53 protein-coding genes, 5 tRNA genes and 1 pseudogene (1 of these 59 running past the window's edge) are annotated in these 57,671 nt (G+C 45.4%); 41 read left to right on the top strand and 18 right to left on the bottom strand.

The window, feature by feature from the left end; all coding sequences use genetic code 11:
* The 3 genes from phaR to LZG75_RS11775 form a co-directional block, all read left to right on the top strand.
* Positions 1 to 533, top strand: partial view of a polyhydroxyalkanoate synthesis repressor PhaR gene (gene phaR / locus LZG75_RS11785; RefSeq protein WP_233923433.1) — the 3' portion only. Its footprint begins 25 nt before the window's first position; 533 of the gene's 558 nt are visible here — the last part of the coding sequence; the start codon falls outside the window, past its left edge; it ends in the stop codon at positions 531 to 533.
* Positions 534 to 535: 2 nt separating this feature from the next.
* Positions 536 to 1,894, top strand: a complete 1,359-nt coding sequence (gene rimO / locus LZG75_RS11780; RefSeq protein ID WP_233923434.1) for a 30S ribosomal protein S12 methylthiotransferase RimO — start codon at positions 536 to 538, stop codon at positions 1,892 to 1,894.
* A gap of 69 nt (positions 1,895 to 1,963) precedes the next feature.
* Positions 1,964 to 3,148, top strand: coding sequence for an acetyl-CoA C-acyltransferase family protein (locus LZG75_RS11775; RefSeq protein ID WP_233923435.1), 1,185 nt, complete (start codon positions 1,964 to 1,966; stop codon positions 3,146 to 3,148).
* Between the two features lies 1 nt (position 3,149).
* Here LZG75_RS11775 and serB read toward each other — a convergent pair whose 3' ends face one another.
* Together serB and mfd are read right to left on the bottom strand one after the other, a co-directional pair.
* Entirely contained in the window at positions 3,150 to 3,959 is an 810-nt protein-coding gene (gene serB / locus LZG75_RS11770; RefSeq protein ID WP_370635183.1) for a phosphoserine phosphatase SerB, read from the bottom strand.
* Between the two features lie 119 nt (positions 3,960 to 4,078).
* Positions 4,079 to 7,630: a transcription-repair coupling factor gene (mfd, locus tag LZG75_RS11765; protein ID WP_233937632.1), complete on the bottom strand. Its 3,552-nt coding sequence runs from the start codon at positions 7,628 to 7,630 to the stop codon at positions 4,079 to 4,081.
* A 23-nt stretch (positions 7,631 to 7,653) separates the two neighbouring features.
* Between mfd and ispD the strand changes: the two genes are divergently transcribed.
* From ispD to LZG75_RS11720, 9 genes are all read left to right on the top strand, one after another.
* Positions 7,654 to 8,409: a 2-C-methyl-D-erythritol 4-phosphate cytidylyltransferase gene (ispD, locus tag LZG75_RS11760; RefSeq protein WP_233923438.1), complete on the top strand. Its 756-nt coding sequence runs from the start codon at positions 7,654 to 7,656 to the stop codon at positions 8,407 to 8,409.
* 19 nt (positions 8,410 to 8,428) lie between these two features.
* Complete coding sequence (gene ispF / locus LZG75_RS11755) at positions 8,429 to 8,953, top strand: 2-C-methyl-D-erythritol 2,4-cyclodiphosphate synthase (RefSeq protein ID WP_233937631.1); 525 nt, start codon at positions 8,429 to 8,431, stop codon at positions 8,951 to 8,953.
* Positions 8,954 to 9,012: 59 nt separating this feature from the next.
* Positions 9,013 to 9,099: transfer RNA gene (locus LZG75_RS11750), tRNA-Leu, on the top strand.
* 64 nt (positions 9,100 to 9,163) lie between these two features.
* Positions 9,164 to 10,504, top strand: coding sequence for a trigger factor (gene tig, locus LZG75_RS11745; protein WP_233937630.1), 1,341 nt, complete (start codon positions 9,164 to 9,166; stop codon positions 10,502 to 10,504).
* 17 nt (positions 10,505 to 10,521) lie between these two features.
* On the top strand, positions 10,522 to 11,172 hold the full coding sequence (gene clpP / locus LZG75_RS11740; protein ID WP_233923725.1) for an ATP-dependent Clp endopeptidase proteolytic subunit ClpP: 651 nt from the start codon (positions 10,522 to 10,524) through the stop codon (positions 11,170 to 11,172).
* A gap of 19 nt (positions 11,173 to 11,191) precedes the next feature.
* Entirely contained in the window at positions 11,192 to 12,607 is a 1,416-nt protein-coding gene (gene clpX, locus LZG75_RS11735) for an ATP-dependent Clp protease ATP-binding subunit ClpX (RefSeq protein ID WP_233937629.1), read from the top strand.
* A gap of 179 nt (positions 12,608 to 12,786) precedes the next feature.
* Positions 12,787 to 15,213 carry an endopeptidase La gene (gene lon, locus LZG75_RS11730; protein ID WP_233923442.1) on the top strand — a complete coding sequence of 809 codons (2,427 nt, stop codon included), beginning with the start codon at positions 12,787 to 12,789 and terminating at the stop codon, positions 15,211 to 15,213.
* A 42-nt stretch (positions 15,214 to 15,255) separates the two neighbouring features.
* Positions 15,256 to 15,331, top strand: a tRNA-Val gene (locus tag LZG75_RS11725).
* Positions 15,332 to 15,367: 36 nt separating this feature from the next.
* Entirely contained in the window at positions 15,368 to 16,837 is a 1,470-nt protein-coding gene (locus tag LZG75_RS11720; protein ID WP_233937628.1) for a peptidylprolyl isomerase, read from the top strand.
* Here LZG75_RS11720 and LZG75_RS11715 read toward each other — a convergent pair.
* Entirely contained in the window at positions 16,834 to 17,499 is a 666-nt protein-coding gene (locus LZG75_RS11715) for an arylesterase (protein ID WP_233937627.1), read from the bottom strand. The two genes, LZG75_RS11720 and LZG75_RS11715, sit on opposite strands and share 4 nt — an antisense overlap.
* Positions 17,500 to 17,547: 48 nt before the next feature.
* Here LZG75_RS11715 and LZG75_RS11710 point away from each other — a divergent pair, with 48 nt between their 5' ends.
* Genes LZG75_RS11710 through LZG75_RS11700 form a run of 3 tightly spaced genes read left to right on the top strand, consistent with a single transcriptional unit; the run spans position 17,548 to position 23,102 of the window.
* Positions 17,548 to 18,264: an ABC transporter ATP-binding protein gene (locus LZG75_RS11710; RefSeq protein WP_233923445.1), complete on the top strand. Its 717-nt coding sequence runs from the start codon at positions 17,548 to 17,550 to the stop codon at positions 18,262 to 18,264.
* A gap of 22 nt (positions 18,265 to 18,286) precedes the next feature.
* Positions 18,287 to 22,300 carry a phosphoribosylformylglycinamidine synthase gene (gene purL / locus LZG75_RS11705; protein ID WP_233937626.1) on the top strand — a complete coding sequence of 1,338 codons (4,014 nt, stop codon included), beginning with the start codon at positions 18,287 to 18,289 and terminating at the stop codon, positions 22,298 to 22,300.
* Positions 22,245 to 23,102: a spermidine synthase gene (locus tag LZG75_RS11700; RefSeq protein WP_233937625.1), complete on the top strand. Its 858-nt coding sequence runs from the start codon at positions 22,245 to 22,247 to the stop codon at positions 23,100 to 23,102. Before purL ends, LZG75_RS11700 begins: the two co-directional genes overlap by 56 nt.
* Positions 23,103 to 23,108: 6 nt before the next feature.
* On the opposite strand, the gene LZG75_RS11695 is transcribed toward LZG75_RS11700, so the two are convergent.
* Positions 23,109 to 25,694 carry a bifunctional aconitate hydratase 2/2-methylisocitrate dehydratase gene (locus tag LZG75_RS11695; RefSeq protein ID WP_233923726.1) on the bottom strand — a complete coding sequence of 862 codons (2,586 nt, stop codon included), beginning with the start codon at positions 25,692 to 25,694 and terminating at the stop codon, positions 23,109 to 23,111.
* Between the two features lie 189 nt (positions 25,695 to 25,883).
* Between LZG75_RS11695 and LZG75_RS11690 the strand changes: the two genes are divergently transcribed.
* Genes LZG75_RS11690 through ftsB form a run of 4 tightly spaced genes read left to right on the top strand, consistent with a single transcriptional unit; the run spans position 25,884 to position 30,090 of the window.
* Complete coding sequence (locus tag LZG75_RS11690) at positions 25,884 to 27,545, top strand: CTP synthase (protein ID WP_233923448.1); 1,662 nt, start codon at positions 25,884 to 25,886, stop codon at positions 27,543 to 27,545.
* 20 nt (positions 27,546 to 27,565) lie between these two features.
* Positions 27,566 to 28,417: a 3-deoxy-8-phosphooctulonate synthase gene (gene kdsA / locus LZG75_RS11685; protein ID WP_233923727.1), complete on the top strand. Its 852-nt coding sequence runs from the start codon at positions 27,566 to 27,568 to the stop codon at positions 28,415 to 28,417.
* Between the two features lie 24 nt (positions 28,418 to 28,441).
* Positions 28,442 to 29,728, top strand: coding sequence for a phosphopyruvate hydratase (gene eno / locus LZG75_RS11680; protein ID WP_233923449.1), 1,287 nt, complete (start codon positions 28,442 to 28,444; stop codon positions 29,726 to 29,728).
* Positions 29,729 to 29,766: 38 nt separating this feature from the next.
* Positions 29,767 to 30,090, top strand: coding sequence for a cell division protein FtsB (gene ftsB, locus LZG75_RS11675; RefSeq protein ID WP_233923450.1), 324 nt, complete (start codon positions 29,767 to 29,769; stop codon positions 30,088 to 30,090).
* Positions 30,091 to 30,101: 11 nt separating this feature from the next.
* Here the strand turns inward: ftsB and LZG75_RS11670 are convergent, their stop codons facing one another.
* The gene (locus LZG75_RS11670) at positions 30,102 to 31,070 is read right to left on the bottom strand and encodes an Hsp33 family molecular chaperone HslO (protein ID WP_233937624.1); all 969 of its coding nucleotides are present in this window, start codon (positions 31,068 to 31,070) and stop codon (positions 30,102 to 30,104) included.
* A gap of 55 nt (positions 31,071 to 31,125) precedes the next feature.
* Here LZG75_RS11670 and gltX point away from each other — a divergent pair, with 55 nt between their 5' ends.
* The 12 genes from gltX to LZG75_RS12350 all read left to right on the top strand — a co-directional run bounded on the left by gltX (position 31,126) and on the right by LZG75_RS12350 (position 39,907).
* Entirely contained in the window at positions 31,126 to 32,523 is a 1,398-nt protein-coding gene (gene gltX / locus LZG75_RS11665; RefSeq protein ID WP_233937623.1) for a glutamate--tRNA ligase, read from the top strand.
* A 145-nt stretch (positions 32,524 to 32,668) separates the two neighbouring features.
* Positions 32,669 to 32,744, top strand: a tRNA-Ala gene (locus tag LZG75_RS11660).
* 23 nt (positions 32,745 to 32,767) lie between these two features.
* A tRNA-Glu gene (locus tag LZG75_RS11655) sits at positions 32,768 to 32,843 on the top strand.
* A gap of 71 nt (positions 32,844 to 32,914) precedes the next feature.
* Positions 32,915 to 32,991: transfer RNA gene (locus LZG75_RS11650), tRNA-Asp, on the top strand.
* A gap of 137 nt (positions 32,992 to 33,128) precedes the next feature.
* Positions 33,129 to 33,593: a nuclear transport factor 2 family protein gene (locus LZG75_RS11645; RefSeq protein WP_233923453.1), complete on the top strand. Its 465-nt coding sequence runs from the start codon at positions 33,129 to 33,131 to the stop codon at positions 33,591 to 33,593.
* Between the two features lie 83 nt (positions 33,594 to 33,676).
* Positions 33,677 to 34,876 carry a cupin domain-containing protein gene (locus tag LZG75_RS11640; RefSeq protein WP_233923454.1) on the top strand — a complete coding sequence of 400 codons (1,200 nt, stop codon included), beginning with the start codon at positions 33,677 to 33,679 and terminating at the stop codon, positions 34,874 to 34,876.
* Between the two features lie 50 nt (positions 34,877 to 34,926).
* Complete coding sequence (locus LZG75_RS11635) at positions 34,927 to 35,907, top strand: tripartite tricarboxylate transporter substrate binding protein (RefSeq protein WP_233923455.1); 981 nt, start codon at positions 34,927 to 34,929, stop codon at positions 35,905 to 35,907.
* Positions 35,908 to 36,140: 233 nt separating this feature from the next.
* Entirely contained in the window at positions 36,141 to 36,782 is a 642-nt protein-coding gene (locus LZG75_RS11630; protein WP_233923456.1) for an OmpW family protein, read from the top strand.
* A gap of 67 nt (positions 36,783 to 36,849) precedes the next feature.
* Complete coding sequence (gene hyi, locus LZG75_RS11625) at positions 36,850 to 37,641, top strand: hydroxypyruvate isomerase (RefSeq protein WP_233937622.1); 792 nt, start codon at positions 36,850 to 36,852, stop codon at positions 37,639 to 37,641.
* Entirely contained in the window at positions 37,638 to 38,237 is a 600-nt protein-coding gene (locus LZG75_RS11620) for a YqiA/YcfP family alpha/beta fold hydrolase (RefSeq protein ID WP_233937621.1), read from the top strand. Before hyi ends, LZG75_RS11620 begins: the two co-directional genes overlap by 4 nt.
* Positions 38,238 to 38,390: 153 nt before the next feature.
* Positions 38,391 to 38,966 carry an HNH endonuclease gene (locus tag LZG75_RS11615; RefSeq protein WP_233923459.1) on the top strand — a complete coding sequence of 192 codons (576 nt, stop codon included), beginning with the start codon at positions 38,391 to 38,393 and terminating at the stop codon, positions 38,964 to 38,966.
* A 398-nt stretch (positions 38,967 to 39,364) separates the two neighbouring features.
* Positions 39,365 to 39,907, top strand: coding sequence for a hypothetical protein (locus LZG75_RS12350; RefSeq protein ID WP_370634804.1), 543 nt, complete (start codon positions 39,365 to 39,367; stop codon positions 39,905 to 39,907).
* Here LZG75_RS12350 and LZG75_RS11605 read toward each other — a convergent pair.
* The 7 genes from LZG75_RS11605 to mltG all read right to left on the bottom strand — a co-directional run bounded on the left by LZG75_RS11605 (position 39,888) and on the right by mltG (position 45,548).
* Positions 39,888 to 40,334 carry a transporter gene (locus LZG75_RS11605; protein WP_233937620.1) on the bottom strand — a complete coding sequence of 149 codons (447 nt, stop codon included), beginning with the start codon at positions 40,332 to 40,334 and terminating at the stop codon, positions 39,888 to 39,890. The two genes, LZG75_RS12350 and LZG75_RS11605, sit on opposite strands and share 20 nt — an antisense overlap.
* Positions 40,335 to 40,451: 117 nt before the next feature.
* Positions 40,452 to 40,955: a hypothetical protein gene (locus tag LZG75_RS11600; RefSeq protein WP_233923461.1), complete on the bottom strand. Its 504-nt coding sequence runs from the start codon at positions 40,953 to 40,955 to the stop codon at positions 40,452 to 40,454.
* A 104-nt stretch (positions 40,956 to 41,059) separates the two neighbouring features.
* Positions 41,060 to 41,812: an ankyrin repeat domain-containing protein gene (locus tag LZG75_RS11595; RefSeq protein ID WP_233937619.1), complete on the bottom strand. Its 753-nt coding sequence runs from the start codon at positions 41,810 to 41,812 to the stop codon at positions 41,060 to 41,062.
* Between the two features lie 2 nt (positions 41,813 to 41,814).
* Complete coding sequence (locus LZG75_RS11590; RefSeq protein WP_233937618.1) at positions 41,815 to 42,597, bottom strand: TatD family hydrolase; 783 nt, start codon at positions 42,595 to 42,597, stop codon at positions 41,815 to 41,817.
* 27 nt (positions 42,598 to 42,624) lie between these two features.
* A complete protein-coding gene (locus LZG75_RS11585) occupies positions 42,625 to 43,761 on the bottom strand; it encodes a DNA polymerase III subunit delta' (protein WP_233937617.1) in 1,137 nt (378 codons plus the stop codon).
* Positions 43,762 to 43,820: 59 nt separating this feature from the next.
* Positions 43,821 to 44,453 (bottom strand): dTMP kinase, encoded by a 633-nt coding sequence (gene tmk, locus LZG75_RS11580; RefSeq protein WP_233923465.1) that lies wholly within the window; start codon positions 44,451 to 44,453, stop codon positions 43,821 to 43,823.
* Positions 44,454 to 44,483: 30 nt separating this feature from the next.
* Complete coding sequence (mltG, locus tag LZG75_RS11575; protein ID WP_233937616.1) at positions 44,484 to 45,548, bottom strand: endolytic transglycosylase MltG; 1,065 nt, start codon at positions 45,546 to 45,548, stop codon at positions 44,484 to 44,486.
* Positions 45,549 to 45,568: 20 nt separating this feature from the next.
* On the opposite strand from mltG, the gene LZG75_RS11570 reads away from it, so the two are divergent.
* A complete protein-coding gene (locus tag LZG75_RS11570; protein WP_233923467.1) occupies positions 45,569 to 46,615 on the top strand; it encodes a folate-binding protein YgfZ in 1,047 nt (348 codons plus the stop codon).
* A gap of 17 nt (positions 46,616 to 46,632) precedes the next feature.
* Positions 46,633 to 47,490: an NRDE family protein gene (locus tag LZG75_RS11565; RefSeq protein WP_233923468.1), complete on the top strand. Its 858-nt coding sequence runs from the start codon at positions 46,633 to 46,635 to the stop codon at positions 47,488 to 47,490.
* Between the two features lie 7 nt (positions 47,491 to 47,497).
* Here LZG75_RS11565 and LZG75_RS11560 read toward each other — a convergent pair whose 3' ends face one another.
* Entirely contained in the window at positions 47,498 to 47,983 is a 486-nt protein-coding gene (locus LZG75_RS11560; RefSeq protein ID WP_233923469.1) for a PaaI family thioesterase, read from the bottom strand.
* Positions 47,984 to 48,062: 79 nt separating this feature from the next.
* On the opposite strand from LZG75_RS11560, the gene LZG75_RS11555 reads away from it, so the two are divergent.
* Genes LZG75_RS11555 through LZG75_RS11535 form a run of 5 tightly spaced genes read left to right on the top strand, consistent with a single transcriptional unit; the run spans position 48,063 to position 51,630 of the window.
* Positions 48,063 to 49,565 carry a YdiU family protein gene (locus tag LZG75_RS11555; protein WP_233937615.1) on the top strand — a complete coding sequence of 501 codons (1,503 nt, stop codon included), beginning with the start codon at positions 48,063 to 48,065 and terminating at the stop codon, positions 49,563 to 49,565.
* A gap of 8 nt (positions 49,566 to 49,573) precedes the next feature.
* Positions 49,574 to 49,996 carry a peptide-methionine (R)-S-oxide reductase MsrB gene (msrB, locus tag LZG75_RS11550; RefSeq protein ID WP_233923729.1) on the top strand — a complete coding sequence of 141 codons (423 nt, stop codon included), beginning with the start codon at positions 49,574 to 49,576 and terminating at the stop codon, positions 49,994 to 49,996.
* A gap of 5 nt (positions 49,997 to 50,001) precedes the next feature.
* Complete coding sequence (locus tag LZG75_RS11545; RefSeq protein WP_233923471.1) at positions 50,002 to 50,541, top strand: septation protein A; 540 nt, start codon at positions 50,002 to 50,004, stop codon at positions 50,539 to 50,541.
* Complete coding sequence (locus tag LZG75_RS11540) at positions 50,538 to 50,819, top strand: BolA family transcriptional regulator (RefSeq protein WP_233923472.1); 282 nt, start codon at positions 50,538 to 50,540, stop codon at positions 50,817 to 50,819. Before LZG75_RS11545 ends, LZG75_RS11540 begins: the two co-directional genes overlap by 4 nt.
* A 4-nt stretch (positions 50,820 to 50,823) precedes the next feature.
* On the top strand, positions 50,824 to 51,630 hold the full coding sequence (locus LZG75_RS11535) for a peptidylprolyl isomerase (protein WP_233923473.1): 807 nt from the start codon (positions 50,824 to 50,826) through the stop codon (positions 51,628 to 51,630).
* On the opposite strand, the gene selD is transcribed toward LZG75_RS11535, so the two are convergent.
* Entirely contained in the window at positions 51,624 to 52,721 is a 1,098-nt protein-coding gene (gene selD, locus LZG75_RS11530; protein ID WP_233923474.1) for a selenide, water dikinase SelD, read from the bottom strand. The genes LZG75_RS11535 and selD overlap by 7 nt on opposite strands.
* A 21-nt stretch (positions 52,722 to 52,742) precedes the next feature.
* On the opposite strand from selD, the gene gloA reads away from it, so the two are divergent.
* Positions 52,743 to 53,129 carry a lactoylglutathione lyase gene (gene gloA, locus LZG75_RS11525; RefSeq protein ID WP_233923475.1) on the top strand — a complete coding sequence of 129 codons (387 nt, stop codon included), beginning with the start codon at positions 52,743 to 52,745 and terminating at the stop codon, positions 53,127 to 53,129.
* A gap of 47 nt (positions 53,130 to 53,176) precedes the next feature.
* Here the strand turns inward: gloA and LZG75_RS11520 are convergent, their stop codons facing one another.
* Positions 53,177 to 53,383 carry a hypothetical protein gene (locus tag LZG75_RS11520; protein ID WP_233923476.1) on the bottom strand — a complete coding sequence of 69 codons (207 nt, stop codon included), beginning with the start codon at positions 53,381 to 53,383 and terminating at the stop codon, positions 53,177 to 53,179.
* Between the two features lie 7 nt (positions 53,384 to 53,390).
* A complete protein-coding gene (locus tag LZG75_RS11515; protein WP_233923477.1) occupies positions 53,391 to 53,756 on the bottom strand; it encodes a hypothetical protein in 366 nt (121 codons plus the stop codon).
* A 173-nt stretch (positions 53,757 to 53,929) separates the two neighbouring features.
* On the opposite strand from LZG75_RS11515, the gene LZG75_RS11510 reads away from it, so the two are divergent.
* Positions 53,930 to 55,147 carry a DUF3443 family protein gene (locus LZG75_RS11510; protein WP_233937614.1) on the top strand — a complete coding sequence of 406 codons (1,218 nt, stop codon included), beginning with the start codon at positions 53,930 to 53,932 and terminating at the stop codon, positions 55,145 to 55,147.
* Positions 55,148 to 55,253: 106 nt separating this feature from the next.
* Here LZG75_RS11510 and LZG75_RS11505 read toward each other — a convergent pair whose 3' ends face one another.
* The gene (locus LZG75_RS11505; protein ID WP_233937613.1) at positions 55,254 to 55,472 is read right to left on the bottom strand and encodes a hypothetical protein; all 219 of its coding nucleotides are present in this window, start codon (positions 55,470 to 55,472) and stop codon (positions 55,254 to 55,256) included.
* Between the two features lie 90 nt (positions 55,473 to 55,562).
* Between LZG75_RS11505 and LZG75_RS11500 the strand changes: the two genes are divergently transcribed.
* Positions 55,563 to 56,777, top strand: coding sequence for a porin (locus LZG75_RS11500; protein ID WP_233937612.1), 1,215 nt, complete (start codon positions 55,563 to 55,565; stop codon positions 56,775 to 56,777).
* A 74-nt stretch (positions 56,778 to 56,851) separates the two neighbouring features.
* On the opposite strand, the pseudogene LZG75_RS11495 reads toward LZG75_RS11500, so the two are convergent.
* Positions 56,852 to 57,493, bottom strand: a pseudogene (locus LZG75_RS11495) (S8 family serine peptidase); the annotation flags it as partial.
* Positions 57,494 to 57,671 lie beyond the last annotated feature (178 nt).

Genomic DNA, 57,671 nt, shown 5'->3' with positions numbered 1-57,671 from the left:
GCGAAGAGCGGCTGATAAAGAAATATCCCAATCGACGCCTGTACGATACGCAAACTAGCGCATATGTCACCCTAGCTGATATTAAAGATCTGGTGATGGCTAGTGAGGCGTTTAAGGTGGTCGACGCCAAAACTGAAGATGATTTAACCCGCAATATTTTGATGCAGATTATTTTAGAAGAAGAAGCGCTTGGCGAGCCAGTATTTTCAAGTCAAATGCTCTCGCAAATTATTCGTTTTTATGGCCATTCAATGCAAGGTCTGATGGGTAATTATTTAGAAAAAACCCTTGAATCCTTTATGGACATTCATAATAAATTAAATGATCAATCGAAAGTGGTACCAGGTGTAGGTAGCGAAGCTTGGGCACAAATGATGAATTTGCAAAATCCCTTAATGCAGGGCTTAATGGGCAATTACCTCGATCAGAGCAAAGAGTTATTTATTAATATGCAAGAACAAATGAAGGGCTCACAAAATTTATTTGGCGGTTTTCCCTTTGCCCCAAGCGCCAAACCCACTGACAAAGAATAGTTGTGTCGAGTAAGGTAGGGTTTATTTCCTTAGGATGCCCTAAGGCGCTAGTTGATTCTGAATTAATTCTTACTCGCTTGAGTGCCGAAGGCTATGAAACCGCCAAGGACTATGCGGGCGCTGATTTAGTCATCGTCAATACCTGTGGCTTTATTGATGCGGCCGTAGAGGAAAGTTTAAATGCCATTGGCGAGGCCTTAGCCGAAAATGGCAAAGTCATTGTTACGGGTTGCTTAGGCGCACGTAAAAATGCCGATGGTAGCGATTTAATTCAAAGCATGCACCCCAAAGTACTAGCGGTTACTGGCCCCCATGCAACTGAAGAAGTAATGCAAGCCATTCATTTGCATTTACCCAAACCCCACGATCCTTTTATTGATTTAGTGCCCGAGATTGGTGTGAAGCTCACACCAAAACATTATGCATATTTAAAAATTTCTGAAGGCTGTAATCATCGCTGCACCTTTTGCATTATTCCTAGCATGCGCGGAGACTTGGTTTCCCGACCAATTGGCGAGGTCTTAAGCGAAGCAGAGCGTTTATTCGCTGCGGGCGTTAAGGAATTATTAGTGGTATCTCAAGACACTAGCGCCTATGGCGTTGACATTCAATATCGGACGGGCTTTTGGGATGGTAAACCGCTTAAAACTCGCTTATTCGATTTAGTCGCAGCACTCAATCAATTGGCGCGAAGGCATGAGGCTTGGGTACGACTGCATTACGTCTATCCCTATCCTCATGTTGATACGATTTTGCCCTTAATGGCTGAATTTGCTGAATCTGGTTATGGCGTGTTGCCGTACTTGGATATTCCTTTTCAGCACTCACATCCTGAGGTTTTAAAACGGATGAAGCGGCCGGCGAGCGGGGAAAAAAATCTGGAGCGCATTCAGGCTTGGCGGGCGGTTTGTCCTGACTTAATTATTCGCAGTACTTTTATTGCGGGTTTTCCTGGCGAAACGCAAGCTGAGTTTGAGCATTTATTAGATTTTCTAGATCAAGCGCAAATTGATCGAGCCGGTTGTTTCGCGTATTCTCCCGTAGCTGGTGCTCTAGCCAATGAATTAATCAATGCGGTACCCGAGGCAGTGCGCGAAGAACGGCGTAGCCAGTTTATGGCACGGGCTGAAAAGATTTCGATTGCTAAGTTACACAAGCTGGTGGGTCAGCGCCTGCGTATTTTGGTTGATCGGGTCGATGGCAGCGGGGGCATTGGCAGAACCGCAGGAGATGCCCCCGAAATTGATGGCTTGGTCAAAATCTTGCCGGTCACTAAAGCGTCTAAACGCTATCGGGTAGGTGACTTTGTACGCGCTACCGTGCTGCAGACCCAAGGACATGATTTGTTGGTAGAAATATAAAAACTTGGCAAATTGATTATAAGAGCGATAATAATGGGGATAAACAGTGATAAATAAGGGGAATTCAAGATGAGTCGGGATGTCGTCGTATTAAGTGCAGCGCGCTCTGCAATTGGCAGTTTTGGTGGTGGTTTAAGCAGTTTTGAGCCAGCCGAGTTAGGCGGTATTGTCATGAAGGAGGCAATTGCTCGTTCTGGCGTTAATCCGAAAGAAATTAATTACGTAACGGTTGGCAATACTATTCCCACAGATAGCCGCTATGCCTACGTGGCACGGGTTGCAGCAATTCAAGCGGGTTTACCGATGGAATCGGTGGCCATGGCTCTCAATCGTTTATGTAGTTCAGGCTTGCAAGCCATTGTGACAACGGCGCAAGCGATTATGTTGAATGATTGCGATTACGGTATTGGCGGTGGTGTAGAGGTGATGTCGAGAGGCATGTATGGCTCGCCAGCAATGCGCAGTGGCGCGAGAATGGGTGACAGCAAAATGCTCGACCTGATGGTGGCGGTATTAACCGACCCCTTTGGTGTAGGTCATATGGGCGTGACTGCTGAAAATTTGGTGGAGAAGTGGAAGCTAACGCGTGAGGAGCAAGATGCCTTGGCGGTTGAATCGCATCGCCGGGCTGGCATTGCAATTAAAGAAGGACGATTTAAATCGCAAATTGTGCCAATTACCATTAAAACTCGTAAAGGGGATGTGGTTTTTGATACCGATGAGCATTGCAAGCCAGAAACAACGATGGAAACCTTGAGCAAAATGAAAGCTGTTTTTAAAAAAGAAGGGGGTTCTGTTACTGCCGGAAACGCTTCAGGCATTAATGATGGAGCAGCCTTTTTTGTGTTAGCAGCAGCTGAAGCAGCGGCTAAGGCTGGCCATAAGCCAATGGCGCGTCTGGTTTCCTATGCTATCGCCGGCGTACCTAACGAAATTATGGGTGAAGGCCCCATTCCAGCAACCAAAATTGCGTTACAACGTGCGGGCTTGAAATTAGATCAAATCGATGTGATTGAATCGAATGAAGCATTTGCTGCGCAAGCCTTAGCGGTAACCAAGGGTTTAGGTTTAGATCCAGCAAAAACCAATGTGAATGGCGGCGCAATTGCTTTGGGTCACCCAATTGGTTGCTCGGGAGCGGCCATTGCAACTAAAGCGCTTTATGAGTTGCAGCGGGTGAATGGAAAATATGCTTTAGTTACGATGTGTATTGGTGGTGGACAAGGAATAGCAACCATTTTTGAGCGCATGTAATTTAGCGCAATAAAGCCAGAGCAGCATCTAAGCCGACTCGGTCAAAAGCCGCGTCGGCTTTTTCTTTTACTAATGGTTTAGCGCGATAAGCAATGCTCAGCCCTGCGCCAGCCATCATTAGCAAATCATTAGCACCATCGCCAATTACCATAGCTTGCGTTTTATTGCAGCCCAATGTTTGGCAGACTTGTTCGAGACAGTGAGCCTTACCAGCGCCGTCAATAATATTACCCAATACCTTGCCCGTAAGAAAACCGGCTTGAATTTCTAAGCTATTTGCGTGAGCTTGATGAAAACCTAAAGCGTGTTGTAATTTATTAGTAAAAAATGTAAAGCCACCAGAAACTAGTAGGGTATGTAGGCCTAATAGTTTAGCTTGGGCAATGAGTTCGGCAGCGCCAGGGTTGGGTCTTAAGCGTTCGCGATACACCGCTTCTAAAACAGCTTCTGAGACACCTGCTAATAAGGCGACTCGTTGTTGCAAACTGTCGCTAAAGTTCCTAATTTCGCCCCGCATCGTGGCTTCGGTAATTTTGGCTACAGCCGCTTTTTGACCTGCAAAATCAGCAATTTCATCTATACATTCAATATTAATTAAGGTCGAATCCATGTCGATGGCCAATACCCGCAATTGTGCTGGATCAAAGTGAGCGGGCAAGAGGGCCATATCGGCCTGAAAGTCGTTTAGTAATGCCCGCAATAGGGGGCGTTGCTCTGCAGATAAGACTTGATCGAGATGCCAAGACTGCACAGTTAATGTTGCGCTATTAGCTTGCTTTAAAGGTTTAATCTGTATGCCCCGTTCTTGCATCCATTCGTTTACTGCGAGATCGAATGCCAATGGCAACACTTGGGGTGAAAGGGCAACTAACTGCGGGTTCAAGTTCATGAAACGTTACTGAGAAGAAGATATAAATTGAGCTGCATGAGTTAAGCCATGCTGAGGGCAGATTCATTTAAGCGTTTTAGCACTTGACGAATTTGCTCTAAGCGTTTTTCCAATAAATCAAAGTCATGAGCTTGAGGAGGAATAATTTTTAAACGATCTTGGCCATTGAGTTGAATATGCGCATGGGTTTGAATAAGTTGAATAATACGTAGAGGATCAATAGGCGGATTGGGAATAAAATGCATTTGAATGGCTAATGGACTAGCATCAATTTTTTTAATCCCATAGCCCGCCATTTCTAAACGTAAGCGATGGGTTTCATAAAATGATTTGGCCGGATCGGGTAAGTCACCAAATCGATCGACCAATTCTTCACGCAAGCCCATTAACTCTGCAAAGTCATGGGTTGCTGCAAAGCGCTTGTAGAGGGAAAGTCGCTCATGTACATCTGGGCAATACTCTTCAGGTAGTAAGGCTGGCACACCTAAATTCACATCAGTTGTAACTTGTAAAGGTGCCAATAAGTCGGGCTCTTTACCACTTTTTAATGATTTAACTGCGCGGTTGAGCATTTCGGTATAGAGCTGATAGCCAATTTCATGAATTTCGCCTGACTGTTTGTCACCTAAAACTTCACCAGCTCCACGAATTTCTAAGTCATGCATGGCTAAATAAAAGCCTGAACCCAATTCTTCCATGGCCTGAATTGCATCTAGACGTAATTGCGCTTGTTTACTCAGGGCATCGGGATCGGGCACCATTAAATAGGCATAGGCCTGATGATGCGAACGGCCAACGCGCCCGCGCAGTTGATGCAGTTGGGCTAAGCCAAATTTATCGGCGCGGTGCATGATGATGGTATTTGCAGTGGGCACATCAATACCAGTTTCAATAATCGTTGTGCATAATAGAATATTGCTACGTTGCGTAACAAATTCGCGCATCACGGTTTCAAGTTGCCGCTCGTGCATTTGACCATGCGCCACACTGATGCGCGCCTCGGGTAAAAGTTCCTGTAAAGCTAGGCGGCGGTTTTCGATGGTTTCAACTTCATTATGGAGAAAATAAACTTGACCACCCCGTTTAATTTCCCGCAACACGGCTTCACAGATGACATCATCACCCTCGCGGCGCACAAACGTTTTAATGGCTAAGCGTTTTTGGGGTGCGGTAGCAATAATAGAAAGTTCTCGTAAACCTTCCATCGCCATACCTAATGTTCTTGGAATAGGGGTAGCTGTGAGTGTCAGAATATCAACTTCGGCACGTAAGGCCTTTAGGACCTCTTTTTGGCGCACCCCAAAACGATGCTCTTCATCAACAATAACCAAACCCAAACGATTAAAGTGGGTATCTTTAGAAAGTAATTTATGGGTACCAATCACAATGTCGGCATCGCCAGCGGCAATTGCGGCTAGAGCAGCGGTAATTTCTTTCGCAGTTTTGAAGCGCGATAGCTCCACGACCTTCACGGGCCAATCGGCAAAACGATCTTTCCAAGTAGCGGCATGCTGTTCCGCTAATAAGGTAGTAGGGGCCAGAATAGCAACTTGCTTACCCCCCATTACGGCAATAAAACTAGCCCTTAAAGCCACTTCAGTTTTTCCGAAACCGACATCACCGCAGACTAAGCGATCCATCGATTTGCCATTGGTCATATCGCTAATAACGGCGGCAATAGCTGTGGTTTGGTCAGGCGTTTCTTCAAAACCAAAGGCTTCGGCAAAAGCGGCGTAATCATGCGCAGAATATTCAAATGCATGACCTCGACGTAGCGCGCGAGCCGCATAGAGATTAAGTAATTCAGCGGCGGTATCGCGAATTTGTTGGGCTGCTTTACGCTTAGCTTTTTCCCATTGTCCTGAACCCAATTGATGTAAGGGAGCCGATTCAGGATCGGAGCCCGCATAACGGGTGACTAATTGCAATTGATGCACGGGTACATAAAGCGTCGCCTGATTGGCGTAAACCAAATGTAAAAATTCTTCAAAGAGGGGTGTTTCTTTAGGTGGCGCTAAGTTGAGTAAGACCAGCCCTTGATAACGCCCAATGCCATGTTCAGCGTGAACTACTGGATCTGCAATTTTCAGTTCAGCTAAATCCTTAAACAACATATCGGGATCGCTAATTTGCTGAGCGCTACCTTTGCGTCGTTGCCGCGCGGTAGCCGTAAAAAGCTCTGCTTCCGTAATTACAATGAGCTTGGCACTTGGCCAGCTAAAGCCATTAAATAAAGGGGCAATTACTAAACCAAAGCTGGCTGTTCCGTTAATAAAGTCGGCTAAGTTTTCACTTTGAGTCGGTTTTAATGCAAAAGGCAAACTATTTTTAGAATCGGTAACTAAATTACTTTCTTCAATGAGTTGTCGAATCGATTCGCGGCGTCCGGCGGTGTCAGCGCAGATGACCACCCGATATTGCTGTTGTGCAACGAGATGACGCAAACGTGAGAGGGGATCAGCATCACGTCGGTGGACTGCGACTTCAGGTACTGGCAGAAAGGGTGGCGTGGTGGATGCTACTGCGGATGTAGTAAGCGCAGTGTTCTCCAGCGTTAACCTTGGGTAAGCCTTGGCCCGAGTAAAGAAAGTGTCAACATCTAAAAACAACGCTTCTGGATTGAGAATGGGGCGCTCAAAATCATGTTTTAAAAAGTTGTAACGACTTTGGGTTTCTTTCCAAAAACTGCGAATACTACTCTCAATATCGCCTACCGAGGCAAGCCAAACACCCTCACCTGCAAGCGGTAAGTAATCGAAGAGCGTAGCTGGCTCAGCAAAAAATAATGGCAGGTAGGATTCAATACCAGCGCTAGGAATGCCAAGGTTGGCATCTTTATAAATTGCACAGCGACTGGGGTCACCCTCAAAGACTTCCCGCCAACGGCCACGAAAAGCTACACGGGCCGCGTCATCAAAAGGAAATTCATGTCCTGGTAAGAGACGAATTTCTTTTACTGGGTACAGGCTACGTTGCGTATCAGGGTCAAAAGCACGAATTTGTTCAATTTCATCACCAAACAAATCAAGGCGAAATGGTAGTGCCGAACCCATCGGAAATAAATCAATTAAGCCACCCCGAATACTATATTCACCTGGACGCATTACGGCACTCACCGGGTCGTATCCTGCTTGCTGTAATTGCAAACGGAGGGCGCTTTCATTTAAATGATCGCCCTGTTTAAAGAAAAAAGTATGGCCAGATAAAAATTGGGGCGGTGCCAATCTTTGCAGGGCGGTAGTGACTGGAATTAAAACAATGTCACAACTGCCATTGAGCATTGCATGCAAGGTTGCTAAGCGCTCGGAGACTAAATCTTGGTGTGGCGAAAATTGATCGTAGGGCAGTATTTCCCAATCGGGTAGAAGGCGGGTTTTAAGTTGAGGAGCAAAGGCAGGAATTTCTTCTGATAGCCTTTGAGCATCTTGTGCCTGAGCACAAAAAACCACCAAGATGGAAAATTGCGCGCGGTAGAGTAAGGCCGACTCTGCCAGTAAAGCCGCATCGGCTGAGCCCACTAGGCCGGAAAAGGTAAAGCGCTGCCCAGCCCTTGGAGCAGGGACGGGGGGTATTTGCAAGATTCCATCAGACATCTGCCGTCATTATAGAATCAGGCATGCCTAATTCAAATCGTGCCTATCACCTTGTTTTGCCAGCCGCAGGAATGGGCTCCCGTTTAGGCGGCGATTTACCAAAGCAATTTCGCCTGCTTGGCACCAAGCCGATGCTTGCTTATGCTATAGAGGCGGCCTTAAATACCCCAGAAATTCATTCGATTTGGGTTGGTTTAAGCCCACAATTTCATGAAGCTGAATCAATTCTGTATTTAGAAGGAATGGCTGAGCGCGCCCAGGGTCGCTTACACCTCTTGCCAACTGGTGGGGCAACTCGTCACGAAACCGTGCTCAATACCTTAAGCGCTTTACTGAATGTACAGATTTCTCCGGATGACTGGGTCTTGGTGCACGACGCGGCTCGGCCCGGCATTACCGTAGGCTTAATTCAGCAATTAATTGCTGCAGTGAATGCCGCTGAAACAAACCAGCCTAATTTATGGGGCGGCTTATTGGCGATGCCCTTGGCTGATACCTTAAAACGGGCCGAGTTAAGTACACGTGGCAGCTTGGCGCAGGCAACCTTGGCACGTCAGCACCTTTGGCAAGCGCAAACCCCACAAATGTTTCAGCTCGGCACCTTGCATAGCGCATTAACTCAAGCGCTTGAAGTCGGTGTCGAAATTACCGACGAAGCCAGTGCGATGGAATTATTGGGCGCTAAGCCCTTATTAGTAGAGGGCGCGACGCGGAACTTTAAAGTAACTCATCCCGCCGACTGGGATTTGATGCACACTGTACTTCTTCACTTGCCTTAAATTGAGATCCGAGAGAACGATGAATTCAGCCGATCAACTTTCAACCGCCTCCCATCATGGTGCGCCGCCTTTTCGCATCGGCCAGGGCTACGATGTGCATGCATTCGTTGCTGACCGTAAATTGATCTTGGGTGGTGTTCTCATTCCCTTCGAAAAGGGTTTATTAGGGCATTCCGATGCCGATGCTTTATTGCATGCCGTAACCGATGCCTTACTGGGGGCTGCCGGTTTAAATGATATTGGCCAGCTTTTTCCCGATACTGATGCCCAATTTAAAGACCTGGACAGTCGTATTTTGTTACGCAGTGCTTTGCAAAAAGTGCAGGCTGCCGGCTTTCATGTAGGTAATGTGGATGCCACGATTATTTGCCAGAAACCCAAGCTAGCCGAATACCTCCCGGCGATGGTGCGAAATATTGCCGCCGATCTTGCCGTTACCCCGAGCCACATCAATCTTAAAGCCAAGACCAATGAATCATTGGGTCATTTGGGGCGTGGCGAGGGCCTTGCCGTCCATGCCGTGGCCTTACTCTATCGGGCTTAAGCCCAGCCATTGTAGAATTCACCCTTTGGCATGAAGTTTGAGCTGGTAGCGTTACAAATGCGAGGATGGCGAAATTGGTAGACGCACCAGGTTTAGGTCCTGACGCCAGAAATGGTGTGGGGGTTCGAGTCCCCCTCCTCGCACCAAGCTGTAGCTTGCTACTAGCTTAAACTTTAGACCATTTAATCGGTAGTATTTAATTGAAGAGGCATGGCTGTGCAGATAGAAAATTTGGGCGCTTTAGATCGTAAGGTAACGTTAGAATTTCCTCGTTCCGACTTAGCTAAAACCCGTGATGCGCGTTTACTTAAGGCAGGAAAAAACCTCAAGATGGCAGGTTTTAGGCCTGGTAAAGTACCCAAGAAAATAGTTGAGCAGCAATACGGCATGCAAATTGATTTTGAAGTGCAATTTGATAAGGCCGCTGAATTGTTCTTTGAGCTCAGTAAAAAAGCGGGCATCGCTTTAGCTGGTCAACCGCGCCTTGAGCCAAAAAGTGAAATTGGTGCAGACAATATTGTCTTCGACGCTTTTTTTGAAGTGTTACCAGAAATTAAACTGGGTGACCTTAGCAAAGCAACCATGACGCGGTACACCACTGCGGTGACCGATGCCGAAATGGAGCGTGCAATTGATGTCTTACGCAAACAACAAGTTCATTACCATTCTCGTGGTCAAGTTGGCGAGCATGGCGATGGTGGGGCCGATACCACGGCTCAAAAGGGCGATCAAGTGTTAATTGATTTTGTCGGCAAAATTGATGGGGTTGAATTTGCCGGTGGTAAGGCTGAAAATTTTGAGTTTGTTTTGGGTGAAGGGCGTATGCTGCCAGAGTTTGAAGCTGCCGCCCTAGGTATGAAGGTGGGCGAGAGCAAAACGTTTGCTTTGCCTTTCCCTGCCGATTATCACGGCAAAGAGGTGGCTGGTAAAACTGCCGACTTTACCCTTACCATGAAAGAGGTACGGTGGGCCCATTTACCCGAGGTAAATGAGGCCTTTGCTTTGACTTTAGGGGTTACAGAAGGTGGCCTTGAAAAAATGCGCAGTGAAGTTCGTGAAAATTTAGAGCGTGAAGTCAAACGCCGCACGCTCATGCTGATGAAAAATGAAGTGATGGGCCAATTAGAAAAGTTATGTGAATTAGAAGTGCCCAAAGCTTTGGTTGCCAATGAGCAAGAAAGACTCGTGAATATGGCGCGCCAAGACTTAATACAACGTGGCATTCCTAATGCAAAAGATGCGCCCATACCTGTAGAAATGTTTGCTGAACAGGCGCAAAAACGCGTACGCTTAGGCTTGATTTTGAGTGAATTAGTAAAGCAGAAAAATTTGGTTGTTACGCCAGAACAAATTAAAGCAGAAATTGAAGATCAAGCAGCAACCTATGAAGACCCAAAAGAAGTGGTCCGCTGGTTTTATAGCGATCCGCAGCGCCTCAAAGACATTGAATCGGCTGTGCTTGAGTCGAATGTTATTCAATATGTTAGCGGCCTGGGTACGGTAACTGATAAAGCAGTGACTTTTGAAGAACTGAGTAAACTAGAGCAATGAGAGAAAACATGATTAGAATGCAACGCAGTACTTACGGTCAAACTCAGTCTGACGACCTCAATGCGAATTTAGCACCACAAGGTTTGGGTTTGGTGCCCATGGTCATTGAAACCTCGGGCCGCGGTGAGCGAGCATATGATATCTACTCGCGCTTGTTGCGTGAGCGGGTGGTTTTTTTGGTCGGCGAAGTGAATGATCAAACCGCTAATTTAGTTATTGCCCAATTACTATTTTTAGAGAGCGAGAATCCCGATAAAGAAATTTCGCTTTATATCAATTCGCCCGGTGGTTCGGTTTCGGCTGGCTTAGCAATATACGACACCATGCAATTTATCAAGCCCAATGTAAGTACCTTGTGCATGGGCATGGCGGCAAGTATGGGAGCATTTTTACTGTGTGCGGGCGAAAAGGGCAAACGCTACGCCTTACCTAATTCACGTGTGATGATTCATCAACCTTTGGGTGGAGCGCGGGGCCAGGCCTCTGATATTGAAATTCAAGCCCGTGAAATTTTATATTTACGTGAACGTTTAAATCAAATTTTGGCTGACCGCACTGGCCAATCGATTGAAACGATTGCCAAGGATACCGATCGCGATAATTTCATGTCAGCCGAGCAAGCTCGCGAATACGGTTTGATTGATAAAGTCATTGATAAGCGTCCGTAAACTCTACTGAGTCCACCCTGTGAGCGATACCTCCTCTACCGATAAGCTGTTGTACTGTTCGTTTTGCGGCAAAAGCCAGCACGAAGTTAAAAAGCTAATTGCTGGCCCTTCGGTTTTTATTTGCGATGAATGCATTGATTTATGTACCGATATTATTCAGGAGGAAATTGCTAAGTTACCTCCTAGTGAGGGGGGCGAAGCAATCCCAACCCCACATGAAATTCGCGCTAATTTAGATCAATATGTCATTGGGCAAGATTTAGCCAAAAAAACCTTGGCAGTAGCGGTATATAACCATTACAAACGGCTTTTGCATTTACCTCCGGTAACCAAAGAAAAAGCGGAAAAAATAAGCCCAGCTGATGACCTTTCTAGTAATGAAAAAGGTGCTGCAAAAAAGAAATCGCAAGACAAATCCAGCAGCGATAAAAAAATGAGCAAAGCGCCTGCTAAAGCCGTGATCGATGGCGTAGAGCTAGCGAAAAGTAATATATTGCTGATTGGCCCCACGGGCTCCGGTAAGACTTTGTTGGCACAGACTTTAGCGCGCATGTTGAACGTGCCATTTGTGATGGCCGATGCTACAACCTTGACTGAAGCTGGCTATGTTGGCGAAGATGTTGAAAATATTATTCAGAAGCTACTGCAAAGCTGTGATTACAACATTGACAAGGCCCAAAAGGGTATTGTTTATATCGATGAAATTGATAAAATTTCTCGCAAGTCGGATAACCCCTCAATTACCCGCGATGTTTCTGGTGAGGGCGTTCAGCAAGCCTTGCTTAAGCTGATTGAGGGTACGATGGCATCGATTCCGCCACAGGGCGGCAGAAAACATCCAAATCAAGACTTTCTGCAAGTTGATACGACTAATATTCTTTTTATCTGCGGCGGCGCGTTTGATGGTCTTGAAAAAGTGATTCAGCAACGCACTGCGAAATCGGGCATTGGTTTTAGTGCTGATGTTGCTGGCAAGGATGATCGTGCCATTGGTGAATTATTAAAAGAAGTTGAGCCAGAGGACTTAATTAAGTTTGGCTTAATTCCAGAGCTGATTGGCCGCTTACCGGTATTGGCGACCTTGACCCAATTAGACGAGGCTGCCTTAGTGCAAATTTTGACTGAGCCAAAAAATGCTTTGGTTAAACAATACCAAGCCTTGCTCGGCATGGAGGGATCTGAATTAGAGGTTCGCCCAGGTGCGCTAGCGGCAATTGCCAAAAAAGCCATCGCCCGTAAAACCGGTGCGCGGGGTTTGCGCTCTATTTTAGAAGGTTCGCTCATGGACGTGATGTACGACCTACCATCGCTAAAGAATGTGCAGAAGGTGGTTATTGATGAAAGTACGATTGCGATTGATGGCAAACCGCTTTTAGTCTACAAGCAAGCCGTAAGCGGCGAAGTTGAAGCTGAAAACCAGGTAAAAAAGGCCTAAAAAGGCTCCAAAAATCGGGATTAAGCGCCCAAAAATTGGTATTTTTCGCATTTTAGCCCTTGCATTTTTTTAAGGCGCACCCATATAGGTAGTATTCTAGTTGTGATGAAGGATGCTTAGTAGTGTTTTTTGGCACTTTTGGTCCTTTGTAACGCATTACTTATTTGGAGGATTTCCGTATGCCCAGCCAGTTATTACTTCCTTCTGAACCGATTCAACTGCCGCTTTTGCCCCTGCGTGATGTGGTTGTCTTTCCCCACATGGTTATTCCCCTATTTGTGGGGCGCCCTAAATCGATTAAAGCCCTTGAGGCTGCTATGGAAACCGGTAAAAGCGTACTTTTAGTCGCCCAAAAGGCCGCAGCTAAAGATGAACCTTCGGTTGAAGACTTATATCAAGTGGGCTGTATTGCCAGTATTTTACAAATGCTGAAATTACCTGATGGCACTGTCAAAGTGTTGGTTGAAGGTTCGCAACGAGCTGATGTGAGCCAAGTTGAAGATAGTATGGGTTACTTTAGTTGCGAGGCTAGCCCGCAACCAATTGCTGTGATCGATGCCCATGAAACCGAAGCCTTACGGCGCGCAATCATGGCGCAATTTGATCAATACGTAAAACTGAATAAAAAAATCCCTCAAGAAATTTTATCTTCTTTGGGCGGTATTGATGATGCTAGCCGCTTGGCAGATACGATTTGCGCCCACTTACCGGTAAAGCTTGAGCAAAAACAACGCTTATTAGAAATGAGCGATGTCGTGCAACGTTTAGAAAGCCTGCTAGCCGACCTTGAAAGTGAAATCGATATTCTGCAAGTAGAAAAACGTATTCGTGGTCGCGTGAAACGGCAAATGGAAAAAAGCCAACGTGAGTATTACTTAAATGAACAAGTAAAAGCCATTCAAAAGGAATTGGGCGAAGGTGAAGAGGGTGCCGATTTAGATGAGCTTGAAAAGCGCATTAAAGCTGCGCATATGCCTAAAGAAGCCCTCAAGAAGGCTGAGTCGGAATTGAAGAAGTTAAAACTCATGTCTCCTATGTCGGCTGAAGCAACAGTTATTCGTAACTTTATCGATACCTTAGTGAATTTGCCCTGGAAAAAGAAAAGTAAAATTAATAATGATTTAACTAATGCTGAAAAAGTCTTAGATGAAGATCATTATGGGCTTGATAAGGTAAAAGAACGCATTCTGGAATATCTTGCTGTACAACAGCGGGTCGATCGCGTAAAGGCACCTATTTTGTGTTTAGTGGGCCCTCCTGGTGTGGGTAAAACATCCTTAGGGCAGTCTATTGCTCGTGCCACTAATCGTAAATTTGTGCGCATGGCTCTAGGCGGAGTGCGTGACGAATCGGAGATTCGTGGTCATCGACGCACCTATATTGGCTCCATGCCTGGCAAAATTTTATCGAGCCTAACTAAAGTGGGGGTACGCAATCCCTTATTTTTATTAGATGAAGTCGATAAGATGGGCATGGACTTTCGGGGTGATCCAGCCAGCGCTTTGCTGGAAGTTTTAGATCCTGAACAAAATCATACCTTCCAAGATCATTATGTTGAAGTCGATTTTGATTTATCTGACGTGATGTTCGTGGCAACTGCCAACTCACTGAATATTCCTGGGCCCTTACTCGATCGTTTGGAAATTATTCGTCTTGCCGGCTATACCGAAGATGAAAAAACCAATATTGCGATGAATTATTTAATTCCCAAGCAAATTAAAAATAATGGCTTGAAAAAAGATGAGCTCAAAATTGAAGAAAGTGCTGTTCGCAGCATTATTCGCTACTACACCCGTGAAGCGGGAGTGCGTTCTTTAGAGCGTGAGTTGAGTAAAATTTGCCGCAAGGTAGTGAAGTTACTCTTACTTAAAAAAGAAGCTGCACCCATTGTGGTTAGTGCTGATAATTTAGAGAAGTTTTTATCCGTGCGCATGTACGATTTTGGTTTGGCTGCTAAAGAGAATCAAGTGGGTCAAGTTACTGGCTTAGCTTGGACTGAAGTTGGCGGCGATCTGCTTACCATTGAAGCTGCAGTAATGTCGGGTAAAGGGGTGATTACGCGGACGGGTTCGATTGGTGATGTGATGAAAGAATCGGTTGAGGCTGCGCGCACTGTGGTACGTTCACGGGCGCGACGATTAGGTATAACCGATGAAGCCTTCGAGAAGAAAGATATTCATATTCATTTTCCTGAAGGTGCGACACCTAAAGATGGTCCATCTGCTGGCATTGCCATTACCACGGCTTTGGTTTCGGTATTTAGCGGCATTCCAGTGCGCGCCGATATTGCCATGACAGGTGAAATTACCTTGCGTGGAGAGGTTCTTCCAATTGGCGGGTTGAAAGAAAAATTATTGGCTGCCCATCGAGGTGGAATTAAGCTGGTGTTAATTCCTGAAGAAAATGTGAAGGATTTAATTGAAATTCCAGATAATGTAAAGAACGCGATTGAAATAGTGCCAGTGCGTTGGATCGACAAAGTCTTGGAATTGGCCTTGGAGCGCAATCCCGAACCATTGCCGGAGCTAAGTGCAGCCGAGCTGGCTAAAGCAGCCGAAGCGAAGGCAGCATCTGCGCCTAATGCTGGGGATGTGATTAAACACTAAATTGGCCTTGAATCGGGTTACAATCTCGTTCTGAAACAGTTGGGGCGCTTAGCTCAGTTGGTAGAGCGTCTGCCTTACACGCAGAATGTCGGCGGTTCGAGCCCGTCAGCGCCCACCACCCCAATCTTTTCCTTATCTGATATTTCAATGGCCTATGTTTGATCTTGTTCGCACCCATCAACGCCTTTTACAGTTCATTTTATTGCTGTTAATTGTGCCGTCGTTTGCGCTTTGGGGCATTTCGGGTTACACCGGTTTTATGGATAAAGCCACCGACGTGTTGAAGGTGGATGGCAACCCCATTACCATGCAAGAGATTGATGCGGCAGCCAAACGTCAAGCCGACCGAATTGGGGTGCAAGGTCAAATAACCCAAAGCTTGGGTTTTAGACAGGCGGTTTTAGATGAGCTCTTGCAGCAGCGCCTGATGGGCTTTGCCCTAAAGCACTTAAATTTACGGGTGAGCAATGAAGCTTTGGCGCAAAACTTAAAACGCATTCCTGAAATTCGTGCTTTATATGAAGCCAACGGCAGTTTTGATGCCGCTAAATATCGCCAATTATTGGCTAGTAATGGCATGAGCGTAGAGCAGTTCGAGGGCTCGCAACGATTTGACTTAATGGCGCAGCAATTAGTCAGTTCGGTTGCCCGTACGGAATTGCCAACACCTAAACTTGCGAATCAGATTACCGCTTTATATGGTGTCGAGCGACAAATTCAAGCATTAGCCTTTAGCGCTAGCGATTACGTCAAAAAAGTTAATCCCAGCGAAGCTGAGATCAAGGCTTTCTACGAGGCTAATACCAAATTATTTGCGACCCCCGAAGAGCTCGATGTGCAGTTTTTAGTTTTACAAGCTGACCCAAAAGAAGATGCTAAAACGTTTGGCGATAAAGCCGATACCTTTGCTAATTTGACTTATGAACAGGCTGATAGTCTGAAGCCCGCAGCCGATAAATTAAAACTCAGTATTCAAAGTCAAAAGGGTATAACCCGTACTAGCGCTGCTAGTTTGCCCAAAAGTAGCCCTTTAAATAATGCGAAGGTATTGCAGGCCTTGTTTCGTGATGACGCGATTAAAAATAAGCGCAATATTGAAGCCGTCCAAATTAGCCCTGGAGTTTTTGTTTCGGCACGTATTACTGAGTTTCATCCGGCCAGTACTTTGCCACTGCAGGATGTGCTGGCTGAAGTAAAGCGCCAAGTGAGCTTGCAATTGGCCGAGAAGCTGGCTACAGCCGCTGCTGCCGAGCGTTTCACAGCGCTTCAAAAAGATCCTAAAAATACCGCTGGTTTTACCCCAGCCGTATGGATTTCACGCAATAAACCTGTTAATTTAAGTGCTGAATCGTTAGATGCGGTAATGGCAGTTGATGCAGGCAAATTACCTATTGCCGTCTCAATTGCCAATACGGGTACAGGTACGACACTTTACGTGGTAGAAGAAGTGCGACCGGCCACTATGCTTGATCCCAAGGTGCAACAAGCCCAGGCACAACAATTGAACCAACTGGCTGCCCAAGCAGACTTTGCCAGTTTTATGATGCATTGGCGTGACAGTGCAGGAGTAAAAATAATTAATCCGCTGAAGCAGGCTAGTGCTAGCTCTGCTGCTGGTAGTTAAAGTAGGGGCGCCAACTTGCCCCAAACATTTTGTAACAAAATAGCTTGTGCTTCTGCCCTTGGATGCAATCGGTCAGCCTGAAATAATTCGTGTTTTTCAGCTACCCCTTTCAAAAAAAATGGCACGATACTAATGCGTTCAGTTGTCGCAATACTGGAATACATGCTGGCAAATTGTTTACTATAGGTCGCACCATAATTACTCGGTATGCGCATTCCTAAGAGTAAGACTTTGGCTTTGGCTTTCAGGCTTAGCTGCACCATGGTGCGTAAGTTTTTTTCTGAGCTACTTAAGGCAAGCCCCCTTAACGCATCGTTGGCACCTAATTCAATAATCACTATTTGTGGTTTTTTTTGCTGTAGTAGATCGGGCAAACGACTTAAGCCTCCCGCGGTAGTTTCGCCACTTATGCTGGCATTAAACACTTGCCATGTGGGTCCCCTCTCATTTACACGACGCTCAAGTAGGCTAACCCAGCCTTCACCGCGACTAATGCCATATTCAGCCGATAGGCTGTCGCCTAGCACCAGCAAAACCGGTAAATTACCCTGACTGCCTTGCTTCGGGGAGCTTGTTTGGCTCGTTGCGCTTGGCTCAGCATGCGCCCGCCCAAAAAACCCCAGCACGAGTAAGATAAGCGCTATTAGTAATTTGCAACGCAACAACTTGCCTCCTTTAAAAGAACAACTCAAGACCTACCTCTCTATTTTATGCTTCAGCCCGTTAATTTTCCTGCTTCGCAACAAGATGCCACTTGCGCCTTACAGGCGGAGCAGATTAATAAAACGGTGCCAACAAGCGATGGGCCTTTAACCATCTTAGATGACATTAGCTTCAGCATTTTGGCGGGGGAGAGCATTGCTATTGTTGGCGCTTCGGGATCGGGTAAAAGTACTTTACTCGGCTTACTGGCAGGCTTAGATACTCCTACGAGCGGCACCATTCAATTGCTGGGGAAACCATTTAGTGCTTTAGATGAAGATGAGCGTGCTCGCTACCGAGGTAAAACACTGGGCTTTGTATTTCAGTCATTTCAATTAATACCACACCTTACTGCGCTTGAAAATGCCATGCTTCCCCTAGAGTTACGCGGCGTCGAGAGTGGATTAGCGCGGGCTGAGGCGATTAACTGGCTAACTAAAGTTGGTCTTCTGCAGCGCTTGCACCATTTCCCGCGAACCTTATCGGGGGGTGAACAGCAGCGTGTCGCTTTAGCACGTGCGTTCATTGGTAAGCCAGCCATGTTATTTGCTGATGAGCCTACTGGTAGCCTAGACGAGCAAAGTGGCGCAAAGATTATTGAACTTTTGTTTGCCTTAAATCAGGATAATGGCTCGACCCTCGTTTTAGTCACCCACGATGTAACTCTAGCAAAGCGTTGCGGGCGTCAACTGCATCTACAGGGCGGGCGGCTACTACCCGAATGAAGACAACTCTTATAATCTAAGGATGCCTTTTTTCCGTTGTTTGCCAGGGGCCGATGCCCTCTCTTCCTTTCGCCAGCAACGGCTTTTAGCTGATCTTGCCAAGCAAGGGGTTCTGCTAGATTCCATTCGCGGCCGCTACCTACACTTTGTCTGGTTGAAAAGCGCTTTAGATCAAGCGCAAACCAAGGTATTAGATGCTTTGTTAGCCTATGGAGACCCATATAAGGCCCAAGAGAAACCACCAAAAGGGGTTGGACAAGCCATTACCATTCCCCGTTTTGGTACGGTCTCGCCATGGGCAAGTAAGGCCACAGAAATTGCCCGCCAATGCGGTCTTGATGTCTTACGAATTGAACGGGGTATTCAATTTACTTGGTACTCTGCTAAGGTCTTAACTACTGCTGAACAAGCGCTCATCTGCAATGTAATTCATGATCGCATGACCGAAGCGGTAATACTTGAGCTTGATCAAGCAGCAGGTTTGTATCAATCTTTAGCTGATACGCCTGTAAAACGTATTGCCGTCTTAGCCCAAGGTGAGGGCGCTTTACAGCAAGCGAATACCGATTTAGGCCTAGCTTTATCGCCGGATGAAATTGACTACTTGGTAACGAACTTTCAGCGCTTACAGCGCGATCCAAGCGATGTCGAGTTGATGATGTTTGCCCAAGCCAATAGCGAACATTGCCGTCATAAAATTTTTAATGCTACTTGGACTATCGATGGCATTGAACAAGATCAGTCTCTCTTTGCGATGATTCGCAATACCCATCGTTTACAGCCGCAGGGCACGATTGTGGCCTACTCGGATAACTCGGCAGTGATGGCTGGGTGCGAGGCAGAAACCTGGACTCCACAGGGTAGTGCGCACCAATACCAAAAAGAAAATTGCTTAATGCACACCTTAATGAAAGTTGAAACGCATAACCATCCTACTGGTATTGCCCCTTTTCCAGGGGCCTCAACCGGGGCTGGGGGAGAAATACGCGACGAAGGAGCTACTGGTATAGGTGGACGACCTAAAGCTGGCTTAACTGGTTTCTCGGTCTCGCATTTGCATTTACCTAATACCGATTTACCTTGGGAGGGTGCGCCTTACGGCAAGCCAGAACGCATTGCTTCCCCGTTGCAAATTATGATCGAAGGCCCGCTGGGCGGCGCAGCTTTTAATAATGAATTTGGGCGAGCGAATTTAGGCGGTTACTTTCGGGTATATGAGCAAACCATTGATGGCGTGCGCCGCGGTTATCACAAGCCCATTATGATTGCTGGCGGCATTGGCAATATTGCAGCTAACCATACAGCGAAAAAACCCATTCAAGCGGGGCACTTATTGATTCAATTGGGCGGACCTGGAATGCGCATAGGCATGGGTGGCGCAACGGGCAGCTCGGTGACCACCGGCACTAATACTGCTGATTTAGATTTTAATTCGGTGCAACGAGGCAATCCTGAAATTGAACGGCGCGTGCAAGAAGTTATTAATGCTTGTTGTCATTTGGGTGAAAAAAATCCCATTATTTCGATTCACGATGTCGGGGCAGGTGGTTTGTCGAATGCGTTTCCCGAGCTAGCCGATGGCGCCGGCTTAGGCGCCGCTTTTCAGCTTCGCCATATTCCGCTAGAAGAAAGTGGTATGAGTCCAGCAGAAATTTGGTGCAATGAAGCGCAAGAACGTTACGTACTGGCTATAGCCAGCGAAAGCCTAGCACTTTTACAGCAAATTTGTGAGCGTGAAAGATGTCCAATAGCTGTAGTTGGTAGCGCTACCCTAGAGCGGCAATTACGTTTACAGGATGAAAAGCAAAACCCAACGGCTGCAGCCGCATGGCCGATTGATATGCCGATGGAGGTTTTGTTGGGCAAGCCGCCGCGTATGCACCGTACAGTTGAGAGTACTAAAACTGTCTTTGCCGACCTGAATCTAACTGATACCGATTTAGCAACTTGTATTGCGTGGGTTTTGCAACAACCCACTGTAGCTAGTAAAGGTTTTTTAATTACGATTGGCGATCGTACAGTAGGGGGTTTAAATGCGCGCGATCAATTGGTTGGCCCATGGCAGGTTCCGGTTGCTGATTGTGCGGTTACCCTCATGGACTTTAAAGCTTATCGGGGTGAAGCTATGGCAATGGGGGAGCGCACTCCCTTAGCTGTAATTGATGCGCCCGCTGCAGCGCGCATGGCAGTTGGTGAAGCCTTAACGAATCTTTTTGCAGCCGATATCGTTGCGCTAGCAGACGTGAAGTTATCAGCCAACTGGATGGCGGCTTGCGGTGTCGCTGGTGAAGATGCTAAATTATTTGCATCAGTTAAAGCATTAGGCATGGATTTATGTCCCGCATTGGGTATTTCAATCCCAGTAGGAAAAGACTCGCTATCGATGGCCACCAATTGGCAAGCCGCCGGTGAGTTAAGGGAAGTAATTGCCCCAGTCTCATTAATTATTTCGGCTTTCTCACCTGTTAAGGATGTACGCGAGACCTTAACACCTGTTCTACAAGCTGATGATGTTTCGCATTCCTTGCAAGATACCGAGCTCGTTCTAATCGATTTGGGTCGCGGTAAAAATCGCTTAGCGGGCAGCATTTTGGCGCAAGTCTTAAATCAGACGGGTCGTTTTACACCTGATGTAGATTCAGCAGACGATCTGAAGGCCTTAGCTGCCGCTCTGATTGAATTACGACAGCACCAGCTGATTTTGGCCTATCACGATCGCTCTGATGGTGGCTTATTCGCCTGCGTAGCTGAAATGGCCTTTGCTTCGCATTGTGGCATTGCGCTTAATGTCGATATGCTAGCGGTAGATCCTCGACAGGAAGCTGACTATGGCGATGCTAAAAATTGGGCGCAACAAATTTCGGGCAAGCGCCACGACCTTACTATGCAGGCTTTATTTAATGAAGAGTTAGGGGTCGTCATGCAAATTAGGCGCAGTCAACGCGCTGCTGTTTTTGCGATCTTACGACGCCTCAATTTAAGTGCTTGCAGCCATGTAATTGGTAAACCCAATTCGACTGGCATGATTGAAATTTGGCGTGATGCCAAAAAGATTTATAGCGCTAGCCGTGAATCTTTACAAAAACTCTGGCAAAACACCAGTTGGCAAATTGCGCGTGGACGCGATAATCCTGCTTGCGCCGATAGTGAATTTGGCTTACTGGATGATCTCAGTGATCCAGGGATGACCCCCATCGTTACCTTCGATGCCCAGCAAGATATATCTGCACCGTTCATACAGAAGGGCGTGCGTCCACCAGTAGCCATTTTGCGCGAACAGGGCGTGAATTCCCATGTAGAAATGGCGTATGCCATGCATTGGGCTGGCTTTGATACATTTGATGTGCATATGTCAGACTTAATTGCAGGCAGGGCGCAGTTAAGCAACTTTCGTGGTTTGGTGGCCTGCGGCGGCTTTAGTTATGGTGATGTTTTGGGGGCCGGCGGGGGATGGGCTAAAACGATTCTGTTTAATTCTCAATTACGCGATCAGTTTGCACAATTTTTTGCCCAAGCAAATAGTTTTGCTTTGGGAGTTTGCAATGGTTGCCAAATGATGAGTAATTTAGCGCCAATAATTCCTGGTGCCGCCTCATGGCCCCAATTTACGCGCAATCTCTCAGAGCAATTTGAAGCCCGCTTAGCTATGGTCGAGGTCTTGCCATCGCCCTCTATCTTTACTCAAGGTATGGCTGGTAGCCAGCTTCCCATTGCAGTTTCGCACGGCGAAGGCTATGCAAACTTTAGCCGGCAAGGTAATGCCGAGCAATTGCGCGCCGAACATTTAGGCCTTGTACGATTTGTAAATCACCGTGGGGAAGCTACCGAAACATATCCGCTCAACCCCAATGGTTCAGCCGGCGGATTAACTGGCGTAACTACGCCCGATGGGCGTTTCACCATTATGATGCCGCACCCAGAACGGGTTTTTCGTACCGCTCAGCTTAGTTGGCATCCGCCAGAATGGAATGCTATTACCGATGGCGCTAGCCCATGGATGCGTTTATTCCGCAATGCCCGTTATTGGGTTAATTAATCGCGGGTTTATGCAAATGGCTGCAGGGAAGTCAAAAAATTTAGCAACAGAAGCTGTAACTTTTTCTGAATCGGGCGGAATTCGCTATTTACATTTTGGTAGCGATCTTATTCAAGGGGCTATGCGCTTAAATGATCCTGATGAAATTTATTTAGATTACAACCAGCAAATGATGGCTTGGCTGCTTTTTTTGGAAAGTCGGCCAGGCTTGCAAGTAGCCCAACTAGGTTTGGGCACTGGCGCATTAGCTAAGTTTCAGTATCGTTATTGTCCGGCAGTAAAAACCACCGCTATCGAATTAAACCCTGCCGTAATTATTGCGGCGCGCACCATGTTTTATTTGCCAGATGATGATCGCCGTTTACAAGTAAAGCAAATTGATGCTCTGGAATTTGTACTTGCGAGCGCTAATGCTGAGCAATACGATGCCTTACAAGTTGACCTATATGATGTGGCAGCCGAAGGGCCGGTATTAAGCTCACTCGAATTTTATCGGGCTTGTTATCGCGTTTTGCGCAGCCCTGGAGTAATGACTGTCAATTTATTTTCACAGCATTCCAGCTTTAAGCGGAATCTGCAGAATATTTGTCGGGCATTTCATGATCGGGTGTTGTTATTTCCCGAATCACATGATTGCAATGCGGTGGCCATTGCTTTTAAAGGCCCGCATATTTATGCGGAATGGAAAAGTATTAAAAAGCGTGCGCAATTAATTCAGGAACAAACCGGTTTAGCTACTGCAACATGGGCTAAAGGCCTTAGAAATGCTAATGCCAGACAAGAGCTGGCATTAGAGATTTAAGGCAGTTTAGACAGTAACGGTATCGGCCATCTCACTAAAGCTTTTGATTTTGTCAAAATTCATATAGCGATACACTTCAGACGATTTACTATCGAGTGCAGCAACTTGCTCTAAATATTCCTTGGGAGTCGGTAAGCGCCCTAAGAGCGCGGCTACTGCCGCTAATTCAGCAGAGGCCAAATACACTTGAGTATCAATTCCTAGGCGATTAGGAAAGTTACGGGTTGAAGTAGAGACAGCGGTAGCGCCTTTGCGCATTTGGGCTTGATTTCCCATGCACAAAGAACATCCCGGCGATTCCATGCGCGCACCCGTGCGACCCAAGATACCGTAATAGCCTTCTTCAGTAAGAATCATTGCATCCATTTTGGTGGGCGGTGCAATCCAGAGGCGGGTAGGGATATCGGTTTTGCCTTCGAGTACTTTGCCTGCAGCGCGGAAGTGCCCAATATTGGTCATGCATGAGCCAATAAAAACCTCATCAATCTTAGCGCCAGCAACTTCTGATAAAAATTTCACATCGTCTGGATCGTTAGGGCAGGCCAGAATTGGCTCTTTAATTTCATCAATATTGATTTCAATAATTTCAGCATAGTCGGCGTTCGCATCCGCTTTCAAGAGCTGGGGATTAGCAATCCATGCTTCCATGGCTTTGATGCGACGGCCCAATGTACGCTTATCTTCATACCCATTCGCAATCATCCACTTCATTAATGTGATGTTGGAACGCATGTATTCAATAATTGGCTCTTTATTTAAGTGCACCGTACAACCGCCAGCAGAGCGTTCAGCAGATGCATCGGAGAGCTCAAAGGCTTGCTCAACTTTTAGATCAGGAAGACCTTCAATTTCTAAGATTCGACCAGAAAAAATATTTTTCTTGCCCGTTTTTTCTACCGTGAGCAAGCCCCGTTTGATGGCATAGAGTGGAATCGCATTGACTAAATCGCGTAAAGTAATACCGGGTTGCATTTTGCCTTTAAAGCGAATTAAGACTGACTCAGGCATGTCGAGCGGCATGACGCCAGTGGCCGCAGCAAAAGCAACCAGGCCAGAGCCGGCAGGAAATGAAATACCAATCGGAAAACGGGTATGGCTATCGCCACCAGTGCCGCAGGTATCTGGCAGCAGTAAGCGGTTAAGCCAACTGTGAATAACACCATCACCGGGGCGCAAGGCCACGCCACCTCGATTTGTCATAAAGGCAGGTAGCTCGTGATGAGTGCGAATATCAACTGGCTTGGGGTAAGCCGAGGTATGACAGAACGATTGCATAACTAAGTCGGCAGAAAACCCGAGGCAGGCTAAATCTTTTAACTCATCACGCGTCATTGGGCCCGTAGTATCTTGCGAGCCTACAGTGGTCATATGCGGCTCACAGTAAGTGCCCGGCAGCACGCCTTGACCTTCAGGTAAACCGCAAGCGCGACCCACAATTTTTTGCGCCAAACTAAAACCTTTTTTATGATCAGGCGGGCTTAATGGCACCCGGAATTCAGTTGATGCTGGCAAACCTAAGGCTGCACGCGCTTTAGCAGTAAGGCCCCGTCCGACAATAAGAGGAATGCGTCCGCCTGCACGCACCTCATCCAAAATAACCGGCGACTTTAACGTAAATTCGGCAATCACTTTGCCGTCTTTAAGTGCTTTACCTTCATAGGGGCGTAATTCGATGACATCACCCATATTCATTTTTGATACATCTAGTTCAATCGGTAATGCGCCAGCATCTTCCATGGTGTTAAAAAAGATTGGCGCAATTTTGCTACCTAAACATACGCCACCAAAGCGCTTATTGGGCACAAAAGGAATATCTTGACCAGTCCACCACAACACTGAATTAGTAGCTGATTTACGTGATGAGCCTGTACCCACGACATCGCCGACATAAGCAATTTGATGGCCTTTTTTCTGTAGCTCAACAATTTGTTTCATGGGGCCGCGTACACCAACCTCATCGGGTTCGATTCCAGCCCGTGGGTTTTTCAGCATCACAGTAGCATGCAGTGGAATATCGGGGCGACTCCAGGCATCTGGAGCTGGCGATAAATCATCGGTATTGGTTTCCCCAGTAACCTTAAAAACGGTTAGAACCATACTTTCTGGCACAGCGGGGCGACTCGTAAACCACTCCGCTGCAGCCCAGCTTTGCATGACTGCCTTGGCATTGACATTACCTTTTTCAGCGAGTTCTTGCACGTCATTAAAGTAATCGAACATTAAGAGGGTTTTTTTCAATACAGCGGCGGCAGTTGCGCCACATTCAGCATCGCTTAATAAGTCTACTAAGGGCTTAATGTTGTAGCCACCTAACATGGTGCCCAGTAATTCAGTTGCTTCAATGCGTGAAAGCAGAGGAGTTTTTTCTTCCCCCTTGGCTACTTTATCGAGAAATTCAGCCTTCACCTTGGCGGCCTCGTCAACTCCAGCAGGAACCCGATAGGTTATTAAATCAATCAGCTGCTGTTCGGTACCAGCCGGCGGATTTTTTAATAGGCCGAGCAATAAGGATGTTTGATCTTTTGTGAGGGGCAGAGGCGGAATTCCCAGGGCGGCGCGTTCAGCAACTTGGGTGTTATAGGTATCTAACATCATTAAACCTCGAGGTAAGTTTTTGGAGCAATTCAGATCCTTATTGTAAATCTTTGGGACCCTATCAGCATTAGTCGCCGTCCAGCTTGGTAGGGGAGCTGCATGATTGAAGGGCTTAGGGATTTTTGGCTACTTTGCCAAATCGCCCTGGGTATCGGTATAATTGCCATTTCCAATCGAGCCTAAGCGATGACTAAATTTGTTTTTGTCACTGGCGGCGTAGTTTCTTCCCTAGGGAAGGGTATTGCAGCCGCCTCGCTCGCCGCGATTCTTGAATCCCGCGGCCTGAAGGTCACCCTCCTGAAATTAGACCCCTATATTAACGTTGACCCCGGCACAATGAGCCCGTTTCAGCATGGTGAGGTCTTTGTGACCGAAGATGGTGCTGAAACCGACCTCGATCTTGGGCATTACGAGCGCTTTATTTCAGCCAAAATGCGTAAAAGCAATAACTTCACGACTGGTCAAATTTATGAATCCGTTATTCGCAAAGAACGACGAGGGGAATACTTAGGTAAAACCGTACAAGTTATTCCCCATATTACGAATGAAATTCTGAGTTTTATTGAAAAAGGTGCTTTAGCAAGTCATGATGGGCATGCCGATGTTGCCATTTGCGAAATTGGCGGCACAGTGGGCGATATTGAATCTTTACCATTTCTAGAGGCTGCCCGCCAAATGGGTTTACGGATGCCCAAAGGTAGTTGTGCTTACGTGCACCTGACATTAGTGCCTTATATCGCTAGTGCTGGCGAACTAAAAACGAAGCCCACTCAGCATTCGGTACAAAAACTGCGCGAAATTGGTATTTTGCCTAATGTTTTATTGTGTCGCGCCGACCGACCCATTCCCGAAGATGAGCGTGCCAAAATTTCCCTATTTTCTAATGTCCGTGAAGAGGCGGTAATTTCGGTTTGGGATGTCGATACGATTTATAAAATTCCTGACATGCTTCATGCTCAAGGCATGGATGACCTGATTTGTCGTGAGCTCGAGATCGAGGCTAAGCCGGCCGATTTATCAGTCTGGAAAAAACTGGTTTATGAATTAGAAAATCCGCAAAATGAAATTTGTATTGGCATGGTTGGCAAATACGTCGACCTCACTGAATCGTATAAATCGCTTATTGAAGCTTTACGTCATGCTGGTATTCATAATCAAACTAAAGTTAATATCCGTTATATCGATTCTGAGCAAATTGAAAAATCTGGACTCGATTGCTTGCAAAATTTAGATGCCATATTAGTGCCTGGAGGCTTTGGTAAGCGCGGTACCGAGGGCAAGATCGCAGCCATTCGTTATGCGCGTGAAAATCAAATGCCTTACTTAGGCATTTGCTTGGGTATGCAATTAGCGGTCATTGAATTTGCCCGTCATGTAGCTCAAATTCAAGGGGCAAATAGCACTGAATTTGATCTCGATACTCCCCATCCCGTAGTCGCTCTGATTACGGAGTGGCTTGACCGTGAAGGGCGCATTGAAAAACGTGCGAGCGATTCCGATTTGGGCGGCACGATGCGTTTAGGGTCGCAGAGCTGTCCAGTGAAACCAGATACCTTGGCACACCGTATTTATGGCGCAGTTGTTAATGAACGGCATCGCCATCGCTATGAAGTAAACAACGCCTATGTACCCCGTTTAGAAAAAGCCGGCTTAATTATTTCTGCCCATACACCCACTGAATCGTTGCCTGAGATGATGGAACTACCAACGGCAATGCATCCCTGGTTCTTTGGGGTGCAATTCCACCCTGAATTTACTTCAACCCCGCGCGCAGGACATCCTTTATTTCTAGCCTTCATTAAGGCAGCTCTTGAGCGCCATCAAGCTGTCGCAACGGTAGCTGCCTAATGACGAAGATGGATCACGCGATGCATTTATGTGGCTTTCCCGTTGGCTTGAAGCAGCCCCTCTTTTTAATTGCCGGCCCTTGTGTTATTGAGTCTGAGCAATCAGCCCTGGACATTGCTGGGGAATTAAAGTCCATTACCAGCGCATTAGGGATGCACTTTATTTATAAATCTTCTTTTGATAAAGCTAATCGCTCGTCGGGTAATTCTTATCGTGGCCTTGGCATGGAACGGGGTCTAGAAATTTTAGCCAAGGTAAAAAAACAAATTGGCGTGCCAGTACTTACCGACGTGCATGACATTCCTGAAATTGCACCAGTTGCCGCGATTGTCGATGTTTTGCAAACGCCCGCATTTTTATGTCGGCAAACCGATTTTATTCGGGCATGCGCGCAAAGTGGCAAGCCAGTAAATATTAAAAAAGGTCAATTTTTATCGCCGCAAGAAATGTTTAATGTCCTAGACAAAGCGCGCGAAGCCGCGAAAGAAAAAGGCCTATCACAACAGTTTTTGGTATGCGAGCGGGGTACTACATTTGGTTATAACAATTTAGTAGCCGATATGCGTAGCTTGGCAATTTTGCGTACAACGCAGGCTCCCGTGGTCTTCGATGCGACACACTCAGTTCAGTTGCCAGGGGGTCATGGTACCAGTAGCGGTGGGCAACGTGAGTTTGTGCCAGTGCTCGCCCGGGCAGCAGTTGCAGTTGGAATTAGCGGTATTTTTATGGAAACCCATCCAGACCCAGCTAAGGCACTTTCTGACGGCCCCAATGCAGTGCCCTTAAACCGCATGCGAGAACTACTTGAATCACTGCTAGCAATTGATGCAGCAGTAAAAAAAGATGGGGTCTTCATTGAAGATGATTTTTAATTTAAACGCTTTAGGAGAAGGTGCATGAGCGCCATTGTTGACATTATTGGCCGTGAAATTTTAGATTCTCGCGGCAACCCCACAGTTGAGTGTGATGTCTTACTTGAATCTGGTGTGATTGGTCGAGCTGCAGTGCCCTCTGGCGCCTCGACGGGTTCACGCGAGGCTATCGAGCTGCGCGATGGCGACGACAAGCGTTATTTAGGCAAAGGTGTTCTAAAGGCCGTGCAGCATGTGAACACCGAAATATCTGAAGCGGTGATGGGTTTAGATGCCAGTGAGCAGGCTTTTTTAGATCACACCTTAATTGAATTAGATGGTACGCACAATAAAGCCCGACTTGGCGCAAATGCCACGCTAGCAGTTTCTATGGCTGTAGCACGCGCAGCAGCCCAAGAAGCGGGTTTGCCTTTATATCGTTACTTTGGGGGCTCAGGCGGCATGCAATTACCCGTACCAATGATGAATATTGTGAACGGTGGTGCGCACGCTAACAACAGCCTTGATATTCAAGAATTCATGATCATGCCAGTAGGGGCAAAAAACTTTCGTGAGGCTTTGCGCTGTGGCGCAGAAATTTTTCATGCGCTAAAGAAAATTTTGCACACTAAAAATATGCCTACTTCAGTTGGAGATGAGGGTGGCTTTGCGCCCAATTTCACTAGCAATCAAGAATGCTTGCAAACGATTCTAAGTGCAATCGATCAGGCTGGCTATCAAGCTGGTGAAGATGTTTTATTGGCTTTGGATTGCGCTGCCAGTGAATTTTATAAAGACGGAAAATATCACTTAAGCGGCGAAGGCTTACAGCTTAGCTCAGCTGAATTCGCCGATTATTTAGGGCAGTTAGCCGATCAATTTCCTATTGTCTCAATTGAAGATGGAATGCACGAAGCCGATTGGGATGGTTGGGCCAATATTACCGAAAAACTAGGTAAGAAAATTCAGCTGGTGGGTGATGATTTATTCGTTACCAATACTAGAATATTGCAAGAAGGTATTGATAAGGGCGTAGCAAATTCAATCTTAATTAAAATTAATCAAATTGGAACGCTTACAGAAACCTTCGCAGCAATTGAGATGGCCAAACGGGCAAACTATACCGCTGTCATTTCTCATCGCTCTGGGGAAACTGAAGATAGTACGATTGCTGATATTGCCGTGGGTACAAATGTAGGGCAAATTAAAACGGGATCTTTATCGCGCTCAGATCGCATTGCTAAATACAATCAACTGTTGCGTATTGAAGAAGATTTAGGGGATATCGCCACCTATCCAGGCAAAGCTGTTTTTTATAATTTAAAGCGTTAAATTCTTTATTTCATTTATATGCCAATGACATCTTCAATATGAGAATCATTGTTTACTCGATGCTGTTGCTGTTTATTGGCATTCAATATCCTTTATGGCTAGGCAAGGGAGGGTGGTTAAGGGTTTATGAAATGGAAGGTCAGCTGAATGCGCAACAGGAAAAAAACCAACTGCTCACCTTGCGCAATGCCAAGTTAAGTGGCGATGTTAAAGATTTAAAAGAAGGTACCCGCGCAATAGAAGAGCGCGCACGAGCGGAGCATGGCATGCTTAAAGAAGGTGAATATTACGTGCAAATTTTGCCAACTGAAAGCCCCTTGGCTGCAAACGCTGTTAGTGGAACCGCGCCGAATAAGAAGTAAATTGCTAGGTATTAGTGTCCCTTCGATGGCGGCCTGGTTGCATCACTTAGTAAATCTGTTTTAAATACTTGGCGACAATCTACCGGATCAAAGGAATAGGTTTTGCCACAAAAATCGCAGATGGTCTCTACATCACCGCGTTCAGCCAACAAACTCTCTACCTCAGGCTCGCCAAGCATGCGTAAGACATCGGCTACCTTTTGGCGCGAACAACGACAGGCAAACTGCACTGCGCGTGTGGGGAAACTGCGCACCCCAGCCTTGGCTGATTCTTCAAGGAAGAGCCTACGCAAGGTAGTTTCAGGCTCTAGGGTGAGCAATTCATTACTTGTGATGGTTTCTCCTAATAATTGAATACGATTCCAACCTTCGGCTGCTAATTCGGCATCTAAGTGAGCATGCCCACTAGAGTTGGGTAAGCGTTGTAATAACAAGCCACCTAAACTTGCCTCGTCACTAGCTAACCAAATACGGGTATCAACTTGTTCGGAATGCCGCATATAGAGCATGATGGCCTCGGCCACAGAAGTTACCGGCTTTGACTGTCCAGCTAAATTATCTTGTTGAAGAGCCACAATACCCTGATAAGGGGCTTGTCCAGGCTTGCGTTCAGCAGCATCTAAGGTGATCACTAGACGGCCAGTATGCTCTGCATCTAGTAACTCACCAAGGGTGGCGTTTGCATTAATTTCGCCGCAATTGGGTGATAATTTAACAGTTGCGCGCAGGGTTAAATTGGCAGTACATTCAACCACTAATAATGAAACTGGGCCTTTACTTTGCGCTTGAATAATTAAGGTGCCATCAAACTTTAAGCTGGCGCTTAGAAGCGCGGCGGCAGAGACAAAATCACCCAAAATTTTACGAACTGCTAAGGGCTCAGTACGGTGCTCTAGAATGGCTTGCCAGGCAGTGCCAAGACTGACGATTTCTCCGCGTACTGGTGCGCCATCACAAATAAATACAAGTAATTGATTCATCACTAAAGTATCCACGGTTTTAGAAAAAAGCTCATGACCTGAGATAATAAGCAATATGACCATTCGTACCCGTTTTGCTCCTAGCCCAACTGGCTTCATCCATCTAGGTAACTTGCGTAGCGCCTTATATCCTTGGGCTTTTGCGCGCCATCATCAAGGCGAATTCATCTTGCGCATTGAAGATACTGATCAAGAGCGCTCAACGCTCGAGGCTGTTGAAGTCATTCTTGAGGGCATGCATTGGTTAGGGCTTGATCCTGATGAAGGACCAATTTATCAAATGCAGCGACTTAATCGCTATCAGTTAGTAATTCAGGACATGTTAAAAAATGGCTTAGCCTATCCTTGCTATATGAGTGAGGCTGATTTAAATGCTTTGCGAGATGCGCAAATAGCGAATAAAGAAAAGCCGCGCTACAACGGTCTTTGGCGCCCTGAGCACGGCAAAATTTTGCCTGAGCCGCCCGTTGGTGTCAGCCCTGTGATTCGTTTTAAAAATCCACTCGAAGGCAGCGTGGCTTGGCAAGATGCAGTTAAAGGCTTAATTGAAATTCGGAATGATGAACTTGACGATTTAGTCATTGCACGAACCGATGGCACACCTACTTATAATTTTTGTGTAGTTGTAGATGATATGGATATGAACATTACCCATGTGATTCGCGGCGATGACCATGTGAATAACACCCCTCGGCAAATTAATATTATGCGAGCTTTAGGCGGTACGCCACCAGTGTATGCCCATTTACCCACCGTCTTAAATGATACGGGTGAAAAAATGAGTAAGCGCAACGGGGCGATGAGCGTGCGCGATTACCAAAAGGCAGGCTATTTACCAGAGGCCATTTTAAATTATTTAGCTCGATTGGGCTGGGCCCATGGCGATGCGGAAGTATTTACTAAAGAGCAATTTGTTGCCTGGTTTGAGTTAGAGCATCTGGGTCGATCTCCTGCCCAACATAATCCTGAAAAATTACTTTGGTTAAATCACCATTACATTCAGCAGGCTGATACAAAGTACTTAAGCGAATTAGTGCGGCCTTTTGCTGAAGAGCGTGGCATTGATATTCATCGAGGTCCCAATTTTGAGCAAGTTGTAGGGTTGCTAAAAGATCGTGCCAACACCTTATTAGAAATTGCTGATGGTGCGAAATTATTCTATATGCCTGCTCCTCAACATTCAGCTGAGCAGATTGTGGCTCATATACCAGAAGCCATTAAGCCTGCTTTAAACGATTTAAGACGCGCAATTGAGGGCTGTGAATCATCAAAAGAAGCCTATGCGGCTGCGATTAAGGCCGTCTTAGTACAACATCAAATCAAAATGCCAGCCCTCGCTATGCCTTTGCGTTACGCTTTATTTGCCACAACACAAACCCCAGCTATTGATGCAGTAATGGCTCTGATGGGGTGGGAAGCCTGTACCGAGCGTCTAAACTTGGTGCTGAGTTAGTACCAAGCTAGGCTCTGCATCAAGCATTGCTAGGCAAATAACTCGGTAAGCCCAAGCCGGAGAAGAAAAATAGGCTAAAATCACGGATTGTTTGAATATGCGGTCAGATATTGACGGGAAATAAGAAGTTAATCAATTTAACGCAGGGGGTATAGCTCAGCTGGGAGAGCGCTTGCATGGCATGCAAGAGGTCAGCGGTTCGATCCCGCTTATCTCCACCACTATTTTGAACAATTTAGTCCAGGTCCCCATCGTCTAGAGGCCTAGGACATCACCCTTTCACGGTGAGTACGGGGGTTCGAATCCCCCTGGGGACGCCAGTTTTTTGAGTCGTATTAAGTGGTTTAGTAGCATCGTTTTAGAGTGACGTTGTACTAGTTTTGCCCTATTTGGAGCGGTAGTTCAGTTGGTTAGAATATCGGCCTGTCACGCCGGGGGTCGCGGGTTCGAGTCCCGTCCGCTCCGCCAAATTGTCAAGTAAAAAGAGGCTCTCGAGCCTCTTTTTCTTTTTGATTACAGCCCGCAAAAAACAAGCAGATCTCGCCATGATTCCCACAGCAAAATTCAGGGTATAGTTATTCCCATTTAAACCAAGGAGAATAATCATGGCCAAGATTTTATTTAATCGTGCACTCATCCTTATAGCCATACTAATGTCCTTAATGGCTGTTCCGATGTTGGGGCAAGCTCAAGTCATTACCGCAGCAAATGCCCAAGTTGAAGCAGAAAAACTTGAACGTCTATGGTGGGATCAAGTAAAAAATGGTGACATGCAGGGGCTAGAAAAAACTGTATCACCTAACTATCAACAGGTATTAAACATTGGCGCTCAAAATAAAGCGGCCTGGATGGAGATTATTAAAAAGGCCAAGATTCGTGAATATGCCCTTAGCAGTCTCAAGGCTACCTATTCTGAAAATGCTTTAATTGTTTCTTATGCAATAGCAACAAAAGAAATCATCGATGGCAAAGAGCTCTCAAGAAAACCGCAGTACCGACTTGATGTATGGCAAAAGAGTGCTGCAGGATGGCAAGTCATTGCTCACGCTAATTTAAATCCCGTACCTTAACTAGAGCGCATGGAAATCCCATGCCAATTTTTACCATTGATGCTGAAAAATAGGCATTATTACAATAAAGAACTAAGGAACGAGTGATCAAATTTAGCCTGTTATTACCTCTCTTTTTACTCCTCTCTATTGAGGCGTTTGCACAATCTGCAGCCCCTAAAGTAGCTAAGCTATTGCCTCCCGAGCAAGCTTCAAGCGCAGTGATTTTGAATCCAAAATCACTGGCTAAAACAACTTTTGGCAAAGGACTGCCCGCTTTTTCATATCCCTTGAGTAAGGCACCTTTCACTACTTATGACGGCGGCGTAGTAAAACAAGCGGGTAGTTATAACTTTCCGGCTAGTAAAAATATAGCCGGCGTCTATATGGATTTACAGCCAGGCGCAATTAGAGAGTTGCATTGGCATGCCGATGCCGCTGAGTGGGCCTACATGATTGAGGGCAAAACCCGCATCACCTTAACTAACCCCTGGGGGCAAGTTCAAATTGCCGAGGTTGAAGAGGGGGGCATTTGGTTCTTTCCCAAGGGTTGGGGGCATAGCATTGAAGCATTAGATCCAAAGGGCGCTAAATTTATTTTAGTATTTAATAATGGTAAGTTCACTGAACAGTCCTCTTTTCAACTAAGCGATTGGATTTCCACTGCGCCAGTTGACTTACTGACACAGTATTTTGGTTCGGAACAATTAGTGAAGCAGTTACCTAAAAAAGAAGTTTATATTTCACGCTATAACCCAAATGCTGGACCTTTAAAAACCGCTTACTCATTGAATCCCAATGCCCCACCCATTCCGGTTTCTCATGTCTTTAATTTATTGGGACAAAAACCGGTTGCAGAGGGCAAAGGTGGCGCCCTGAAATTAGCTACTAATAAAGAATTTCCCGCCAGTTTTGATATGTCGGGAGCGGTGATGACGCTTGAACCAAGCGGTTTACGTGGATTTCACTGGCACCCCAATGCTGATGAGTGGCAATTTGTACTGAAAGGCCAGATGGAATTAACCGTCTTTGCTTCAGGTGGTAAAGCAAGTGTGAGTAAATTAAATAAAGGTGATATTGGCTATGTGCCACTAGGGTATGGGCACGCTCTTAAAAATCCATCAAATGTTAACCCCGCTGAAATTCTGATTGTTTTTAACGCTGGCGATTATCAATCGATGGATTTAGACCAGTGGATCTCTACTATTCCTGTTAGTGCACTTTCTAATAGCTTACAAATTCCAGTAGAGTCTGTTGAGAAATTATTGCCTAAAAGAAAAGAAACTTTTGTTGGTCCACGGTAATTTTTGTAAATTCGAAATTAGGTAAGCCGCCATTACATGAGGGTACAATCATGATTCAATTCAGTCGCAAAGCACTTCTTGTTGGTATATGCACTTGCCTTTTATCACTCTTAGCTAATGCTCAGAGTGATTACCCCACTAAACCAATCACCTATGTAGTGCCTTATCCTCCAGGAGGAGCAGCCGATGTATTTGCTCGGCAGTTAGCAAAAAAATTAAGTGAACGTCTTGGTAAACCAGTAGTCATTGAAAACCGTCCCGGCGCCAATGGCAATATTGGCTCGGAATATGTTGCTAAAGCTCCGGCAGATGGCTATATGATTCTGCTAGGCTCTGCCAGCACCATTACCATTAATCCCCATCTTTATGGCAAACAGATGCCATATGATCCGATGAAAGATCTGCAGCCAGTTTCTGGTACGCATGAAATGGCTAATGTACTCGTAGTGAATATTGCAACCCCTTATAAAAGTGTCGCCGATGTCGTTGCTGCTGCTAAAGCGAAGCCGGGGGCAATTGCTTATGCCTCAGCTGGAAACGGTAACACGATGCATTTAGCAGGAGAGCAATTTAAGATGCAAGCAGATATCGATTTGCTCCATGTACCTTACAAGGGGGGTCCTCCGGCCTTAAATGATGTACTTGGGGGCCAAGTGCCAATGATGTTTAATAATCTACCCGCCATAGTGATGCTGGTGAATAGCGGCAAGTTGCGCGCCTTAGGGGTTGGCTCAGCAAAACGCTCGCCTTTATTGCCTAGCGTGCCAACCATGGATGAAGCAGGTATGAAGGGTTACGTATCGATTGTGTGGAATGGCATTTTTGTGCGTGCTGGAACGCCCCGTCCCATTGTTGACCGCCTCAATCGCGAAATTGTCGCTATCCTCAATGAGCCCGATACCAAGCGATCATTAGAAGAGCAGGGCTTTAACACTATGCCTACAACCCCAGAGCAATTTGCTGATTTAATACGCGCCGATTACCCGCGTTGGGGAACGCTAGTTAAGGCTTCTGGCGCGAAGGTCGATTAGGCTTTAGTGTGCCTCTCCAAAGGCAGCCTAAGCCGATCTACTGTTGTTTTTGCACAGCCTATATTTTGATTTAGATCAAAATATAGGCTGTTAACTCTATATAAATTTACAACAACTACCTCGGCACCCCTTAATTACTTGTGGGTTTGATTTAAATCAAAATTAGAAACTTTTAAAAATTTAGACTGATCTTAGTAAAGAAAACTTAGTCTAAATTAATAAAGGAGTATGAGATGAGAGTTAAATCATTGGTAGTTGCTTTAGCTACTAGTTGTATGCTAGCTCCAGCAATGGCGCAAGCACAGGCGCAAGAAAACCCATGGATGATAAGAGTTCGTGCGGTTTATTTAGATTGGGCTAATGGTCAATCGGGCGGTAATGGCGCAGTGCAATCATTAAATGTTCAAGCCGAAAAAGAGTGGATTCCCGAGTTAGATATTACTTATTTTTTCACCAAAAATATTGCTACTGAACTGGTGCTAACTTATCCCCAAAAAGTAAAAATTAATGCCGGTGCAAATCAAGCGAATGTGGGCACCATTAGTGCTTTGCCACCTTCCCTAGTCTTGCAATATCACTTTACTGATTTAGGCGCCTTTAAACCTTATGTCGGAGCAGGTATCAACTACACTATTTTTAGTAATCGCGCTAATTTTCCTGCCTTAAATAATAGTGTCACGGTTAATCAATCAAGTGTAGGTTTTGTCGGACAAATTGGCTTTGACTACATGTTTGATAAAAATTGGGGCATGAATGTTGATCTAAAATACATCACCATGTCAACTGATGTACAAACGGTATCGGGAGGTACTAATTTAGGCACTTTAACCCTTAATCCATGGACACCAGCAGTGGGAATTACGTATCGCTTTTAAGAGTCCCGACTGAGGGGGCATAACGGTATGGCGGGCCTGGTTTCTCGGGCTCGCTACAATACCAAATATGCCCCAATTTGCTGCTAATCTTTCATTGCTTTTTAATGAGGTTCCTTTTCTAGAGCGCTTTGAAAAAGCCTCTCAAACTGGCTTTAAGGCGGTTGAATTTCTGTTTCCTTATGCGTACGCTGCCGAGGAAATTAAGACCCGGTTAGATCAATATCATTTAAAGATAGTTTTACATAACCTACCACCAGGTAATATTGAAACTAATGAGCGGGGTATAGCTTGCCTGCCAAATCGCATTGAGGAATTTCGTTTAGGTGTCGCTACGGGCATTCAGTACGCAAAAATCTTAGGTGTTCAGCAGCTTAATTGTTTAGCGGGTATTGCCCCTAACGATATTGATGCCAAGTTATTACGTCAAACACTTATTACTAATTTGCAATATGCCGCTAAAGAATTTCATGCTGCAGGACTGAAATTATTAATTGAACCCATTAATACCTTTGATATACCAAACTTTTTTTTATCTCGTACCGAGCAAGCCATTGCAATCTTAGATGAGGTAGCCGCTCCGAATGCTTTCTTACAATTTGATATTTACCATGCGCAACGGATGGCAGGGGAGCTAGCTAAGACTATAGAGTTATATTTACCGCGTATTGCCCATATGCAACTAGCTGACAACCCTGGCAGAAATGAACCTGGCACCGGAGAAATTAATTACTATTTTTTATTTGAGCTAATTGATCGCTTGCAATATTCTGGCTGGATTGGCTGCGAATATAAACCCCTGACAAGTACCGAAGCAGGGTTGAGTTGGATGAAGCGCTTGAAGAATGATTTGACACAATGACAAAAGAAATTTTGCAGTTAGTCTATTTACATGGCTTTCGTTCTTCACCCAACTCCTCTAAGGCAAAATTAACTGGTGCGGCTGTGCAGGCAAAAATTGAAGATGGGGCTGCGCTGCAATGGTTTTGCCCCCAACTGCCGCCATCACCCCAAGGTGCAATTAATTTGGTACTAAACCACTTGCAAAACGCAAAGCCGGCAAACGTTGCCATCATTGGCTCTTCGCTGGGTGGGTTTTATGCGAACTGGCTGGCTGAGTATCTGGGCTGTAAAGCCGTAGTTCTTAATCCGGCCGTCTATGCTGCACGCGAATTAGCGCCTTATGTTGGCCAGTTAACGCAATATGACAGTAATGAGCCCTTTGATTTCAAGGCTGAGTATATCGATGAATTAAAAGCATTACAAATTACCCAAATAACCATGCCCGAGCGCTATTTTTTAATGGCCGCTAAAGGCGATGAGTTGCTTGACTGGCATGAAATGGTCGATTTTTATGCTAGCGCGCCTCAACTGGTGCTAGATGGCAGCGATCATGGTCTAAGTGAATACAGCCTCTACCTACCTCAAGTACTGGATTTTGTCTGTGCTGGTGGCTAAGCCTAAACCCCTTCTTTAATCCCTCTTAAGAGTGCGGAATAGGAGCGCAAATGGCATTCATTGATAGAGCCACCACTTTTCTGTAAGATAGGGGCGAAGGTTCGTTTTTAAGGGTCTTACCTTAATGCAAGCGAATCGCAGAAAGGAGCTGTTGTGCTTAGTATTTTGAAGTTAGATGCTGGTGGCATTCCCCAATGTTGGGTGAATGCTGAAGAGGCTACTAAGCATTACGCCGATAAAAGTGTCTTATGGACACTGGGTGACCCAATTGCAGTCATGCGCGGGGGTATTTCTCGCCTTACTGGTCAGCAATCTATCATTGAGTTGCACTCTATTTTAGCCGTCAAGGGCTCTGCACGCATTAATCTTTTTGATGTGATTCCTGCAATTACCAAACGCAAGTTATTTAGGCGTGATCGCGGGCTATGTGCATATTGCGGGCAGGGCGTTACAGAAAATGATGCTGAAGCAGAGCATATTATTCCGAACAGTCGTGGTGGCAAATATGCGTGGATGAATTTAGTCATCGCCTGTCGGCCTTGCAATCAACGCAAAGGCAATCGCACCCCTGAAGGTTCTGGTATGAGCTTGCTGTATGCCCCATACACACCTAGCTTATACGAAGATATGATTTTAAAAGGCCGCAATATTTTGGCTGATCAAATGGATTTTTTGGCTGCTAAATTACCTAAAGAAAGTCGCTTGCTGGAAGGTGCTTTCTGGGATTAAGAGTTCTATTAGGCGCACTATTAATCTCTTTAGTTGCGCACTTTATTATATTTATTGGCTTACCTTTTATTTCTTTTGGCAATCAGCTTGCTACGCCAGAAGAACAAACTATTCAAGCTGTTCTAAAAGTTGAAAAGGTTCAGCCTATTGAAATTAAACGCGGACAAAAGAAAAAGCTCGCCCCCACCGTCTCATCAAGCGGTAATTCATCTATTAGCTCAAGCCCTAGCGGTACTGAAACAGAAGGAGAGGAGGGTGGCGTAAGTCAAAAAGGGCAGGCTTTTCGCTTACCCAGCTCGGCTACCCTTTTTTATGATGCGTATGCCGATGGACAAATAAACCAAACTGGAAGAGTTGATTGGGTTGTTAATGACGGTGGATATCGGCTTTATATTAATGTGCCGTTTGCCTTTGTTGGCCCGTTTGTTTTCGAGTCGCGCGGCGTGGTTGATAAATATGGTCTAGCACCAGCCATTTATTGGACTCAGCGTGGTGAAAAACCACCTCGGTACTCGCGTTTTGATCGTGACGATAAAGGTGGGGGGAAAATGTTTTTTACTGAAAAGCCTGAATTTACTCCCGATATTTTGCCTGGTACCCAAGATCGTTTTAGCTTGATGTTTCAGCTAGCTTCTTTACTCAATGGCAGCGAAAAGATTGATGAAGCAGGGGTCGTGCGCGAAATTCCCGTGGTCGATTACAACACACTTGAAATGTGGCAATTTCTGAGTTTTGGCGAAGAGTTGAAATCAGATGCAATTCCTTCCTTAGGTCAAACAGCAGTTCGTCACTATCGCTTAATTCAAAGGGCCAGCGATCCATATAAACGGCAGGTCGATATTTGGTTAGCAAAAGATTTGGAATGGCTGCCTGGCCGTGTTCGTACCTTAGAGGCGAATGGCAGGGTGTTTGAATTGGTATTTAAGCAGCGGGCAGATTAATATCGGCACTTTTAGCTGAGGTAGTGCGCCGGCTTATTAGAGTACCCAGCATATTGAACAAAGCTGCTCCCGACATCGAGGCGGCGAAGATGCCCGAGAAGGCAATCACAATCGGTAGTATTCGCCAGCTCTTAGCAAGCTCAAAGCCGCCAAATCCTACGGTGACATACATTTCGCCAGCAAAATAAAATGTTTCTGGATTCGAGGGAAAAATATTGAGTGGAATTAGGGCGTAAGTCCACAGCACAATGTCCATCAGATGCCCTAAAATAATCAGCACAATAGCGACAAAATAAGCCACAAAGGCGGCTAACCGAAAGCCATAAATATAATGGCCGGCAATGCGATAGTTATCCACTAGCCAACTGCGAATAGCATTAAAACAAATAACGACGAGCAGTACATAGACGCCATGAAAAGTCAGCATCAACCCAACGAAACCTAATATCCAATAGATTTGCTGATTGCCGATATCTATATATATTTGCTTAAATAGCTCAGTCAGCGAAGGCAGGTAGTTTAGTAGGTCCATTAATTTAGGTTGTTATTCATCTTTATTTGGCCTGGTAAAGGTGGATACTAATAAGGTGTAGAGCGCTGACCCAGAAATGGCCACTGCAAATAAGCCCGAAAAGGACAGCAAAATGGGCAACATATTCCAATTTGGCCCGAGCTTAAAGCTGGGGTCGTTATGGTCTAAATTGGTATACATTTCCCCCGCAAAATAAAAGGTTTTTAAAGTGCTGGGGAAGACCTCTAGGTTAACCATGGCATAGGTCCAAATAAAAATATCCAGTAAATGACTTACAAAGATCAATAAAATAACTGAGAAATAGACCAAGACATCCACTTGTTTTTGGTAACGATTAATATTGTGTTTATTGATCTGATGAAAGGCCGTCATGATCAGCAGTACAAGCATGCCATGGATTAACACTACCAGCACGGCCACAAAAATCATAAACTTCATTTCAGGCCTAACCAAATCAACAGCAATCTCATTCCAAAGATGAACAATATTGGGAAGATTGCTTAGAAACTCAGGCATGAGCAGTGGCAGTGAAGGTAAGGGTTAGGCAGGATTAAAAGAAGATCTATTTCTTATTTGACATAATAATGATTATACGCATAATAGATTAGGCTAAGCCCATGTTACTTACGCTGCGGCAGCGCCACCATATGGGTATATTTTTGCTTATAAAGCTTCTGCCAGCGACTTGAAAGCCCTTCACTAATTTCGCGTTGCCCAAAGAAATCAGCTACATCAATCGCCGTAAAGCCCTGATGATTCACTATTTGCATATCAGCGCCGTTCTTGAGCAAGACGCTTACGGTTTCTATATTGCCAGAACGCACGGCCATCATTAAGGGCGTTGTATTGCTTTCAGAAAGTGCATTCACTAGCGCGCCTTGCTCAAGTAAATAGGTAGCAATATCTGTTTGACCAGATGATGCCGCGTAATGCAATGGCGTCCACCCAGATTGATTAAAGATCGCCGCTTTATTTTCAACCAAATACTTCACTTCAGGCATTAACCCAAAGATCGCGGCCATCATTAGGGTGGTTTCACCATTTCGATTAGTGGCATCGATATTAATTTCTGGTGAATCCATTAAAAGATACAAAACTTCCATAGAACGGTCGTCTAAAGCCAGTATTAACAGGGGTGTGCCCTTGGCATCGCGCATATTAGGACTAATTAAACGTTGCTGTAACAACGCTGTCATCCCCCTCACATCATTAAATTTAGCCGCCTTAATGGCATCAAGCTCATAAACTGGGGTTTGAGCCAGGGAATAAATCGGCATTCCTAGGCTCAAAGCAAAATACAAGCTCAAGCAGCCCAACAGCCGCAACGACGGCAGCAAAAATGGCTTACGAAAAATAGTGACATTTAACTGCATATTTATGGTCTATCTAACTGAAAACAATGAAAAAAATTACTGGTCGTTTGCTGCGCTACGGTCTCAACTGAAACCCCTTTCAGGTGCGCAACAAAGCGGCCCACATCGGCTACCCAAGCTGGCTCATTGGTTCTACCGCGATGGGGAACAGGCGCTAAATACGGCGAATCGGTCTCAATTAACATATGCTCTAAGGGCAACTGACGGCAGGTTTCTTGCAGATCCTTAGCATTTTTGAAGGTCACAATTCCTGAAAAAGAGATGTAAAACCCCATTTCAATGGCAGCTAGTGCCACTGCCGTACTCTCGGTAAAGCAATGCATCACCCCGCCAACGCGCCCCGCTCCCTCCTCTTGCATAATGCGCAGCGTATCTTCTGCGGCAGAGCGGGTATGAATAATGAGGGGTTTATTGGCCCGTATGGCCGCCCGAATATGGATGCGAAAGCGTTGGCGCTGCCATTCCATCGAATCATAGGTGCGCTCTCCGCTACGGTAATAATCTAAGCCCGTTTCGCCCAGGGCAATTATCTTTGGGTGCTCTGCTTCCGCTACCAAGAAATCTTCAGTTGGTTCGGGGGTATTTTCATAATCAGGATGCACCCCTACCGATGCGTATAGATGCGCATAGGTTTCGGCCAAGGCCTTAACGGCAGGAAAATCAGGTAAATCAACTGAAATACAGAGCGCATGACTAACCCCGGCAGCAGCCATATTAGCCAACACCTCAGGCATGCGATCACGATATTCAGGAAAATCAAGATGACAATGTGAATCAATAAACATCAGGGCCAATCAACATATTTTGATAGTTCAATCGCTAAAAATATTTTGGTATTGCAGCAACAAGGCTTCCATTTGTATGCGCGTAGCAAGGGGATGATTTTCATGGCGCCGAGCTTGTAAGAGCATTTTCCACCAGCGCATTAATTTTACTAGACGCACTTGCTTGGCTAGCACCTTCAAGACCTCAGTGTGCTTAGGGTAATAACGCACCACATTCGCTTGCGAAAGCCCTTGTAGGTCTGCACACCAGCGTTGCAAAGTGATTAATAAAATGGGAACAGGCGCTTTATGAATTTTTTCGGCAATACTAAGCCAATCAATCTGAATTCCATTTGCTAGGCCCTGTAACAAACTTTTTGTGGCCAAGGCACCCAGCAGCAACTCATCTTTTTCGTCTTCACTACTTCTAGCTAGCAGGGTTTCATAAACGGTAAATGGGGCACCGCCGAATTCATCATAAAGCGCCTCTATTTCAGCTGTAGATATTGCGTTGAGTTTTTCGGTAGCGAGTTTATTTTGCAGCCAACTAAGCCCAATGGCGCGCTCAGGCTTTGGTGCTTGCAAGAGTCGGCAGCGCGAGCGAATGGTTGGCAGAACCCGATCAAGTCTAGCGGCCACTAAAATAAAAATAGTTTGGGGTGGCGGCTCTTCCAAAGACTTAAGTAAGGTATTGGCTGCATCGGGCTTTAATTGCTCCAGGGGCGAAACTAAGATCACCCGATTACCTCCTCGGTGGCTACCGAGCCCCAATGAGCTAATAACGCTACGTGCTTCAGCGATAGCAATAAAACGCTTTTCTTTTTTATCGGTCGCTTCCGCATCGGCTTCATCATCGCGGGCTTTAGTAGTTCGCACTGGTGCATCGGCTTGACCGCCTTCGAGTGCTGCTTGGGGCAAATACTTATGCTGTATTTCAGGAACGAGCGCCATGAAATCGGGGTGATTGCCAGTGGCAAACCACCGACATGCCTCACATTGCTGGCAAGGCTTACTAATATTGGGTTCTGCGCATTCACACAATAAGGCTTGGGCAAGATGGATCGCAAAATCATATTTGCCAATACCTGCTTGCCCATAAATAAGCACTGCATGGGGAAAGGCGGCGAAAGGTAATTCGCCCCATAGGCCTTGTAGCCAAGGAGCAATGGGTTGATTAAGGCTCATAGCTTTTATTCATTGTTAGCTATTATAGTTAAAATTAATAATAAAATTATGCATATAAATCATATATTTACATCAATATTTTGAAGCTTTTTCCAGATTACCTCAGGGGTGTCGCGCGCATCTAAAACACGAAAACGCTCAGGTTCTGCTCCTGCACGCCGCAGATACTCTTGGCGAACGCGTTCAAAAAAGGCGAGGTCCAGACGTTCAAATTTATCTGGCGTTCTTGCCTGTGAGCGCCTCGCTTCTGCAACTTCACTGGGCAAATCAAATAAGAAAGTCAGATTAGGCTGCAAGAGCTTCCCTGCCCTGCTTTGTACCCATTGTTCGAGTTGGCTGAGTTTTTCAACGCTTAAGCCCCTCCCCCCACTTTGGTAAGCAAAGCTGGCATCGGTAAAACGATCTGAAATAACAATTTTTCCCGCCGCAAGGGCCGGTTCGATGATCTGGGCTAAATGCTCTCGCCGAGCCGCAAACATCAACAAGGCTTCTGTTTCAAGATCCATTGGTGCATCGAGTAGCAGCATTCTTAATTGCTCGCCCAAAGTGGTGCCACCAGGCTCACGGGTAACTAGCACCTTACGTGCCGGAAATTTAGCACGTAAAAAATTGGCATACGCTTCAATGTGCGTGCTTTTACCGGCGCCATCGATGCCTTCAAAGCTTATAAAAAAACCAGGTTGATTCTGCATGCGGGTAAAAATAATGGTGGTCTAGTGAAATTACGGTTTACTGGGTAAGGTAGTTGCCGCTTTTGCTGGCAATCGTTGATATTGGGTTACAGCGCGTTCGTGCTCAGGTAGGGAAGTTGAAAAATAGCTGCTGCCATCGCCTTTGGCCACAAAATAAAGCGCACTACTCTTAGCGGGCCCAGCAGCTGCAAATAGCGACTCTCGACTGGGCATAGCAATAGGGGTTGGGGGTAATCCGCGGCGCATATAAGTATTGTAGGGATTGTCGCGGCGCAAATCCGATTTACGTAAATTCCCATCAAATTTTGGGCCTATGCCATAGATGACGGTTGGATCAGTTTGAAGCAGCATACCCTTTCGCAGGCGATTATCGAATACCGCTGCAACTAAGCCACGATCAGCGGCTTGACCAGTTTCTTTTTCAATAATGGAAGCCAAAATTAATAAGGCATAGGGGTTGGACACGGCAATTTGAGGGGTACGTTGCTGCCATGCCAACTGCAATTGTTTTTGCATTGCACTAGCCGCTAGTTGATAAATGATTAAATCACTTTCGCCGGGATCAAACACATAGGTATCGGGGTAAAAAAGTCCCTCGCCGCTGGGATAATTGAGATTTAATTTCTTCAACAATGCTTGATTATTTAAGCCTTGCGTTTGATGGTCTAAGGCTGGATTAGCATCAATGACAGCACGCAGTTGCCAAATCGTCATTCCTGGAATAATGCTAAGGGTTTCACGCACCCGATCACCCCGCGCCATTTGCAATAAAACGTCACTGGTGCTTGCGCCCACTGGAAATAAATAAGTCCCAGGCTTTAATTTGGCACCGACCCAAAGAGCGCGAGCGGCGAGTTGAAAAAACCAAGGATTTACGCCAATGCCCTGTGCCTGCAGCTGTTTGGCAATGCTGTGCACCCCCGATTGCGGCGCGATCCGAATGCGCCATGGCTCTTGGGCTGCCCCACCGGTAAATTGCGCGCGCGTGGGCACAACGCCAAAGGTAAATATGTTCACATAAAATAAAATCAACAAGACCAGCAGAATTAAAGCAATCGATTTGAAATAATTGCTTTTAGGACATTTTTTGCGCATCAGGCTATGATAAAAGCAGAATGACTCTTTCCTCAATAAATAACCCAACCCTTGCCGCTGGCTCTGCTACTTTAGATCAGTGGGGCTTAATCTGTATTCAAGGGCTAGATGCCAGCCATTTTTTGCAAAATCAACTTACCAATTCCGTCGAGGGCTTAACAGCGATACCACCAGGCAAGGTGGCGACAGGACCTCAAGAAGTTCGGCTCATGGGCTACTGCACCCCTAAAGGCCGTTTATTAGCAAGTGGCTGGCTAGTTTTGCAGCAAGCCGCAGAGCCAAGCTATTTTTTATTTCTTTCGAAGGATATTGCTGCTGCTTTTGCGAAACGTTTGGCCATGTATGTCTTACGCGCTAAAGTACAAGTGCGTGACGTGAGCAATGAATGGCTAATTAAAGGCAGTTGGCAACAGCAAGGCGAGGGAAACCTCAACCCTGGTAGCGCTCTAGGGCTTCCAAATGAGGCAGTGATTTTATCGCTGCCCCCTTCTCAAATCATGGCTGAAGATCTCAGGCTTTCTTTTACCCGTTCTCTAATGGCTATTCCCGTAACTCCTAGCGAGCCGAGTTCTATTGAATGTGCAAATCACGCTGCTGACATGTGGAACTTTCTTGAAGTCATGAGCGCTATACCGCGCATTGTGTTGTCCACTCAAGATCAATTTGTGCCGCAAATGATTAATTTTGAATCGGTGTATGGCGTTGATTTTAAAAAGGGTTGTTATCCCGGCCAAGAAATTGTCGCACGTAGCCAATATCGCGGGGTTATCAAACGGCGTTTGTACTTAGCCTATAGTGATAGCAAATCACTGAAAGTGAGCCCCGCCCTTGTGCAACCAGGGGTAGAAATTTTTCATTCTCAAGATCCTACCCAGCCTGCTGGAATGGTGGTTCTATCTGCCCCCAATCCATTTAATGCAGAGCAGGTCTGTTTTCAGATCGAATGTAAGTCCGAGTTAGTTCATAGCACGCTCGCAATTCCTACCGAGCATTTACATTTGGGCACGGCGAATGGGCCACTGTTATTTTTGGGGGAAAAATTGCCTTACCCCTTGCTAGAAATTTAATCTGGCATATTATCGTTATGTGCCTCATTTTATTCGCTTGGAAATCTCACCCTAAATACGCTTTAGTCGTGGCTGCTAATCGCGATGAATTTTATGAACGCGATACCGAAAAAATGGCTTGGTGGCCAGAAAAACCGCATCTTTTAGCGGGCCGCGATCGCGCAGATGTCCTTGGTAATCCTGGTACTTGGTTTGGCTTCACTAAAACAGGTCGCTTTGCCGCGCTGACTAACGTAAGAGCGCCGAGTGAAAAAAGGCTTGATGCCAGAACCCGCGGTGAGTTACCGATGTTATTCCTCAATAATGCCAATCGACCTGATACATTCATAGAACACCACGCTAAACAATTTGATCAATATAACGGCTTTAACTTACTAATGGCTGATCTAAGTGATCCCGTTAATGCTGAAATGCACTGGGTTAGTAATCGCTTAATGATGGGCAAATCGATTCGACCCCGCAAAACCTATCCTAAACAAGCCTTAGATGCTGGTGTGTATGGACTATCAAATGCCATGCTTGATACCCCTTGGCCTAAAGTCAATCATCGGATTGCCGCATTTGCACAAGCCTTAGCAATGGATCAAGGCGAATTAAAAAATGTCGACCCCTATCTGCGTTTGCTAGCCGATACACATCAGGCTAGTGATCAAGAATTACCGAGTACTGGGGTCAATATGGAATGGGAAAAGGCTTTGTCAGCTGCTTTCATACAGACCCCAAATTACGGCACGCGCTCAAGCACCATCTTAAGGGTTCGTCATGATGGCGCATTTGAAATGGTTGAGCGTCGCTTCGATGCCAAGGGTACGATTGGCCATGATGTCGTTACGGGCGGCTTAATCGGAGCCTCGGGTTCAAACCTCTCGGTCTAGCGCTCACTTACGCTTTACGTTCGTCCACTTCAATCACCCTTTCGCCCTGCGCATTACGGGTTGGTAAGCGCTTAAGAAACTTGAATGTGCCTGTAGCCATACAACAAATAGCCCCTTGATCATCGTATAACTTTGCCTCACAAAATGCCATGGTGGCGGTGGCATGCACGGTATCTGCCTTCACCCGCAAAATACCCTTAGCCGCTTGCAAAAAATTATTCTTCAGTTCAATTGTTACTACACTACGATCGCCTGGATCTGCTGAACGGGCTGCAACGGCCATCGCCACATCCATTAGCGTTAGTAAAACGCCGCCATGCGCAACATTCCAAGTATTTTGATGCTCGGGCCGTAAGGCGAGCAAAATTTCGCCACGACCCATTTCGGCTTTTAAAATGCGTACTCCTAATAATTTAAGGAATGGCACATCCAGCTCTTCGCCTAAGTGGGCTAGCTGGCTAGAAATGGCAGTTAAATTAGCATCAGTGGTCATAGGGTCTCCAAATTCACAATAGCATAAGGCTTTCTAGCGCGGTCAGCAAAAAGGCTCAAGTTAAGCTAGAGTCCATTGCATGGCATTTATTTTATGTGGTGAAGCAGTTAAGCAAACCGTCACCCCTACCCCTTTACCCGACCCCTATTGGGTCGCTTTTTCTACCGATGCGGCAAAACTCATCGGCTTGAATCTCACGTCCGATCACTTGCCAAGCGACCCTGCATGGCTGCAAGTATTAGCCGGTAACACCTTAGAAGTAGCCGATCGGCAATTCAGCGAGCCCACGGCAACTGCGTATAGCGGTCATCAATTTGGCATGTGGGCCGGCCAGCTTGGCGATGGCCGGGCAATTTTATTGGGCGATATTCAAGGGCAAGAAATCCAACTGAAGGGCGCTGGCAAAACACCCTATTCCCGCATGGGTGATGGCCGCGCAGTACTGCGCTCTTCTATACGTGAATATCTGTGTAGCGAAGCGATGCATGCCCTGGGTATTCCCACTACCCGTGCTTTAGCGGTAGTCGGCTCAAAAAAAACAGTGGTACGCGAAACCCTTGAAACTGCTGCAGTCTGTACGCGCTTAGCCCCCAGTTTTTTACGCGTTGGGCATTTCGAACATTTCGCTTCCTTACAAATGTACGCAGAGCTACAAATACTTGCTGATGATTTAATTCGTAACTTCTATCCCGCTTGTGCAGACTCAACAACGCCCTATTTAGATTTATTTAAAGCAATTTCAGCTCGCACCGCAGAACTCGCAGCGCAATGGCAGGCGGTTGGTTTCTGTCATGGGGTACTGAATACAGATAACACTAGCTTGCTAGGTTTAACTATGGATTACGGCCCGTTTGGCTTTCTCGATCAATTTCAAATCAATCATATTTGCAATCATTCCGATGCGGGAGGTCGTTACAGCTATCAGCGTCAACCCCAAATTTTGCACTGGAATATGGCCTGCCTTGCCAGTGCAATGCTGCCCTTAATAGAGCAAGAATTAAAGCAAGCTAACCCAACTCAGTCTGAAGCAGACTTAAGCAATGCAGCGCAAACCACCCTACGCAGCGCACTTGCGCTTTATCCCGATCTTTATCAAACCGCATGGGAGAGGCATTTTCGTGCAAAGCTAGGTTTACTTGAGATCCAATCTGAAGATGTAGCTTTAATTGAGGCCTTACTGCAATTAATGCACGATAACCAAATTGATTTCACAACGTTTTTTCGACATCTAGGCGACCTCAGTGCGCTACCTAGTAACAATCAAAATAGCCCCTTACGAGACCTATTTTTGAACCGTACTGGTTTTGATGCCTGGCTTGAACACTACCGAACACGCTTACAACAAGAACACAGCAACGATCAAAAACGCCAACAACGCATGAATCTAGTCAACCCCAAATTCATCCTGCGCAATCATTTAGCGCAAGCAGCTATTGAAGCAGCGCAAGTAGATGATTTTTCGGAATTAACACGCTTAGCCACTATTTTGCGTAAGCCGTATGATGAGCAATTAGAATATGATGCTTATGCCCAACCTCCCCCACCCGAATTGAATGCCATTGCGGTAAGTTGCTCCTCTTAAAGTGAGATATTGATATGAAGAAAACTGATGCAGAATATAAAAAAGAGTTAAGTGATATTGAATATCGCGTCACTCGCCAAGCCGCTACTGAAGCCCCTTTTACTGGTAAGTATTGGGATCACTGGAACCAAGGCGAATACAAATGCGTATGTTGTGGCACCCCCTTATTTGTTTCGAGCAGTAAATTCGATGCAGGTTGCGGTTGGCCTAGCTATGATGCGCCAATGGTTGCAGAGGCTATCGTCGAACACAAAGACACAACCCATGGCATGACGCGTACTGAAGTGCGTTGCGGCAATTGCGACGCCCATTTAGGGCACGTATTTAATGATGGTCCTACCGATACTACTGGCTTACGCTATTGCATCAATTCAGCATCACTAAAGTTTGAGCCTAGCCAAAATGCCCAAACCATTACAGAAAAGAAATAAAGTTTATGAAATTTCTATTCGATTTATTTCCTGTCATTTTATTTTTTATTACTTTTAAATTTGCTGATATTTATGCAGCAACTATTGTGGCGATGGTGGCAACGATCGTGCAAATTCTTTGGGTTTATTATCGCCACCGTAAAATCGATGCCATGCAGTGGGCTAGCTTAGTATTGATTGTCGTCTTTGGTGGCCTCACTATCTTCCTACAAAATAAAGTTTTTATTCAACTTAAACCAACCGTTTTATATTGGCTCTTTGCTGCAGTTCTACTTATTAGTGCGCAGTTTTTTAAAAAAAATTGGATTCAAGTTGTCATGGGTAAGCAGGTTACCCTTAAGCCATTGCATGCGAATACCTTGTGGGGTAAGCTTAACTTAGCTTGGGTGCTCTTTTTTTTAGCAATGGGCTTTTTAAATCTGTATGTTGCTTTCCAATTTTCTGAAGATACTTGGGTCAACTTTAAATTATTCGGCAGCACGGGTTTATTAGTTGTTTTCATTATTTTGCAAAGTATTTGGCTTGGCAAGCATATCGAGTCATGACCCCAAATCAATTACGCATCCAACAATTTACTGCCGACCTAGAGGCGGCGTTTGTCATAACTAATTTACACATTGAAGATGAAAGCCATATGCATGCGGGGCATGCTGGTGCAGCAAGTGGTGGAGGCCATTTTCGCGTCACTTTAATTGCCCCAGAATTTACCGGTCTATCCCGCGTAGCGCGTCACCGGCTGGTGTATGATGCTTTGCAGAAACACATTCCTACTGAAATTCACGCCTTAGCTATTGTTGCCCTAACCCCAGAAGAAGCCATTTAAGATCATGTCATTTACACGCTCAAATCCCCCCCTTGCCCTACTCTTTTCCGCCATTTGTCTTGCTTTTGCCATACCCCTAGCGCATGCACAAAATGCCGCAATTGTGAATGGCAAAGCTATTCCCTCGGCACAGCTAGACGCTTTAATTAAAAAATCAGGCCAAGGCGATGATCCTAAAATTCGTGAACAAGGTCGCGAGATGCTCATCACTCGTGAACTCATTTTGCAAGAAGCCGATAAAACTGGGGTTGCGCAACGCCCTGATGTACGCGAACAAATTGAGCAATCCAAGACTGGTGTCCTCGTTGCCGCAGTATTTCAAGAGTACATCGAAAAGGAAGGGGTTACTGAGGCCGATTTAAAGTCAGCTTATGAAAATATGAAAACGCAATACAGCGGCAAGGAATATCACGTCGAACATATTTTGGTCGAAAAAGAAGCCGATGCCAAAGCAATCATTGCTCAAATTAAAGGCGGCGCAAAGTTTGCCGATATTGCTAAAGCAAAATCAAAAGATCCTGGCTCTGCCCCCAATGGCGGCGATTTAGGTTGGGTTGGCGAAAAAGCATTAGTGCCTGAATTTTCTAAGGCCATGGTGGGCTTAAAAAATGGCCAAATGACCGACAAGCCCGTTAAAACTCAATTTGGCTGGCACATTATTAAAGTCGATGAATCGCGCGAAGCAAAAGTGCCTAGCTTTGATGAAGTCAAAGATCAGCTTAAACAAATGATTATTTCAGATGAAGCCTGGCAAAAAGCGCAGTTTGCTGAAATGATGAAAAAACTACGAGCAAAAGCAAAGATTCAATAAACCTTTAGCTTCATTACTGGGGCTGGGCTGTTTAGCTCAGCGGCTGGTTCCTTAGTCAAAAATTGACCTATTTGGCCAGCATCACAAAACCCCGCTTGATTTAGCGTTGCCAGCACCTGTGGCGCAGTAGCTGGTGTACAACTAATTAACAGTCCGCCACTAGTTTGAGGGTCTGTTAACAGGGTCTGTACTTGCGCAGTTGAAAGCCCTTGTTCGTGGCCTACTGCATTGCTAAGCGCTATCTCACCACCGTAGCTTTGCCAATTGCGCAAGCTTGCACCAGTTGAATATCCCTGCTTAAGATAGTCAACTGCCAAAGTAATCAAGGGAATAGCTGCAAAATCAAGTTGTAATATCAAATTAGCTCCCCGAGCCATCTCAAGAGCATGACCTGCCAAACCAAAGCCAGTTACATCGGTCATGGCCGTAACGCCTTGCAACTTCGCAATACTTGCGCCAATACTGTTTAATTGCGTCGTCAAGCGCAGCATTTCAGCATAAGCATCATCACTCAACACCGCATTTTTTAAGGCCGCAGAAAGAATACCAATGCCTAGTGGTTTGGCTAATATTAATTTATCCCCTGCTTTGGCGTTGCAATTTTTACGAACAAACTGAGGATGCGCCAAGCCCATCACCGCTAAGCCGTAAATTGGTTCGGGGGTATCAATTGAATGGCCGCCAGCAATTGTGATGCCCGCAGCAGAGCAAACACTTTGCCCCCCTGCCAGAATTCGCCCAATAGTTTCCGCAGGCAATTTGTCAATCGGCATTCCCACAATGGCTAAAGCCAAAATTGGCTCACCACCCATGGCATAAATATCTGAAAGCGCATTCGTAGCCGCAATACGCCCAAAATCGAAGGGGTCATCAACAATAGGTGTAAAAAAATCAGTGGTAGCTATTAATGCTTGCTGATCATTCAGGAGGTATACCGCTGCATCGTCCGCCGATTCATTCCCAACCAGCAATTTAGGATTGGGCAATGGCAAAGGTACATCACGCAAAATTGTTGCTAATAAACTGGGGGAAATTTTGCACCCACAACCCCCGCCATGGGCATATTCAGTTAATCTAATTGGTGTAGTCATAAACGCAGTATATTGTCTCCTATGATGATCCTCCACACCATGCTACGAGTCGGTAACCTAGCCCGATCGATCGACTTTTATACCCAAGTCATGGGTATGAACCTATTGCGTACAACCGAGCGCCCAGACCAACATTATTCATTGGCTTTTGTAGGCTTTGGTAAAGGTAACGCCGATGGCCAGGCAGAAATTGAACTAACCCATAACCACGGGGTAGAAGGCTATGAAATGGGCACGGCCTATGGCCACATTGCCATCGAAGTACCAGATGCCTATGGTGCCTGCGAAAAAATTAAAGCCGCTGGCGGGGTCATTACCCGCGAAGCTGGGCCCGTAAAAGGAGGTGCTACAGTAATCGCATTTGTAGTAGACCCCGATGGCTACAAAATAGAGTTAATTCAGCGCTGAGAATTCGGGCCTAATCAGGCCTGAGCCAGAACCCAAGCAAACAAAATTTAGCGCCAACCTTTTAATTCCATGCAGTTAATCCATTGCTTATGATGAATTCCCGAGTTTTGCTCGGGATAAGCCAATTGACAATCAGCAATGTCCTGATTAAACGTCTTCGCATTATTTTTAGATGTATCTAAGTTTTGCGTTGGTATTTTGGCGCATGCTACCAAAACCAATGCTGAAAAGAGTAGGCTAAAAATTAATTTCATATTAATCCTAGATTTTTTTATTACTAACTGTAATGCACTGCCCAGTAAAGCGTTGCTCGCTAGTGTATTCACCCCGCTTCATCAAGCTATATTCATTTAGTACGCCAGTAGTACGATTGTATTTCACTTTAAAGTCGTGTTCATCGTATGAGGCAGTGCTAATTTCTTCGCATTCAATCTGCTCTGCAGACCAAATTTGGCATGGTATTGAGCCCTTGGCCTTCTTATCAATAAATTCAAACGTTTGACGCTTTACTTTCTCAGCCTCAGCCGTTTGATTATTTGCCGTGTAGTAATTTTTAATCAAATAGTCGCCAGTACATAAAAGGCGAAAGCTACCCTCTTCTTTTTTACATGCCGTTAAAAGCAGCATGATACTAAGCAATAAGTAACTGCAAAAAGAATAAATATTTTTAATTGAATAACCTTTAAAGCTAAAAAAGAAATTTCTCTAGTCTAAATTTAGGGTAAACCTGCATGTAATTTGCAAATTATTGGGCTAGAGTGGGGCATGCTTACTAACTGCCGATTATAAATCGATCAATCATGAAATCAATTTATTCTCGCTTTAAGCTGCAATGCTTATGTAGTATTGGCGTTGCTATCAGCATTATTTCTTGCGGTGGAGATAATAATAATACTTCGAGTACCGCGCCAACAAACAGCCGTAACACGGACTATGAAAGCGTAGTATTAGCCGCAAATTCACTTAGTGTAACGATAGCAGAGGGTCTAAATGGTCAATCTAATATTCCCTTCGTAAGCGTTACTATTTGCGACCCAGGCACATATAACTGCAAAACTATTCATAATATTATGCTCGATACCGGATCTCAGGGTTTACGCATTTTTGCTTCGGCAGTGAAGTCGCTCAATTTGGGATTACCATCACCAAATATTTATGAATGCGCTCTTTTTGGCTCTGGTGTTACATGGGGTGCCGTAAAAGTTGCAGATATACGTATGGCAGGTGAATTAGCGAGCTCAATGGCAATACAGGTCATTGATGATAGCAATAATGGCATTGTTCCTAGTGCGTGTAGCAATGGGCAACCCACTAATCAAACTCCAGCTGCCATGGGTGCAAATGGCCTTATTGGAGTCTCTAACACCCTCTACGACACTGGCCCTTACTTTAATTGCATTCCCAGTGCGACTAATGCTTGCGAAATTACTCCACCGCCCAATTATCAAATCCAAAATCCAATTGCTGCATTTGCGGTAAACAATAATGGGCTTTTAATTCGCTTGCCACAAGTCAGTGCAAGTGGTGCACCTACAGTCACAGGGTCAGTCATTTTTGGTATTGACACTCAAGCAAATAATGCATCAAACGGGGCAAACTTTATTCCCGCAAATAGTAATGGTTACTTTACAACTATTTTTAACGGTATTGCTTACTCGCAAAGCTATATTGATAGTGGCAGTAATGCCCTTTATTTTGTAGCTGGAAGTAATAGCAATGAATTATCGATCTGTTCAGTTGGAGGCTTATACTGCCCTGCCAGTACCAAAACTTATACCGCTACAATGACATTACAAAACAATACTACAAGCACGGTAAATTTTTCAGTTGCAAATGCAAATAATCTTGGCGTTACTAATCATGCATTTAATAATCTAGCCGGCCCCATACCAGCCGCTGGTGCCCAATCATTCGATTGGGGTCTGCCCTTTTTCTTTGGTCGAACCGTTTATGTTGGCATATCTGGCAAAACAAGCAATGCAGGCACTGGCCCCTACTTTGCCTATACCGATAATTAATTTGATTTTTTTAATGGTGCAACAAAATAAGTCGTAGTCATGTCAATTTTGTTGAGCGGAGAATTTTGCGAATCAGCGTAAGGCTCCATAACTAAGCTAACTTCAATCAGCGGTTACTGGTCGTTGCACAAAATTTAGAAAAAACTACTATCCACATACGTCTTAATTCATTAATATCAACGTTGTTTGGCTTGGGAATATTTTTTTCTACAAATGAACTAATTGCACTATTTGGCGCTGCATCACAGAAGCTTCGAGCTGCAACGCTCACTAAAACAAATACTATTAAAATTGAAACTATCATCCATATCAGTTTTTTGCTCATTTTAATATTATAAAGGAAATTAGCGCTCTTATTAATTTTATCGATATGATGTTGAGATACAAATAATAATAATATCTGGATTAAATCTAGTTGAATAAGTCGATTTTTACTATTGCGGCATGCAGCGTATTTAGCATATATGTAAGCAAAGCCAGTGCGCAGTCAGGTGTAACAATTTATGGCATTGTCGATGTGGGCTATATTAATATAAAGACTAACGGCACCACCATTATTCCTGACGAAGCTACCAATACCGTGGTGTTTGGTAACTCAGCACAACAGACCAGCCGCTTGGGATTTAAAGGTACTGAAGATTTAGGCGGCGGTGTCTTTGCTTTTTTTACCCTTGAAACTGATATGCAGCCTGCCAATGGCTTCCTTTCGCACTGGCAAGATCGTCAAAGTTTTCTTGGTCTAGGCGCGACAAGTTTGGGCCAATTTGCAATTGGTACCCAAAATACCCCAATTTATAATCAATTAGCTGCAACCGATGTGGGTCATACCAACAATACCCCTGGATCGGCTGTTTACCCTATTTATTCCAAAGGCGGCACGCGTGCAAATGGCACATTCGATGATAATGCTGGCGTTGGTGGCGTTAGCATTGCTTTAACCACCAGAACACACTCAACCTTATCATTTAAAACCGCAGATGTATCTGGTTTTACGCTAGCAGGAATCGCTATTATTCGTAGCGATACTTTGAGCGCTCAATCAAAAACCGAACCCGTGCCGATTAAAAATAGTACCAGTGGCTGGGGGATTTCCGGACAATATATTCAAGAGAAATTTTATCTAGGGGTAGCATATCAGGCACTTAAATCACAAAATCTAGGTTACGGTTGCGCGCAGCCTGGCGCCTGTCCATCTACTGCATTTACACCAGATCCGAAGGTTTGGGCTTGGGCAGAAGGAGGTGTAAATACTCAAGATAACCAATATTACGCTGGAGCAACTTATGACTTTGGCTATTTTAAAACTTATTTGCAATTTGTTAATCGTAAGGTCACCAATCTGCTTGATGCTTCATATACCCTTTCAAGGTCTGCGCAACAAATTGGGCTTAGGGGGTTTTTTACTAGCAATATTGAAAGCTGGGCCAATATTGGTAATGGGCAATACACTACCTACGGAATTAATAGCCCCTCTTCAAAAATAAATGCTTGGCAAATTGGCGCCAATTATTACCTTAGTAAACGCACTAATTTATATGCTATTTATGGCATTGATAAAGGAGGAGCGACCAGCATTTATTCCGCAACTAGCGTTAGTTCATTTGCCAGTGGAGTGCGAGTTCAATTTTAGTAAACAATGTAAGCTGATAGTTACAGGCGAACTTTGCCCTTGGGGAGATCAGAATTGACGGCAAATGAATATATTTATTTAAGCCCACCGGCCGAACTTAAGGCCGCAGTTAAATCTACTTGACCCTTACCGTAGATTACTGGATCCCAACCTGGTTTAAGAACTGCGGTATTTAAGATCGCAGCTGCAATTTGTTCGCCAGTAGCATTCGGATATTTTTGCTTAATAATTGCCGCATATCCTGCAACTCTTGGGGCTGAATAGGAGGTTCCTGAATAAGGGGTGGTTGATGTTCCGTAGTCGACTACAAACCGGTCCGCTGCTGCTCCTGCTCTTGCAGAGTAACTAGCAATATTTCCATCGGTTCCTAGTGCGCCAACTAGAATTAAATTACTTTTATAGGCGGAGTTATAAAGTGCCGCAGTCTCACTTTTATTTAAAGTTGGCTGACCATCATTGCCCGCTGCCATCGTAACTACGATACTAGGAACTGTGGTGGGGGCGGTTATCGCGGTACTAGAGGTTCCAGTTGTATATGCACTGAGATTGAGCGTTTGACCATTACTCATCCCAGCTAATGTGTTTGAGATTATTCCAATCCAATTTGAGGTGCTGACGGTTGCCGCGTAAGTCACAGGTACCAAGGTTGCATAAGTTGCTACTCCACCGGATCCAGCAATAATTCCATTTGTGACCGTTTGATGTGATGCTCCGTCAGGATTAGAATGCGTTGACCAATCTAAATTTAAAGCAGTAGAACCTTGACCGGGGGTGTACTAAATTTTGTGTAAACGGTCTAATAATGGGTAAAAGCCCACTCCATAGGAGTAATGATGATGACCGAAGCAGCAAAACGAGCAGTACCCCAAGAACTCATTGATAGCCTGCTGGCAG

Origin of the sequence: Polynucleobacter sp. IMCC30063 (genome assembly GCF_021395235.1) — a bacterium.
GTDB lineage: Bacteria > Pseudomonadota > Gammaproteobacteria > Burkholderiales > Burkholderiaceae > Polynucleobacter.
This window is presented reverse-complemented; position numbering and strand designations above follow the sequence as displayed.

Excerpts from the sequence above, each read along its gene's own strand:
- LZG75_RS11775 (WP_233923435.1), top strand. The coding sequence starts at position 1,964 with ATGAGTCGGGATGTCGTCGTATTAAGTGCAGCGCGCTCTGCAATTGGC.
- serB (WP_370635183.1), bottom strand. The coding sequence starts at position 3,959 with ATGCAAGAACGGGGCATACAGATTAAACCTTTAAAGCAAGCTAATAGC.
- mfd (WP_233937632.1), bottom strand. The coding sequence starts at position 7,630 with ATGTCTGATGGAATCTTGCAAATACCCCCCGTCCCTGCTCCAAGGGCT.
- ispD (WP_233923438.1), top strand. The coding sequence starts at position 7,654 with ATGCCTAATTCAAATCGTGCCTATCACCTTGTTTTGCCAGCCGCAGGA.
- ispF (WP_233937631.1), top strand. The coding sequence starts at position 8,429 with ATGAATTCAGCCGATCAACTTTCAACCGCCTCCCATCATGGTGCGCCG.
- tig (WP_233937630.1), top strand. The coding sequence starts at position 9,164 with ATGGCTGTGCAGATAGAAAATTTGGGCGCTTTAGATCGTAAGGTAACG.
- clpP (WP_233923725.1), top strand. The coding sequence starts at position 10,522 with ATGCAACGCAGTACTTACGGTCAAACTCAGTCTGACGACCTCAATGCG.
- lon (WP_233923442.1), top strand. The coding sequence starts at position 12,787 with ATGCCCAGCCAGTTATTACTTCCTTCTGAACCGATTCAACTGCCGCTT.
- LZG75_RS11720 (WP_233937628.1), top strand. The coding sequence starts at position 15,368 with ATGTTTGATCTTGTTCGCACCCATCAACGCCTTTTACAGTTCATTTTA.
- LZG75_RS11710 (WP_233923445.1), top strand. The coding sequence starts at position 17,548 with ATGCTTCAGCCCGTTAATTTTCCTGCTTCGCAACAAGATGCCACTTGC.
- purL (WP_233937626.1), top strand. The coding sequence starts at position 18,287 with ATGCCTTTTTTCCGTTGTTTGCCAGGGGCCGATGCCCTCTCTTCCTTT.
- LZG75_RS11700 (WP_233937625.1), top strand. The coding sequence starts at position 22,245 with ATGGCGCTAGCCCATGGATGCGTTTATTCCGCAATGCCCGTTATTGGG.
- LZG75_RS11695 (WP_233923726.1), bottom strand. The coding sequence starts at position 25,694 with ATGTTAGATACCTATAACACCCAAGTTGCTGAACGCGCCGCCCTGGGA.
- LZG75_RS11690 (WP_233923448.1), top strand. The coding sequence starts at position 25,884 with ATGACTAAATTTGTTTTTGTCACTGGCGGCGTAGTTTCTTCCCTAGGG.
- kdsA (WP_233923727.1), top strand. The coding sequence starts at position 27,566 with ATGCATTTATGTGGCTTTCCCGTTGGCTTGAAGCAGCCCCTCTTTTTA.
- eno (WP_233923449.1), top strand. The coding sequence starts at position 28,442 with ATGAGCGCCATTGTTGACATTATTGGCCGTGAAATTTTAGATTCTCGC.
- ftsB (WP_233923450.1), top strand. The coding sequence starts at position 29,767 with ATGAGAATCATTGTTTACTCGATGCTGTTGCTGTTTATTGGCATTCAA.
- LZG75_RS11670 (WP_233937624.1), bottom strand. The coding sequence starts at position 31,070 with ATGAATCAATTACTTGTATTTATTTGTGATGGCGCACCAGTACGCGGA.
- gltX (WP_233937623.1), top strand. The coding sequence starts at position 31,126 with ATGACCATTCGTACCCGTTTTGCTCCTAGCCCAACTGGCTTCATCCAT.
- LZG75_RS11645 (WP_233923453.1), top strand. The coding sequence starts at position 33,129 with ATGGCCAAGATTTTATTTAATCGTGCACTCATCCTTATAGCCATACTA.
- LZG75_RS11635 (WP_233923455.1), top strand. The coding sequence starts at position 34,927 with ATGATTCAATTCAGTCGCAAAGCACTTCTTGTTGGTATATGCACTTGC.
- LZG75_RS11630 (WP_233923456.1), top strand. The coding sequence starts at position 36,141 with ATGAGAGTTAAATCATTGGTAGTTGCTTTAGCTACTAGTTGTATGCTA.
- hyi (WP_233937622.1), top strand. The coding sequence starts at position 36,850 with ATGCCCCAATTTGCTGCTAATCTTTCATTGCTTTTTAATGAGGTTCCT.
- LZG75_RS11620 (WP_233937621.1), top strand. The coding sequence starts at position 37,638 with ATGACAAAAGAAATTTTGCAGTTAGTCTATTTACATGGCTTTCGTTCT.
- LZG75_RS11605 (WP_233937620.1), bottom strand. The coding sequence starts at position 40,334 with ATGCTGACTTTTCATGGCGTCTATGTACTGCTCGTCGTTATTTGTTTT.
- LZG75_RS11600 (WP_233923461.1), bottom strand. The coding sequence starts at position 40,955 with ATGCCTGAGTTTCTAAGCAATCTTCCCAATATTGTTCATCTTTGGAAT.
- LZG75_RS11595 (WP_233937619.1), bottom strand. The coding sequence starts at position 41,812 with ATGCAGTTAAATGTCACTATTTTTCGTAAGCCATTTTTGCTGCCGTCG.
- LZG75_RS11590 (WP_233937618.1), bottom strand. The coding sequence starts at position 42,597 with ATGTTTATTGATTCACATTGTCATCTTGATTTTCCTGAATATCGTGAT.
- LZG75_RS11585 (WP_233937617.1), bottom strand. The coding sequence starts at position 43,761 with ATGAGCCTTAATCAACCCATTGCTCCTTGGCTACAAGGCCTATGGGGC.
- tmk (WP_233923465.1), bottom strand. The coding sequence starts at position 44,453 with ATGCAGAATCAACCTGGTTTTTTTATAAGCTTTGAAGGCATCGATGGC.
- mltG (WP_233937616.1), bottom strand. The coding sequence starts at position 45,548 with ATGCGCAAAAAATGTCCTAAAAGCAATTATTTCAAATCGATTGCTTTA.
- LZG75_RS11570 (WP_233923467.1), top strand. The coding sequence starts at position 45,569 with ATGACTCTTTCCTCAATAAATAACCCAACCCTTGCCGCTGGCTCTGCT.
- LZG75_RS11565 (WP_233923468.1), top strand. The coding sequence starts at position 46,633 with ATGTGCCTCATTTTATTCGCTTGGAAATCTCACCCTAAATACGCTTTA.
- LZG75_RS11560 (WP_233923469.1), bottom strand. The coding sequence starts at position 47,983 with ATGACCACTGATGCTAATTTAACTGCCATTTCTAGCCAGCTAGCCCAC.
- LZG75_RS11555 (WP_233937615.1), top strand. The coding sequence starts at position 48,063 with ATGGCATTTATTTTATGTGGTGAAGCAGTTAAGCAAACCGTCACCCCT.
- LZG75_RS11545 (WP_233923471.1), top strand. The coding sequence starts at position 50,002 with ATGAAATTTCTATTCGATTTATTTCCTGTCATTTTATTTTTTATTACT.
- LZG75_RS11540 (WP_233923472.1), top strand. The coding sequence starts at position 50,538 with ATGACCCCAAATCAATTACGCATCCAACAATTTACTGCCGACCTAGAG.
- LZG75_RS11535 (WP_233923473.1), top strand. The coding sequence starts at position 50,824 with ATGTCATTTACACGCTCAAATCCCCCCCTTGCCCTACTCTTTTCCGCC.
- selD (WP_233923474.1), bottom strand. The coding sequence starts at position 52,721 with ATGACTACACCAATTAGATTAACTGAATATGCCCATGGCGGGGGTTGT.
- gloA (WP_233923475.1), top strand. The coding sequence starts at position 52,743 with ATGATGATCCTCCACACCATGCTACGAGTCGGTAACCTAGCCCGATCG.
- LZG75_RS11520 (WP_233923476.1), bottom strand. The coding sequence starts at position 53,383 with ATGAAATTAATTTTTAGCCTACTCTTTTCAGCATTGGTTTTGGTAGCA.
- LZG75_RS11515 (WP_233923477.1), bottom strand. The coding sequence starts at position 53,756 with ATGCTGCTTTTAACGGCATGTAAAAAAGAAGAGGGTAGCTTTCGCCTT.
- LZG75_RS11510 (WP_233937614.1), top strand. The coding sequence starts at position 53,930 with ATGAAATCAATTTATTCTCGCTTTAAGCTGCAATGCTTATGTAGTATT.
- LZG75_RS11505 (WP_233937613.1), bottom strand. The coding sequence starts at position 55,472 with ATGAGCAAAAAACTGATATGGATGATAGTTTCAATTTTAATAGTATTT.